The sequence below is a fragment of the Arthrobacter sp. FW306-1B-F12A genome (assembly GCF_058781865.1).
Genome location: NZ_JBYSXD010000032.1, coordinates 1 through 53415, shown reverse-complemented (window position 1 = coordinate 53415; position 53415 = coordinate 1). Strand labels below are relative to the sequence as shown.

41 protein-coding genes and 1 pseudogene are annotated in these 53415 nt (G+C 60.2%); 25 read left to right on the top strand and 17 right to left on the bottom strand.

Annotation, left to right across the window (positions count from 1 at the left end; all coding sequences use genetic code 11):
* The first annotated feature begins 1076 nt into the window (after positions 1–1076).
* The 6 genes and pseudogenes from AC3WJU_RS15290 (at position 1077) to ppsA (ending at position 12246) form a co-directional block, all read left to right on the top strand.
* Positions 1077–4655, top strand: a complete 3579-nt coding sequence (locus AC3WJU_RS15290) for a proline dehydrogenase family protein (RefSeq protein WP_492260275.1) — start codon at positions 1077–1079, stop codon at positions 4653–4655.
* A 167-nt stretch (positions 4656–4822) separates the two neighbouring features.
* Entirely contained in the window at positions 4823–4984 is a 162-nt protein-coding gene (locus AC3WJU_RS15285) for a hypothetical protein (protein WP_492260274.1), read from the top strand.
* Positions 4985–5036: 52 nt separating this feature from the next.
* Positions 5037–5309 (top strand): hypothetical protein, encoded by a 273-nt coding sequence (locus tag AC3WJU_RS15280; RefSeq protein ID WP_492260273.1) that lies wholly within the window; start codon positions 5037–5039, stop codon positions 5307–5309.
* A 1341-nt stretch (positions 5310–6650) separates the two neighbouring features.
* Positions 6651–8210 carry a Re/Si-specific NAD(P)(+) transhydrogenase subunit alpha gene (locus AC3WJU_RS15275; protein ID WP_492260272.1) on the top strand — a complete coding sequence of 520 codons (1560 nt, stop codon included), beginning with the start codon at positions 6651–6653 and terminating at the stop codon, positions 8208–8210.
* Between the two features lie 29 nt (positions 8211–8239).
* Positions 8240–9682 carry a Re/Si-specific NAD(P)(+) transhydrogenase subunit beta gene (pntB, locus tag AC3WJU_RS15270; RefSeq protein WP_492260271.1) on the top strand — a complete coding sequence of 481 codons (1443 nt, stop codon included), beginning with the start codon at positions 8240–8242 and terminating at the stop codon, positions 9680–9682.
* 190 nt (positions 9683–9872) lie between these two features.
* Positions 9873–12246: pseudogene (gene ppsA, locus AC3WJU_RS15265) on the top strand (phosphoenolpyruvate synthase).
* Here ppsA and AC3WJU_RS15260 read toward each other — a convergent pair.
* The 11 genes from AC3WJU_RS15260 to AC3WJU_RS15210 form a co-directional block, all read right to left on the bottom strand.
* Positions 12239–12802, bottom strand: a complete 564-nt coding sequence (locus AC3WJU_RS15260; protein ID WP_492260270.1) for a hypothetical protein — start codon at positions 12800–12802, stop codon at positions 12239–12241. The pseudogene ppsA and the gene AC3WJU_RS15260 sit on opposite strands and share 8 nt — an antisense overlap.
* 189 nt (positions 12803–12991) lie before the next feature.
* Positions 12992–13171 (bottom strand): hypothetical protein, encoded by a 180-nt coding sequence (locus AC3WJU_RS15255; RefSeq protein WP_492260269.1) that lies wholly within the window; start codon positions 13169–13171, stop codon positions 12992–12994.
* A gap of 439 nt (positions 13172–13610) precedes the next feature.
* Complete coding sequence (locus AC3WJU_RS15250) at positions 13611–14570, bottom strand: ornithine cyclodeaminase family protein (RefSeq protein ID WP_492260268.1); 960 nt, start codon at positions 14568–14570, stop codon at positions 13611–13613.
* Positions 14571–15839: 1269 nt separating this feature from the next.
* Positions 15840–16058 carry a hypothetical protein gene (locus AC3WJU_RS15245; RefSeq protein ID WP_492260267.1) on the bottom strand — a complete coding sequence of 73 codons (219 nt, stop codon included), beginning with the start codon at positions 16056–16058 and terminating at the stop codon, positions 15840–15842.
* 348 nt (positions 16059–16406) lie between these two features.
* Positions 16407–17651, bottom strand: coding sequence for an NAD(P)/FAD-dependent oxidoreductase (locus tag AC3WJU_RS15240; RefSeq protein WP_492260266.1), 1245 nt, complete (start codon positions 17649–17651; stop codon positions 16407–16409).
* Between the two features lie 498 nt (positions 17652–18149).
* Positions 18150–19136 (bottom strand): dipeptidase, encoded by a 987-nt coding sequence (locus AC3WJU_RS15235; RefSeq protein ID WP_492260265.1) that lies wholly within the window; start codon positions 19134–19136, stop codon positions 18150–18152.
* Positions 19137–19174: 38 nt separating this feature from the next.
* Positions 19175–20236, bottom strand: coding sequence for an ABC transporter ATP-binding protein (locus AC3WJU_RS15230; protein WP_492260264.1), 1062 nt, complete (start codon positions 20234–20236; stop codon positions 19175–19177).
* Positions 20223–21176 carry an ABC transporter ATP-binding protein gene (locus tag AC3WJU_RS15225; protein ID WP_492260263.1) on the bottom strand — a complete coding sequence of 318 codons (954 nt, stop codon included), beginning with the start codon at positions 21174–21176 and terminating at the stop codon, positions 20223–20225. The genes AC3WJU_RS15230 and AC3WJU_RS15225 overlap by 14 nt, the downstream gene beginning before the upstream one ends.
* Before the next feature lie 61 nt (positions 21177–21237).
* Positions 21238–22167 carry an ABC transporter permease gene (locus tag AC3WJU_RS15220; RefSeq protein WP_492260262.1) on the bottom strand — a complete coding sequence of 310 codons (930 nt, stop codon included), beginning with the start codon at positions 22165–22167 and terminating at the stop codon, positions 21238–21240.
* Positions 22160–23080 (bottom strand): ABC transporter permease, encoded by a 921-nt coding sequence (locus AC3WJU_RS15215; RefSeq protein WP_492260261.1) that lies wholly within the window; start codon positions 23078–23080, stop codon positions 22160–22162. The genes AC3WJU_RS15220 and AC3WJU_RS15215 overlap by 8 nt, the downstream gene beginning before the upstream one ends.
* 82 nt (positions 23081–23162) lie before the next feature.
* Entirely contained in the window at positions 23163–24803 is a 1641-nt protein-coding gene (locus AC3WJU_RS15210) for a peptide ABC transporter substrate-binding protein (protein WP_492260260.1), read from the bottom strand.
* Positions 24804–25206: 403 nt separating this feature from the next.
* On the opposite strand from AC3WJU_RS15210, the gene AC3WJU_RS15205 reads away from it, so the two are divergent.
* Positions 25207–25491, top strand: coding sequence for a GntR family transcriptional regulator (locus AC3WJU_RS15205; protein WP_492260259.1), 285 nt, complete (start codon positions 25207–25209; stop codon positions 25489–25491).
* A gap of 9 nt (positions 25492–25500) precedes the next feature.
* Complete coding sequence (locus AC3WJU_RS15200) at positions 25501–25896, top strand: FCD domain-containing protein (protein WP_492260258.1); 396 nt, start codon at positions 25501–25503, stop codon at positions 25894–25896.
* 324 nt (positions 25897–26220) lie between these two features.
* Here the strand turns inward: AC3WJU_RS15200 and AC3WJU_RS15195 are convergent, their stop codons facing one another.
* From AC3WJU_RS15195 to AC3WJU_RS15175, 5 genes are all read right to left on the bottom strand, one after another.
* A complete protein-coding gene (locus AC3WJU_RS15195; RefSeq protein WP_492260257.1) occupies positions 26221–26904 on the bottom strand; it encodes a GntR family transcriptional regulator in 684 nt (227 codons plus the stop codon).
* A gap of 934 nt (positions 26905–27838) precedes the next feature.
* Positions 27839–28987, bottom strand: coding sequence for an o-succinylbenzoate synthase (gene menC, locus AC3WJU_RS15190; protein ID WP_492260256.1), 1149 nt, complete (start codon positions 28985–28987; stop codon positions 27839–27841).
* On the bottom strand, positions 28984–29772 hold the full coding sequence (locus AC3WJU_RS15185) for a GNAT family N-acetyltransferase (protein WP_492260255.1): 789 nt from the start codon (positions 29770–29772) through the stop codon (positions 28984–28986). Before AC3WJU_RS15185 ends, menC begins: the two co-directional genes overlap by 4 nt.
* Positions 29769–30929 (bottom strand): M20/M25/M40 family metallo-hydrolase, encoded by a 1161-nt coding sequence (locus AC3WJU_RS15180; RefSeq protein WP_492260254.1) that lies wholly within the window; start codon positions 30927–30929, stop codon positions 29769–29771. Before AC3WJU_RS15180 ends, AC3WJU_RS15185 begins: the two co-directional genes overlap by 4 nt.
* Positions 30922–34362, bottom strand: a complete 3441-nt coding sequence (locus AC3WJU_RS15175; RefSeq protein WP_492260253.1) for a serine hydrolase — start codon at positions 34360–34362, stop codon at positions 30922–30924. The genes AC3WJU_RS15180 and AC3WJU_RS15175 overlap by 8 nt, the downstream gene beginning before the upstream one ends.
* Positions 34363–34926: 564 nt before the next feature.
* Here AC3WJU_RS15175 and AC3WJU_RS15170 point away from each other — a divergent pair.
* Complete coding sequence (locus AC3WJU_RS15170) at positions 34927–36039, top strand: branched-chain amino acid aminotransferase (RefSeq protein ID WP_492260252.1); 1113 nt, start codon at positions 34927–34929, stop codon at positions 36037–36039.
* Between the two features lie 266 nt (positions 36040–36305).
* Here AC3WJU_RS15170 and AC3WJU_RS15165 read toward each other — a convergent pair whose 3' ends face one another.
* Positions 36306–36815, bottom strand: coding sequence for an Lrp/AsnC family transcriptional regulator (locus AC3WJU_RS15165; RefSeq protein ID WP_492260251.1), 510 nt, complete (start codon positions 36813–36815; stop codon positions 36306–36308).
* 572 nt (positions 36816–37387) lie between these two features.
* On the opposite strand from AC3WJU_RS15165, the gene AC3WJU_RS15160 reads away from it, so the two are divergent.
* The 16 genes from AC3WJU_RS15160 to AC3WJU_RS15085 form a co-directional block, all read left to right on the top strand.
* The gene (locus AC3WJU_RS15160; RefSeq protein WP_492260250.1) at positions 37388–38545 is read left to right on the top strand and encodes a thiamine pyrophosphate-dependent enzyme; all 1158 of its coding nucleotides are present in this window, start codon (positions 37388–37390) and stop codon (positions 38543–38545) included.
* 3 nt (positions 38546–38548) lie between these two features.
* Positions 38549–39523, top strand: a complete 975-nt coding sequence (locus AC3WJU_RS15155) for an alpha-ketoacid dehydrogenase subunit beta (protein ID WP_492260249.1) — start codon at positions 38549–38551, stop codon at positions 39521–39523.
* Positions 39524–39532: 9 nt separating this feature from the next.
* On the top strand, positions 39533–40816 hold the full coding sequence (locus AC3WJU_RS15150) for a dihydrolipoamide acetyltransferase family protein (protein WP_492260248.1): 1284 nt from the start codon (positions 39533–39535) through the stop codon (positions 40814–40816).
* Complete coding sequence (locus AC3WJU_RS15145) at positions 40813–41133, top strand: hypothetical protein (RefSeq protein WP_492260247.1); 321 nt, start codon at positions 40813–40815, stop codon at positions 41131–41133. The genes AC3WJU_RS15150 and AC3WJU_RS15145 overlap by 4 nt, the downstream gene beginning before the upstream one ends.
* Before the next feature lie 333 nt (positions 41134–41466).
* Positions 41467–42237, top strand: a complete 771-nt coding sequence (locus tag AC3WJU_RS15140) for an electron transfer flavoprotein subunit beta/FixA family protein (RefSeq protein ID WP_492260246.1) — start codon at positions 41467–41469, stop codon at positions 42235–42237.
* A 19-nt stretch (positions 42238–42256) separates the two neighbouring features.
* The gene (locus AC3WJU_RS15135; RefSeq protein WP_492260245.1) at positions 42257–43228 is read left to right on the top strand and encodes an electron transfer flavoprotein subunit alpha/FixB family protein; all 972 of its coding nucleotides are present in this window, start codon (positions 42257–42259) and stop codon (positions 43226–43228) included.
* Positions 43229–43280: 52 nt separating this feature from the next.
* The gene (locus AC3WJU_RS15130) at positions 43281–44213 is read left to right on the top strand and encodes a cytochrome b/b6 domain-containing protein (RefSeq protein WP_492260244.1); all 933 of its coding nucleotides are present in this window, start codon (positions 43281–43283) and stop codon (positions 44211–44213) included.
* A 66-nt stretch (positions 44214–44279) separates the two neighbouring features.
* The gene (locus tag AC3WJU_RS15125; RefSeq protein ID WP_492260243.1) at positions 44280–45416 is read left to right on the top strand and encodes an acyl-CoA dehydrogenase family protein; all 1137 of its coding nucleotides are present in this window, start codon (positions 44280–44282) and stop codon (positions 45414–45416) included.
* Between the two features lie 2 nt (positions 45417–45418).
* Positions 45419–46480, top strand: a complete 1062-nt coding sequence (locus AC3WJU_RS15120) for an enoyl-CoA hydratase/isomerase family protein (protein ID WP_492260242.1) — start codon at positions 45419–45421, stop codon at positions 46478–46480.
* A gap of 4 nt (positions 46481–46484) precedes the next feature.
* Complete coding sequence (gene mmsB, locus AC3WJU_RS15115; RefSeq protein ID WP_492260241.1) at positions 46485–47402, top strand: 3-hydroxyisobutyrate dehydrogenase; 918 nt, start codon at positions 46485–46487, stop codon at positions 47400–47402.
* Positions 47399–48175 carry an enoyl-CoA hydratase gene (locus tag AC3WJU_RS15110; protein ID WP_492260240.1) on the top strand — a complete coding sequence of 259 codons (777 nt, stop codon included), beginning with the start codon at positions 47399–47401 and terminating at the stop codon, positions 48173–48175. Before mmsB ends, AC3WJU_RS15110 begins: the two co-directional genes overlap by 4 nt.
* Positions 48176–48241: 66 nt before the next feature.
* Positions 48242–49741, top strand: a complete 1500-nt coding sequence (locus AC3WJU_RS15105; protein WP_492260239.1) for an aldehyde dehydrogenase family protein — start codon at positions 48242–48244, stop codon at positions 49739–49741.
* Position 49742: 1 nt separating this feature from the next.
* Positions 49743–50969: a CaiB/BaiF CoA transferase family protein gene (locus AC3WJU_RS15100; RefSeq protein WP_492260238.1), complete on the top strand. Its 1227-nt coding sequence runs from the start codon at positions 49743–49745 to the stop codon at positions 50967–50969.
* A 14-nt stretch (positions 50970–50983) separates the two neighbouring features.
* Complete coding sequence (locus AC3WJU_RS15095) at positions 50984–51838, top strand: enoyl-CoA hydratase/isomerase family protein (protein WP_492260237.1); 855 nt, start codon at positions 50984–50986, stop codon at positions 51836–51838.
* A 320-nt stretch (positions 51839–52158) separates the two neighbouring features.
* Positions 52159–52449, top strand: coding sequence for a hypothetical protein (locus tag AC3WJU_RS15090; protein ID WP_492260276.1), 291 nt, complete (start codon positions 52159–52161; stop codon positions 52447–52449).
* A 783-nt stretch (positions 52450–53232) separates the two neighbouring features.
* The coding region (locus tag AC3WJU_RS15085) for a ribbon-helix-helix protein, CopG family (protein ID WP_492260236.1) at positions 53233–53415 on the top strand (183 nt) is incomplete at its 3' end.

Below are 53415 nucleotides of genomic sequence, written 5' to 3'. Positions count from 1 at the left end.
TCGACCTTCTCGCCCGTCGCATCGCCGACCGCGGCTTCCACATTGGAAACTCCACCCACGATCGGAGAACCACGCACGACGGACTATCGGAGGCTCGCTTCCTGCACGCCCTCTATTTCTGTTTAGGATCTCTCGGTCGGCGGGTTTCCAGAGGAGGGGCCCGGTTAACGTTCTGCGTGGATCCGGGCGAGCTGCCCAGGATGATCCTGGATTTCGTTTGCTTCTGGCGTTTCCTGAGTGCCGCGGTCGAACGCGGGTGGCCGGTCACCTGCGTGACCCGTACGCACGTTCCCGAAAAAGATCTCGACGGCGGTGGGTCCCACCCTTACGGGTGGCCCACTGTTTTCGTTGGCCCGGTATGTGCTGCGGGATTTCCGGCGTTACTCGTCCTCCGGCGAAGCTGTGAAACGCATGAGCGTCTCCATGAGGTGGAAGCTGCAGGATACGAAAGCGAGGCACCGCATGTGTTACCGTGCACGTTATTTGACGACGTACGCGTCATCCTCAGTGACAACGCGCATCGTCATGGCGCGGGCCATCCGGCCCGCGTCGGGCGGCTCCCGTCGGCACGTTGACGCGACGACAGAGTTCCGGCCGCGGGGGCCTAGCGCGGCTTTGCGCAGCCGGTCTAGCCTGTTGTGGGTGGACCCATTTCAATGGAGCGCATGGGTTGGGCAACTTCACTCCATTCGACCGAGCGGTCTTGCATTCGGGGCATCAGGCTTCCCCTGACGATGTCTATGGGGGGTGCTCCATCGGTATTCGGTGCCCACCAACCGCTTTTCGGGCACGGATTTCCGCTGCGGGCCCAGATCTCCCTGGACTCCGACCGGGCTGCTGTGTGCCGGACCGATGATATCGCCTTCATTAGAGTCTCCCTTCCTATCCGGGTTGTCGGAATCAGTCCTGAAGTCACCTACTCCACCCGCATGATAGGTATCAGGTGTAATACCTCATAGTATACTATTTTTAAACGTGGAATCAAGGATGGCTCTACGGTCGAGCCAAAGAAGTGTATTCCGGGCTTCGCGTACGCCGGATGAGTGTCAAAAAACCCATATTCGAGGAGTACATCCATGACTAAATCTGCAGGGATCAGCGCTGAGTTGGTCCGACCCGAGGATCTCGCTGAGGATGCCGTCGCGCTGGTCCGGCGCTGGCTCGCCGAGGGAGCAAGGGTGCCCGTCGACGCAGCCGCGGCCCAGCTGGCCGGTGTCCTGAAAGACCCCAACGGCCTGGGCTTCACGGTAGGTTTCGTCGACGGCGTTGTCCGTCCTGAAGACAAGGCGGTCGCTGCAAGGAACCTCAATATGTTGGCACCGAGCGTCCCGGCCTTCCTGCCGTGGTACATGAAGTCCGCTGTGGCCGTGGGGGGCTCCCTGGCTCCCGCTATTCCCGGTGTCGTAGTCCCGGTTGCTCGCAAGGTGCTCCGGGAAATGGTCAGCCACCTGATCGTGGACGCAACCGACGAAAAGCTCGGCCGCTCAATTGCAAAGATCAAAAAAGACGGCATCCGGCTGAACGTAAACCTGCTTGGCGAGGCCATCCTCGGAGAGGGTGAAGCGTCCCGCCGGCTTGAGGGCACAAGAAAGCTACTGGCCCGCCCGGACGTTGACTACGTCTCGATCAAAGTCTCCTCGACCGTGGCCCCTCACAACCACTGGGCCTTTGACGATGCCGTCGGCCATATCGTGGAGAAGCTCGCCCCGCTGTACCGACTCGCTGCCTCCTCCTCCCCGCGCAAGTTCATCAACCTGGACATGGAGGAATACAAAGACCTCGACCTGACCATCGCGGTCTTCACCCGGCTGCTTGAGATGCCCGAATTCCGCACCCTCGAAGCAGGTATCGTCCTGCAGGCCTACTTGCCCGATGCCCTGAGCGCTATGATCGGGCTGCAGGAATGGGCCGCTACCCGCACCGCAAATGGCGGTGCACCGATCAAGGTCCGCGTCGTCAAGGGCGCCAACCTTCCCATGGAACAAGTCGACGCGGACCTGCACGGCTGGCCGCTGGCAACCTGGGGCACCAAACAGGATTCCGACACATCCTACAAAGCCGTGATCGACTACTCCCTGACGCCCGAACGAATCCGGAACGTCCGCATCGGCGTCGCCGGGCACAACCTGTTCGACGTCGCCCTCGCCCACCTGCTGGGCAAGGCCCGCGGAATCACCTCCGGCATCGAATTCGAAATGCTCCTCGGCATGGCCACCGGACAGGCCGAAGCCGTCAAGCGCGACGTCGGCTCCCTGCTCCTCTACACCCCGGTCGTACATCCTAGCGAGTTCGACGTAGCGATCGCTTACCTGATCCGCCGCCTGGAAGAAGGCGCCAGCCAGGAAAACTTCATGTCCGCAGTCTTCGAACTGGACAAAAACGAAGCCCTGTTCGAACGCGAAAAACAGCGCTTCCTCGCCTCCCTGGCTGCCCTGACCGATACGGTTCCCGGACCGAACCGCGGCCAGGACCGGACCCGCTTTGACGCCGACGAGACCCTGGCCGAAGCGATGTCCCGGTCGGGACTGGAAATGGGCGGAATCGGTCATGGCGGGCCCACTGCCAGCTTCGCCAATACCCCTGACACGGACCCTGACCTGCCTGCCAACCGCTCGTGGGGCCGGGGCATCCTCAACCAGGTCCCGTTCTCACTGTTGGGCGAAGCAACGGCCGACACCTGTGAACTGGACACCGCGGACGAACTCGAAACCGTCATCGAAACGGCCGTCACCCGCGGTGCTGCCTGGGGTGCCCTCACCGGGGCGGAACGCGCCGTTGTGCTCCACCGGGCAGGGGTCCGGCTGGAGGCACACAGGGCAGATCTGTTGGAAGTTATGGCATCAGAATGCGGGAAAACCCTGGACCAGGGCGACCCCGAAGTCTCCGAGGCCATCGACTTCGCACACTATTACGCTGAACTGGCCAAGGAGCTGGACACGGTCGATGGTGCAGAGTTCATCCCGTCGAAGCTGACCGTCGTCACTCCCCCGTGGAACTTCCCCGTCGCCATTCCGGCCGGCTCCGTCCTCGCAGCCCTGGCCGCTGGCTCCGCCGTTATCATCAAACCTGCCCGGCAGGCACGTCGCTGCGGTGCCGTCATGGTCGAAGCCCTCTGGGAAGCCTTCGACGAAGCAGGGATTGACCGGGACGTGCTCCAGTATGTGCAGCTGGCCAAACGGGAACTGGGCACCACCCTGGTATCCCACCCCGCTGTGGACCGGCTCATCCTCACCGGCGGGTACGAGACGGCCGAACTGTTCCGTTCCTTCCGCAAGGACCTTCCCCTGCTCGCCGAGACCAGCGGCAAGAACGCCATCATCGTCACCCCGAGCGCGGACCTCGACCTCGCCGCAAGAGACGTCGTGCAGTCGGCGTTCGGGCACGCCGGGCAGAAATGCTCCGCCGCCTCACTGGTCATCCTCGTCGGATCCGTCGCAACGTCGCGCCGCTTCAACCAACAGCTCATCGACGCCGCCCGGTCCCTGAAAGTCGGATATCCGGTTGACCCGCAGACCCAGATGGGACCGGTTATCGAACCGGCCAATGGGAAGCTCCTGAATGGACTCACCAAACTCGGTATCGGAGAGCAATGGGTACTCGAGCCGCGCAAACTCGATGACAGCGGCAAGCTCTGGAGCCCCGGCGTACGTACGGGTGTCCAGCGAGGCAGCGAGTACCACAAGACCGAATACTTCGGACCCATCCTGGGAATCATGACCGCCGACACCTTGGAAGAAGCGGTCAGCATTGTCAACGATATCGACTACGGCCTCACATCCGGCCTGCACTCCCTGGCCCCCACGGAACTGAAGTACTGGCTGGAAAACATCCAGGCCGGAAACCTGTACATCAACCGTGGCATCACCGGAGCGATTGTGCGCCGCCAACCCTTCGGCGGTTGGAAGAAGTCTGCAGTCGGCGCCGGCACCAAGGCCGGCGGGCCCAACTACCTGGTCGGCCTCGGTGCATGGAAAGACGCCCCCATCAAGGACATCTCCGTGGCTCACCTCTCCGTACCGGCACGGCAAATCCTGACTGCAGCTGCTGACGTAGCCAGCAGCTGCAGCATCAGCGCCGCAGATGTCACTTGGCTTGAATCAGCACTCGGCTCCGATGTCGAAGCCTGGCGGACCGATTTCGGTGCCACCCGCGACGTGTCAGGGCTCCGGGCCGAGCGGAACCTCTTCCGCTACAAGCCGGTACCGGTCACTGTCCGCTACGAGGAGGCAACATCCGGGCACGGTATTGCCGAATTGCTGCGCGTCGTCTCGGCCGGCCTGACCGCCTGGGGCGGAAGCGCCCCGCTGAACGCCCTGACGGTCAGCACCGCCGAACCGCTCACGGACACGATCGCACGGGCTCTCCGGGACTCCGGAGTAGTCATGGCGGTCGAAAACACAACAGCCTGGCTCGCCAGGGTCCAGCGGTACGCAGGCAAGACCGGACCGGACTCCGGAGTCCGCATCCGCCTGATCGGTGCGCCCACGCCTGCTACAGCCGACGCAGCCGGCGGCAAACCCGACGTGGCCATCTACGCCAACCGGGTCGTCGCCGCCAGCAGGGTCGAACTGCTGACCTTCCTGCAGGAGCAGGCAGTCTCCATCACAGCACACCGGTTCGGCACCCCGAACCAGCTCTCAGACACGATCATCTAACCCAGTCGACACGGTCCGGGTCCACCACTGGCATCGCAGTTTCAAGGACCCAGCCCACCAAACTCCCCTCATCAAAATCGTGGACCAACATGCGTCAGTCACGACGATCATCATCCCGAACAGCAGACACCCAGACACCATGGGGCATCCGCCCCGGAAAGGCTTACATGTTCTCCCCCTACTTCGCAGTGATGCTGCTCCTCCTGGCCGCCGGCACCATCTGCATGGTCTCGGCAACGTCCACGCTGATATTTGGCGCGGGACTGATCCCGCTCACCACAGGTGCAGGAGGGCTTTCTGCCGGGTTGATGACACGCGGAGCCAAATGATGACCGGCCGGCTTTGCCCGCCTTCCCGACGAACCGCAGATCGGAAGCAGTGATGAAGAAGCGTATCTCCCACGATCAGGACCCCCGCACACCCCGAGCGCATCCCGACAGGGTCCTCGAAGCGAAAACCGGCGAAGACTGCCCGCTCAACGGATGGTGGGTGCCGTCCAACCAGGAAGGAGACCCCCTGTTCGTCGGCGGAGGAAGCATCATGCCAGCCAACTGGGGAGGGTCTATGGTCTGGACATTGCCCGCGCGTCAATCGGGCACTCAAAAGTCCAAGTATCGCAACCCTGCGGTAGGAGCCTTCATTGACAATTTCTAACCCACCCCGCAAAGACCTCATGGCGGGTCAGCAGCGCCCGCTGGAGGGCAAGACTGGGCAGCCGCCGACTGCACTGATCACGGAATACCAGCTCAACTTTCCATCGAGCTACTCCCGCCAAGATTGTTCTGAAGACTGCCACTACTGCAACGGGCCGGAAACTGACTAATGGCTAAGCCAATGCTCTCGAGTCCCTGGCCAGAAGAATGTACGCCGTGACGTTTCACGTGCGAGGACTGGAGCCTCCTTGCCCACCGGAGTGTCCGGATCCGCAGGCAAGGACAACCCGTTCGGTGTCCTCGCAACCGGGGAGGCCTGGTTTCATCCATCAGCACACTGATGTCTTTTTAGAAAGGACCTGGACATGCGCGCGGCCGAACAGGGGTTTTGCGTTTCCCCGAATGACCTCTTTCATGACCCTTTGACAGGAGCAGACTCCGATCATCAGATCCATCGATTGCCGGCCCGTCAGGCACCCGGTGGGCCTCAGCAACAGCGCCCGTCGCCCAGGAGGTCGGCACATTGGCGGAAGAGCCGAGAAGATGCCCTCGCTCAGGTGTCCCGCGATCTCCGGCTTCTTGCGCAACTCAAAAGCAAGAAGCCCGAGATCGCGAACTGACCCATCTTCGGGGAATCTCTTGGCAAGTCCGTCGTAGCAAACGGCAGCGCCAGCGGCACCGACCTGCGAAGCAGCCGGTTCGGAAGAGGGGGCCCGCTATAACCCTGGGCGGCCATTCGGCGACCGGCAGAACATAGCCATCGACGTTGGGAAGCCGCACCTCCGGATGCGACCCACGACCCCGTCACGCTCTCCCGTGCTGTGCGACAACCATTAGTTCGGGTGGCTTGTGAAAAAGTGAAATATCCGACGCTAGGGATTTGTCGGGCGTCGTAGCGGCCCGTATTTGCCTGGTTTGAGGTGGCGGAGTGGCCGGAAGGTCGGTGAGTCGAATCACATCGTTGGCCGTGGCAGGGTTCTTCCGGTGTGAACGGGACCTTGGTCAGGAGGCGCAGCAGGAGAGCCCGGAGACGCCAGTGGTGAAGGACTGGGCGGCGTCTTATGCCTTCGGCCATGGTCAGGTACGGGCTCCACAGGCTCGCCACCTGGTCCATACCAGAACTCCTGGCCCCGAAAAGGTGACCGTGGAGGAACTTACCCATCGTAAAGTCCGGAGATTACCTCCCGCCGGGCCGGCTGGAGCTACAGACTTGGCAATCTGAAATTCGGGGAAGGGCGCTCAAGCCCCGGAATCATCGTGAGCGCCACTCTTCATCGAAAAAGGACGCAGGTTTTCGTCCGCAGCTGAGTACACCAAAACATACATGTTAGAGGGAGAAATAGTGACACGTATCGGAATTGTGGCCGAGTTGGGCCGTGAGACAAGAGTGGCGGCGACGCCCACAACCGTGAGGCAGTTGGCGGGGTTGGGCTATGACGTCGTGGTCGAGAAGGGCGCGGGGGAGTCGGCATCTTTTGCAGACGACGCTTATGCGGCGGCGGGGGCCATGATTGTAGGCGCCGACGAGGCATGGGGCAGCGAGGTGGTGTTGAGGGTGAATCCGCCCACTGAGGAGGAGATCAGCCGTCTGGCCGAAGGGGCAACCCTGATCGGGTCGCTGAGCCCGGGTTTGCGGCCAGACCTCGTCGAGGCCCTGGCGGCACGGCCCATCACTGCACTTGCACTGGATGCCGTCCCTCGGATCTCCCGGGCGCAGTCGATGGACGTCTTGAGTTCGATGGCGAACATTGCCGGTTACCGGGCCGTGATTGAGGCGGCACACGAATTTGGGTGGTTTTTCACGGGGCAGGTGACTGCCGCGGGCAAGGTTCCGCCGGCGAAAGTCCTTGTCGCAGGCGCCGGCGTCGCCGGCCTCGCAGCGATCGGTGCTGCGAGCAGCCTGGGCGCGATCGTGCGCGCGACGGACCCGAGGCCCGAGGTGGCGGATCAGGTGAAGTCCATCGGGGGAATCTACCTTAAGGTGGAGGTCGCCGAAGTCATGGAGTCCACGGACGGATACGCCAAAGCCACGAGTGAGGCCTACAACGCCCGGGCCGCGGAGATCTACACTGAGCAAGCCCGCGATGTGGACATCATCATCACTACCGCCCTGATCCCGGGGCGCCCGGCACCGAAGCTGCTCACGGCCGAGGACGTGGCCGGCATGAAATCCGGCAGCGTCATCGTTGATATGGCCGCCGGGCAGGGCGGCAACGTCGAAGGCTCCGTCGCAGGGGAACGGATCGTAACGGACAACGGGGTCGTGATCCTGGGCTACACCGATCTACCGGCCCGGTTGCCGGCCCAAGCGTCCCAGCTGTACGGGACGAACATGGTGAACCTGCTCAAACTACTGACCAAGGACAAAGACGGGCAGCTTCGAATCGACTTTGATGACGTGGTGCAGCGTTCCGTGACGGTGGTGCGGGACGGTGAGAAGACCTGGCCCCCGCCCCCTGTCCAGGTCTCAGCCGCCCCTGTTCAGAGCGAAACTACGCGTGCGGCGGAGCGCTCCGCAGACAAGGCAGCAAAAAAGACGGGCCTCAGCCCTGCGGGTAAGGCCGGGCTCTTTGCCGCTGAGATTGCGGTGCTCTTCGGGATCAACGCGGTCGCCCCGGCGCCTCTGCCCCAGCACTTCACGGTGCTGATGCTTTCGATCGTGGTCGGCTTCTACGTCATCGGGAAGGTCCACCACGCCCTGCACACCCCGCTGATGTCTGTCACGAACGCGATCTCGGGGATCATCGTCGTCGGCGCGCTGCTGCAGGTCACCTCCGGCAACCCCGTCATGCAGGTCCTCGCCGCCGTCGCGGTGCTGCTGGCCAGCATCAACATTTTCGGCGGCTTCGCCGTCACCCGGCGCATGCTGGCGATGTTCTCCGCCGGGAAGGCCCGTTCATGAGCGCCGTATCCGAAGCAGCTGGAATTCTAATGAGGAGCCTTACCGTGTCTGATACCGTCTTCGGTCCGTTGACCGCCGACTCCATCGCCGGAGCGGCGTACATTGTCGCGGCCCTGCTGTTCATCCTCAGCCTTGCCGGGCTGAGCCGGCATGAGAAAGCCCGCGCCGGGGTCATCTACGGCATCACCGGCATGGTCATCGCCCTCGCCGCGACAGTCTGGCTGACCGTCAAGGGCGCCTGGGGCACCGGGCACGCTCTGACCGGCCTGGGCCTGCTCGTTGCAGCGGTCCTGGTCGGCGGCGCGATCGGGCTCTGGCGCGCCCGGGTCGTGGAAATGACCGGGATGCCCGAGCTCATCGCCCTACTGCACAGTTTCGTGGGCCTCGCAGCGGTCCTGGTCGGCTGGAACGGCCACTTCGAAGCCCCCGCCCTGTCCGCGGATCTGATGAATGTCCACCATGCAGAGGTGTTCATCGGCGTGTTCATCGGCGCGGTGACCTTCACCGGATCGATCGTGGCGTTCCTGAAACTCTCGGCCCGGATGAAATCCACGCCTTTGATGCTGCCGGGCAAGAACGTCATCAACCTCGGGGCCCTCGCCGCGTTCGTGGTCCTGACGGTCTGGTACGTCAACGACTCCCAGCTCTGGCTGCTGATCGTTGTCACTTTCCTCGCCCTCGGGCTGGGCTGGCACCTCGTGGCCTCCATCGGCGGCGGCGACATGCCCGTCGTCGTCTCCATGCTGAACAGCTACTCCGGCTGGGCCGCAGCAGCCGCAGGATTCCTGCTGAACAACGACCTCCTCGTCATCACCGGCGCCCTCGTCGGCTCCTCCGGCGCCTACCTGTCCTACATCATGTGCAAGGCCATGAACCGGTCCTTCATCTCCGTGATCGCCGGCGGCTTCGGCATCGCAGCACCAAGCACCGGGGGCGACGTCGAGCAGGGCGAGCACCGGGAAATCACCGCGGAAGCCACCGCGGAGATGCTGACCAACGCCTCGTCCGTGGTCATCACCCCCGGGTACGGCATGGCCGTCGCCCAGGCCCAATACCCCGTCGCCGAACTCGCCCACCAGCTCCGCGAACGCGGCGTGAACGTCCGGTTCGGCATCCACCCCGTCGCCGGCCGCCTCCCAGGGCACATGAACGTCCTCCTCGCCGAAGCCAAAGTCCCCTACGACATCGTCCTGGAAATGGACGAAATCAACGAAGACCTCGGCGACACCTCCGTCGTCCTCGTCATCGGCGCCAACGACACTGTCAACCCCTCCGCCGCCGAAGACCCGGGAAGCCCCATCGCCGGCATGCCCGTCCTGCGTGTCTGGGAAGCCGACAACGTCATCGTCTTCAAACGCTCCATGGCCGCCGGCTACGCAGGAGTCCAGAACCCCCTGTTCTACCGCGAGAACTCCCAGATGCTCTTCGGCGACGCCAAACAACGCGTCGAAGACATCCTCCGGGCGTTCTAAGCGCGAACGCCTCCTGGCATAGCCAGCGTCGGACACTCGACGTTCGAGGTCGCACTCAACCCCAATGCAGCGTTCGACCTCAACCTTGAACTCGACCTGCTCTCAATATGGTTGTGCAGGTTTCGCCTTCACAAGGCACCCGAGATAGCTCACGGAAGCGAAACAGGGGGACCGCCTACAGGCGGTCCCCCTGTTCGTGAGCATCGTTGTCCGGGTGGGCGGAAAGAACGCCTCGCTCGGTGAGTAGGCTCAGAACCTGACCTCAGCCGGGGTCCAGGTCCCGGACGGCTTCGCCACGACCGCGGATACGTACCGCAATTTCTTGGCTGATTCCGGCGTGGATCAGAAGATCGCCGACCGGCTGGTCGGCTTGGACACTGATGACGTGACAGCCCTTGCCTCTGCCGGACAGGATATCCGGTCAATGATGCGTGAGACGCCGTTCCTGCCGGACTTCGAGGTGCAGATCCGGGACTCCTACCAGAAGCTGGTGGACAAGCACGGCGGTTCCAAGGACCTCTCCTGGGCCGTCCGTTCCAGCGCCACCGCAGAAGACCTGCCGGAAGCATCGTTCGCCGGGCAGCAGGAAACCTTCCTGAACATTCGTGGCATCGAGAACATCCTGCTCGCGATTAAGGACGTGTTTGCGTCCCTCTACAACGACCGGGCCATCGCCTATCGCGTTCACCACAAGTTCGAACACGCCGACGTCGCATTGTCGACTGGCGTTCAGCGAATGGTGCGTTCAGACATTGGCGCTTCCGGTGTCATGTTCACTATGGACACCGAATCCGGTTTCCAGGACGCCGTCTTCGTCACATCTTCCTACGGTCTGGGCGAGGCCGTCGTCCAGGGTGCCGTGAATCCGGACGAGTTCTACGTTTACAAACCCGCGCTGCAGGCTGGCCGACCTGCAGTTCTCAAACGCGGTCTGGGAGAAAGCCCTCCAAATGACCTACACGAACTCTTCTGAAGTCGGACGCACCATTGATTTCGTACCGGTGGAAGCCGCGCTACGGAACCGCTTCAGTCTCAGCGACCACGACGTCGAGCAGCTTGCCCGGCATGCCGTCGCCATCGAACACCATTATGGCCGCCCGATGGACATCGAATGGGGAAAAGACGGGATCGATGGTGGACTCTACATCCTTCAGGCACGCCCGGAAACCGTCCAGTCCCGACGTGCTGCGGGGAACCTGAGCCGTTTCCGGCTCAACGGCGAAGGCCGCGTGCTGGTTGAGGGCCGCGCCATCGGCCAGCGGATCGGCGCCGGCAGCGTCCGCATCCTCACCGCGATCGACCAGATGGCCGCCTTCAAGACCGGAGACGTCCTCGTCGCCGATATGACCGACCCGGACTGGGAACCGATCATGAAGCGCGCCTCGGCCATCGTGACCAACCGCGGCGGGCGCACGTGCCACGCCGCCATCATCGCGCGTGAACTTGGCATACCCGCCGTCGTCGGCACCGGGTATGCCACAGATGCACTCAGCAACGGCCTCGAGGTGACCGTTTCCTGTGCTGATGGTGAGACCGGCATGATCTACGAAGGGCTCCTGGATTTCACGGTTGAGGAAACGGAAATCACCCAACTGCCTGAAGCGCCGGTCAAGGTCATGATGAATGTAGGCACCCCGGAACAGGCGTTCACCTTCGCGCAGCTGCCCAACCACGGGGTGGGGCTTGCCCGCCTGGAATTCATCATCAACCGGCAGATTGGTATCCACCCCAAGGCGTTGCCGAACCTCGTCGACCAGCCTGCCGACATCGCAGCGGCGATCCGGGAGCGGATCTCCGCATACGATGGCCCCCGCGACTACTACATCAAGCGCCTGGCCGAGGGCGTGTCCACCATTGCTGCGGCCTTCGCACCTGAACCCGTCATTGTCAGGATGTCCGACTTCAAGTCCAACGAATACGCGAACTTGATTGGCGGACCCGCTTACGAACCACACGAAGAGAACCCGATGATCGGGTTCCGCGGCGCCTCACGATACTTGGAGCCTTCCTTCCGGGACTGCTTCGATCTCGAGTACGAGGCCCTGTCCTTTGTCCGCAACGAGATGGGGCTCACGAACGTCAAGTTGATGATCCCGTTCGTGCGGACCCTGGACGAGGCTAAAGGCGTCCTTGAGCTGCTGGCCGAGAACGGCCTCAAACGCGGCGACAATGGCCTCGAGGTAATCATGATGTGCGAGGTTCCGTCCAACGCGCTGCTCGCCGACGAGTTCCTTGACTACTTCGATGGATTCTCGATCGGTTCCAATGACATGACGCAGCTGGCGTTGGGCCTGGACCGGGACTCGGCGGCCGTATCCGGAGGCTTTGATGAACGAAATCCAGCTGTAAAGCAGCTCCTGAGCATGGCCATCAAGGCCTGCAAGAAGCGCGGCAAGTATGTGGGGATCTGCGGCCAAGGACCCAGCGACCACACCGACTTCGCCGAGTGGCCGGTCGAGGAAGGCATCGATTCCGTCTCCTTGAACCCCGACACCGTGGTGGACACCTGGCTCCGGCTCGCCAGCCCGGCCGTCAAGGCAGGGGTCGGCGCCGAGGTCAACTGACGGTACGGCGCCGAGGGAAGACTGGTAGAGGAACGATGGTGAGCCCGGATGGGGCGGCCTTCGTCGTAGTGGCCCACTTGAGGAAGCGCTCGGCGATGCGCCGGGTTGTTAGCCCTTCTGCTTGCCAGACGTCGAGGTGGGATTGCTGGAGCTCGGGCAGTTTGATGCCGTGGCCTGTGAGCCAGTTCAGGAGGTCGATGGCGACGGCGACTTCCTGTTTGGCGCGGAGGAAGGTGCCGCGGGTGACTTCGTCCATGTGGTTCATCCGTCGTTGGTGATGCCAGCGGATGTAGCGGTGGATCACCTCACTGTCCCGAGGGTCACTGACCCGTTCGAGTGCTTCAGCCGCCCAGCTGTCATAGCGCTTGCGGAGTTCGTCGCGTCGGGGGAGCACCCCGTGTTCGGAGAGGAGTCCGCGGACGTATTCGCGGGTGTGTGAGTCGGGCAGTCCGTCGAGGGCTTCATGGGTGATCTCGGGTGCGACCGCCAGATTGCTTAGGAACGCGGTGACGTGTTTTTGGCGGATCCAGGTCAGGCCGCAGTTGGCCCGCTTCATCGACTTCAGCGCCGCCGCCAGCGGGATCAGATCGTTGGCGATGGTTCCCGTGGCGGGGTTGGTGAGGAGGTCATCTACGACATTGCCGAGGACGCAGGTCCAGCAGCGTCCTCCGCTGTGGAGTTCGTCTGCTGGGGAGAGTATTGAGCGAAACGAACTTTTTCATAAGTTATTGGATCTGGCGTGTGTTTACTGGTTTTGGGGCTTTGATTCGGTGGCTAAGGCCATGACACCGGCAGAGACACCGCCCGCACCCACACTCAAGAGGACCAGTCCGAGGCCTAGGCCAAGTGTGGAACTAGCGGAGACAGCTCCGATGACTCCGTAAAGTGTGAGCAGAAGATTGACCGGGAAGTAGATTCGCAACATGGAGGGACTTTCTTCGAGGCCTACCGGGCTGGGGGCGGTGGCTAATTTGATGGCCGGGTCTGTTGTAACTTGGTTCCCCGGTGGCCAGCGGCCAGCCGTAGGTTGTTTGCTGCCACTGCTCTGTCCGGGGGAGTGGTGACACCGTCGACGAACTCACTGTGAAATCCGGTCCGCCGCGGGCCCTTCAGTGCCCCGGTTAACTGGTAGCGCCGGTATTAGCGAGCACCGGTGCCCCTCGGCCAGCCACCACCGGATGAGCGCCACGGCCTCCTCGGCCAAATCGGCTGGTCGGACCACTTCCTGCTCTTTTCTCAGTCTTACTTATGCAAGTACTCTCAAAGTGAATTTTGTTGGCTGTGAGCCCTCCATCGTCAACGCCGAAGTCATGTGTCCGATAGTTTTCGATGGTGCGGATATTCTTTGAGGTGCAGGCGGGTGTCTATCGCGCTACAGCTTGACTTTCTGTAAATGCCTGGATGATTGCCGTTGCAATGACCAAGTCCTCCCAAGACATGCCCGAACTTTTAAATAGGACGGGACGATCCAGGTCCAAGTACGCGGCACCGTTGGCAACGTCTTTCATCGGGATCAGCGCGTCCTCAGTTAGATGTCCTTCCGCAATGGCCATAATGATGTCCCCTGACTCACGGAGAGCCGTGGGTACGTCTTCAACGATTACCTGCGCACGGCCGCAGAACGCCCCATCCACTTCTCGGATGTGGGGTTCGTGGGAACCTACAGCGACAACGATGACATCACTCCGTGCCACGGAGGAGTCAAAGAGGGGTCTACTTGCGGAGGTCGCGCAAACTATTACGTCGGCAGCGGCCACTGCAGCAGATGCTGCCTGTGACCCTGATTCGACGACCTGTCCTGCTGCAAAGGGCGGCAAGCTGACGCGAACTGGATTGCGGACGATGTAGGTCACATTTTCTATTTCTCGTCGGCCGTCCATGACGTCAATGATGGTGTTGACATGCCCAACGGCCTGGTGGCCAGCGCCAAAGATGGCCAACCGCAGGGGAGTGGATCGCCGGGCCAGGACTGGCTGGATTGCTGCCACGGACACGGCGGGCGTACGGAGAGTCGTCAGAGCCGCGCCGTCCAGGATTGCCTCCGGCGTGAGCGTAAGAGCGTTAAAGAGTATGTAGAGCGCCTGAATTCGCGGAAGGTCCCTATCTGGATTTTCGGGATTTACAGTAGCTATTTTTACACCGGCATGATGGGCAGTCTCCGCTGGCATTATTAGGAACTGTCCCTGGTTCAGGGGGACGATTGCCCGTGGCGGATCCGTAGCAGGATTCAGTCCTGCGACTAAGGCATCCGTAATAGCAGCGGTCGCTTGTGCAGGACCGAGAAGGTCGCGGACCTCAGTGCCGCTTATGAACTCAAGCTGCATTGGTCTCACCGCAATCCCGGCGAATAGAGGAGCGGGTTGTTTTCGTTTCTGGGATCAAAATTGTTTACCTGTGTCTTGCGGCGCCACATGGTGACACCTGAGCGAGTGAGTCCGGGCCGAGACATCTGTGAATAGGAAGCCGAGGTGCATCAACCGTGGAGGAACCGATCGCAACTCAGTTTGGCCATGGGAGAACGGAGCAACCCGGTCGTTGGCCTGTCCATTGCTAACCCCACCTCGGCTCGGTAGGGTATTACACCTGATAGTAGACCGAAGTTGGTGTTCGCGCCAGCCAAACCGCACTAACTGCATTGCCCGCCGAAGGGGGGCGCCAGATGAACGGGATCAACGATGAACGGTACGGGAACGTCCGGCCCGACTTCGAGGCGGCGGGTAGACCCAGCAAAGAAGAGAAGGCGAAAGGCGGCGACGATGGTCTGGAGCGGCGAGGGACAAGAAGTGGCCGCCCGCGCAGCTGGTAATCGTTGGGGCTTTGGTTGCCGCCACTATTGACTTGGTGACGTGGGCCAACGGTGACAGAACGCAGGTCTCCACAGTTTGTAACGTCAATCTGCCGGACAGCGCCTTTTCAGAAAACCGCATTATCCAAGGATGGCCGCTAGGGGCGGGCCGATTTAGGCGCACTTTCCATAGGGAATGGCGGTAGCCCGAGAAGCTTTCCAGCCTCTGTCCCCGTCGTAGCGCCGTCCTATATAGCCTGTCCCTCGACAGCAGTAGGATCCGCAGTGGGGAAAGACTCCTAGCGAAATCAGGGGACTAGTTTGTCGCCCGGCGAATTGCGGCATTAGCGGCCCTTCGCAGATGAGCATGGTTAGGGCCGGCTGACGCGTGCCCAGCGGCACGCGCCGCGCTCCGGACTCCGGACGTCAACCCGCTTCCCGGTGAACGCTGCCGCAGGGTCCGGACTGGTCTGGCCGCCAGACCGTGTGCCGACCAATGTCGAGCAGCTTCCGCTCACCGCAGACGTCCGTGATAATCCAGACAAATCCGTGTTCGGGAAACGTCATGTCAACCCACCCGCGCCACAATGCGCCCGTTTCGTGATCTCTCACGGCGATGAGGTGGCCGCGGGCCAGTGACAAGAAAATTTCAATTTCGCATTCTGTCAGCGACGCTTTCGACCCGTTTCTCCCCGGCCCTGCGTCGAGAGCCGCCGCCCGCAGCGAACAGCCGGCCCGGCGGGCAGTAGGGCAGACCATATTAAACGTGCTGCTGGCCGGCGCCCCGGAGTCACCGCTCATCCCTCGCTTATCGCAGCTCACACCCCCACCTTTCGAGTGTCACACCCGGGGGGACGTTGCTGTTCAAGCGCGCTTCATAGCGGCCTGCGGCCAGCCGAGTCACGGAGATGCCGACGTCTTCAGTCATCGCCGCCGGCTTCAGGAGATCCACCGCCTCATCCATGGCGGCGTCCAGTTCCATTCGGGTTTGAACGGCTACGACGAGACAACTGGGTGCTGTGTGCATGATGATGAGTCCTCACTCTCAGGGGGTGATCAGTACTTTTGACAGGCCAGCTGCCGTGGTGGCGTGGAAGGAGGAGCGGTAGCCGCCGGCATGGTCAGTTCGGGGTCGAAATCCTGGCGGCCGGTTGGCCCGGCAGAACTTAGGGGACCAGAGCCAGCGACGAAACGGCAGCTTCCAACGCCAGGTTCCCGATTTCCCGGTGCCCGGTCTTTGGTTTCAACAACACGGTCGGTCAATCCGCACTATCGGAGCCAACTGACCAACCATGCTTAACTGCGAAGGGCCGCATTAGCGTCCACCTGAGGCCATCAGATCAATTGCAGCGGGATATGGTTCAGCTATGGTTTGTCAAGAGAGGAACCTGTCCGCTGCGAGACTGGATAGATGACGGGCTGGCGCTTCCCCCGCGGCCATTTCAGCAATGAGTAGCCCGGTGGGCGGCGCCAGGCTTACTCCCAGCATCGCATGACCACTGGCTATCAGGACATCGGTGCGCCGGCCTGAGGGGCCGATAATGGGCAACCCGTCCGGGGTCATCGGGCGAAGTCCGGTCCACGGCTTCGGCGCACTTGGCAGCAAAGGCCATTCCTTAAAGTAGGTCGGGAGACTTTTGAGAAGTCCTTCGGCCCGGGCCTTTCTGATGTTTTCGTTGATACCGCCAAACCCCATGGTGCCAGCGATACGTACCTTCGAATTCAGTGGTGTAATCGCGACTTTGGCTTCGGCCAGATACATCGGATGATCGGGACCGCCATGCTGGAGCGGAAGGTCGAAACCGTAACCCTTGCCTGATATCAGTGAGATACGGCTCCCAATGCCAGCTAGGACTTCATTTGTCCAGACACCTGCAGCAACCACGATTCTATCGGACTTGAGTTTCTCCTTATCGACCGTAACGGCAACGGAACCGTCATCTTCGATGTGGAGTTTGGCCCTGTGGCCAAGTCGAAACTCAACTCCGTCGCGCTGGCATGCCGCCGCTAATCCGCGAGTGAAGGTGCCGGGGTCCAACGAGCGGTCACCGTAAGTTTGTAGGGCGCCGACCACATTTGCTGTTGCTTGTGGCAACTCCCGTGACACGTCCGTACCATCGATTGCACGCCATTTAAAGCCGCTGATGTGCGCTCCCATGGTCTGCAATTCAGTCGCATGTTTGTCCAAGTTGGCCACGCTGGTGTAGAGCATGGTGAGCGGGCCGCTGTGCGTCTCGAAATGGACGCCGTCCGCGGCCATATCGTCGAAAAGCTGAAGCGTTTCGCGGCTGAGATGTGCGAGCACCTTCAACCCGGCCTCAAAACGGGCGCTGGTGCAGTTCCGCAGCATCTCCATCATGAAACCGATGTAGCGTGGACTTAAGCTCGGTGAGACGTAGAGCGGGCTATCCCGCCTGAGCATCCAGCGTAGTGCTTGGGGGAGCATGCCAGGAGCGGGAACGGGAACGGACATGCTCGGGACGACCCATCCGGCATTGTGGCCAGAGGCCTTGCAGCCCGGGTTTCCGGCATCGATAACAGTTACTTCGAAGCCTTTTTTACGCAGGTAGTATGCAGAGGCCAGCCCAATCGCCCCGGCACCGATAACAATCGTCTTCATAGTCTTTCCAAGTGGTAGTTGTTCCTCGCCTTGGGGCAAGCACCGCGATGGAGTTCCTGGTTTCAGGTCCTCCAAGGGCAGGAGGCGCCTCTGCGCCGTTTTTTGACGTGCCGAACATGGACAAGGTGGGGTTTCTTGGTGTGTGCGCATCCTCGGTGCTGGCCCGATTCTGCCTTGATGACAGGCTGTCGATTCATTCAAAGGGATAGCGACAGCAGCGTTTTCCCGGATCATCTGCTCGTCGTGCGTGGAGCCGATGCCGCGTCGTTTGGCACGAAAGGCTAACTCGTCCGGCCTACTTAGCGAACCACAGCGAACATGGACCTTGCTCACCTCGAAGGAAACTTGGACAGTGCTCAAGAAATGCCGCGAACTCTCAATGGCGCCGTCCTCTCGCAAGGTCAAAGCCTGGGTTGACGACGGCGCCGGAACGAGTTTCGCGCGACCAAGTTCTGATCGTCCGGTTGAGGTGCTGCATCGCTAAGTCCTGCTACATGCTCAAGACACGGCTTTGGTGCTCCACGCGGTGTCGAGGGTACGCAGCAGGTTTTCACCAAGAATTCCGTCTGTCTCTTCTTTTGAGAACCCTCTGGCACGCAGTGCCGGACGTAGATTGGTGAATTCGTTCCACCATGAGATTCCTGTTGGCCATTCGTAGGCTCGCGCGTAGTAGCGCGGATCGTACTGGTAGAAGTCGAAGTCGTACTCGTCCTCCTCGTTGAAGTCGAGACCGATGCTAACGTGGCGGGCACCAACGCGCTCAGCAATGTACGTCGCGTGATCGAGTAGTTGTTCCAGCGACGCGTGATCGTCGCCGCAAATGAACCTTGGGTAGGCACACAGTCCCATCACCCCCCCGCTTCGGGCCACGCCATCGATGACTTCATCAGTAAGGTTCCGCGGACTGTCGCAAACGGAACGGGCATTCGAATGTGACGCGATCACAGGGGTCTGTGCCATATCCAGGATATCCAAACATGTCCGGCGGCCGACGTGAGACAGGTCGACGGCGATGCCTATTTCCTGCATCCGGGTAATCACCTGACGCCCGAAGTGGCTGAGTCCGGCGTCGCGCTCCTCAAGGCAACCGTCACCAACGTAGCCGGCATAGTTGTATGTCGCCTGCATGACGCGAACACCCAAGCGGTGAAACGTGTCTACCATCTCCAGGCTGTCGCCGATCGGGGAGGTGCCCTGGAAGTGCATCACCGCGGCCAGGTCACCTCCTTGCACTATTTTTCGGAGTTCGGGCACGGTGGTTGCCACTCTAACGCCTGTATTCGGGCGCTTATCTGCAATCCACCAGTCATTGAGCGCATTGATTGCTGTCTCGCGGGTTTCCACCGATGCCACAGTGACGAGGGCAGCCTGGATGCCACCGGCACGAAGCTTCGGGGCCTGCGCCGAAAGCGTGCGCGGTGTAAACCCAGGTGCGCAGCCGTCCACGCAGACCGGCTCGGTGTTGGCAGTTAATTGTGAGCTCACGTTATGAATATCCAATCGGTTGCTTGTTCAATACAGTTCTATTCGGAAATGCCCATGGGCGTTACCTCATCTGCAAAGTGGCAGGCGCTCGGGTGTTCTGAACCGGGCCGCGCTACGAGGACAGGAACTTCTTCGGCGCATTTATCCTGTGCCTTCCAGCAACGTGTCCGGAAAGCACATCCAGTCGGTTTGCTGGCCACACCGGGGACTTCACCGGCAAGCACAATTCGCTCACGTGCTCCATGTCGGGCAACATCCGGAGCGGCCACCGCCGAGATCAGCGCCTGGGTGTATGGATGAGTTGCGTGACTGTAGATTTCCCTCTCCGAACCTCTCTCGACGATCTTTCCGAGATACATGACGGCCACCCTGTCGGAAACATGCCGAACAATAGAGAGATCATGTGAAATGAAGATGTATGAGAGGTTGAACTCTTTCTGTAGGCTTGCCAGCAGGTTAACCACTTGAGCCTGGACAGAAACGTCCAAGGCGGAAACGGGTTCATCGCAAATGATCACTTCGGGTTTGAGCGCGAGTGCCCGGGCAATCCCAATCCGCTGTCGCTGACCTCCCGAAAATTGATGCGGATACCTGTTCAGGTAGTCGGGATTGAGCCCGACGACATCCAAGAGATCTTTCACCGCCGCCTTGCGTTTGGACTTGTCTAGGACCTCCGCATGGATCTCAAATGGCTCGGCCACGATCTCGCCGACGGTCATCCGGGGGTTGAGCGAGGCATAGGGGTCCTGCATCACGATCTGGATCCTTCGCCGCATGCGACGAAGGTCTGCCCGACCCATGTCGAAAAGGTTTTTGCCGTCCATAAGAACCTCACCGGAGGTTGGACGGTCCAAGGCCATCAGAAGCTTTGCCAAAGTTGATTTGCCGCATCCTGACTCGCCAACGAGCCCCAGCGTCTCGCCCCTGTTCAAACTCAAGCTAACACCGTCAACTGCTTTCACAACGGTGGTCGTCCGCTTGAAGACCCCCCGGGTTACCGGGAAATGTCGGACTACGTCCCGCACTTCCAGAATGGTGTCAGGCGACCGAGCGTCTCCGCCCGAGGAAATGTCGGCGGCAGCGTTTCTAATTTGATTCATCGAGAACCTCCTCCCAGAAGTGACAGGCCGATGTCCGGCCGCCAGGTATTGACACAAGCGGTGGCTCTTCCACTCGGCAGATGTCCCGGGCCCTGGGACATCGGGGGTTAAATGGGCAGCCTCGTGGGGCGTTGGCCGGACTGGGAGGGGAGCCGGGGATAGATCGCAACATGCTGCCTTTGTCCTCCGGGGTAGGAATGGAGGCCAGCAGACCAGCGGTGTAGGGGTGGGCCGGTGCGCTGTAGATGGCGTCGGCGGGCGCTGACTCCACAACGCGGCCGGCGTACATCACCACAATCCGGTCGGCCACTTCTGCCGCGACCTTAAGGTCGTGGGTGATGAGCAGTAGACCCATTTGGTGCTCTTGTTGCAAATCAACCAGCAGCTGCATGATTTGAGCCTGGACCGTAACGTCCAGTGCGGTCGTAGGCTCATCAGCGATCAGCAGCGAAGGGTTCATTGCAAGTGCCATCGCAATCATGATGCGCTGCCTCATGCCGCCCGAGAACTGATGTGGGTAATCGTGGTACCTCAAGGCTGGATTGGGGATGCGGACACGTTCCAAAAGTTCCAGCACGCGCTGACGAGCGTCTTTCCTCTTGATATCAGCATGCTCCAGGATGACTTCCAAGATTTGGTCCCCGACCCTGTGCACTGGGTTAAGGGCAGATAGGGCGTCCTGGAAGATCATCGAAATCTTCCCACCGCGGTATTTCCGGCGCTCGTCGTCCCGAAGGGCAAGCAGATTTACGCCCTCAAAGTTCACCTCGCCAGCAGTGACCTTCGCGCCCGTGTTGCCCAGAAGTCCCATGATGGCCAGCGACGTGACGCTCTTTCCGGACCCGGACTCACCCAAGACAACGACTGTCTCATTGGCATTAATGGTCAGCGAGACATCCTTCACGATATGTATCGCCTGTTTGTGGACGGTGAAGTCCACCCGTAGTTCCTTGACGGATAACAATTCGTTGCTGCTCCACTTTGTTTCGTTGTGCATCAGATCACCGCAGTTTCGGATCAAAGGCGTCACGGATGACATCGCCCAGCAGGACGAAGCTTAGAACCGTTAACCCGAGAAACAGTGAGGGAAAAATCAGCAAATGGGGGCTGACTGTAAACGCGGCTTGGGCGGCGGATAACTGCAGTCCCCAGGAGATGGCGGGATACTGCAAGCCCACGCCCAGGAAGGTCAATGTAGCTTCCGCGACAATGTATGCGCCGATATTCAGGGTTGATAGGACGATGACCGGAGTGAGGGCGTTCGGCAGTATATGACGCGTGATGATTCTCCAATTGCTGGCACCCAGGCCACGGGCGGCAAGCACGTAATCGACGTTGATGATGGAGACTACGGTCGAGCGCATGAGCCTTGCGAGTACCGGCCAACCCAGAATCGCGAGCACGAGCGAAACCGTCCAGATATTTCGATCAGTGAGGGTGGTGAGGAGGATAAGGCAACCCAGAAGGAACGGAAAGCCGAAGAAAACGTCGCTGAGTCTTGAGATGACCGCGTCCAGCCAGCCTCCAAAGAATCCTGAAATGGAACCAAGAACGACTGCAAGCACGAGGCAGAAGAGGGTGACCAACAGCCCAACGCTGATCGAAGCGCCCGCCCCATAGATGACGTTTGCATACACATCGCAGCCCTGGGTATCGAGTCCGAATGGATGTCCGGGGGAAGGGCCGTTGTTGCTTAGCCCGAGGTCGCACTGACGTGGATCACCGGATCCAAACAAGCCAGCGAAAATTCCAGGCCACACCGCCATAATGAGCATGATCAGCACGACTGCGGCCGAGAGCAGGAACACCGGATTCCGGCGCATGTCGTTCCATGCATCTCGGGCCAGGCTTGATTGGGTGTGTCCGTCCTCTTGGGCTCCGAGCCCGGCGGCGACCGGGGGATTGTCCTGAAGAACTGTATGGTCACTCATATCTGATCCTTGGGTCTAAGAAAGCGTAGAGAAGGTCAACCAGCAGGTTCGTCACCAGAAATATCAGAACGAGGAGGCTGGCAATACTAACGACAACCGCTCCCTCGTGCGCCGCTGTGGACCTGAACAAAAGCTGGCCTATTCCCGGTAAGTTGAACACGCCTTCTATAACTATTGCCCCGCCCAGGAGGTAGCCCAGTTCAATGGCCAGGAACGTTATGGCCGGCACCAGGGAGTTACGCAGGACGTGGTGCGTGAGCACGCGGAAGTTGGATAGCCCTTTGGCATGGGCGGTGCGGGCATAGTCGGCCCGGAGATTTTCGAGCACGCTGGAGCGAACCAACCGGGCCACGGATGCCATGCCGTAGGTGGAGAGGATGAAGCCGGGGAGGATGTAACTGATCCATCCTTTGTCGATACCCGAAACCGGGAAGATGCCAGCTTTGACTCCGAGTAGGATCTGAGCGGTGTAAGCCAAAACGAAGATCGGCAGCGAAATAACTGAAATACTGAAAAATAGAATTACGTAATCAGTGACCTTCCCTCGAATTGCCGCTATTGTTCCTAACGCGATTCCGAGGACCGCCTCAAAGAGCATAGCCGTCAGCGCCAAATTAATGGTGACCGGCCAGCGTGAACCCATCTGCTGAGCAACTGACCTGCCGGTGAAGTCGGTACCTAGGTCGCCCCGTAGCAGGTTCCCGATGTAGGCGAGGTATTGCTTGTAGAACGGGTCATTGAGATGGAACTGTTCCCGGAGCGTATTAATAGTGCTTTCGGACAGCGGGCGACTTCCGCTGAGCGCGCGAATCGGGTCTCCTGGAAGGGCCCATACGGCGGCATAGATTATAAGTGTCACGCCGAAGAAAACGAACACCATTTGGATGATTCTACGGAGCGTGTATCGTCCCATTTAGTCACCTCCTGATAATAAATAGTCGTGGGTTTCGATCCATGCGGGGGCTGGCGTCATACCCGCCAGCCCCCGGTTGCAGCTACTTGAGCGCAATCTGATCGAGGATAAGTCCGTTCAGGTTGACCATCGGTTTCTCAATCCGGTCGCTGTATGCGGTCACGCCCTGGAGAACGTACACCGGTGTCACCGGGAGATCCTTCATGACCTGGGCCTCAGCCTTGTGGAACAGGTCCGTGGCCTCCTGGGACGATTTTGTTCGCTTCGCCTGTTCGAGGAGGGAGTCCACTGTCGCGTTCTCGTAGAATGCCGACCGTGGGTTGTAGGAACTGCCCTTTTGGAAGGCGCCCGCGAGAATGTCCAGCGGTGTCGGCGTGGTGGAGCTCCAGGCGGTGAGGAAAAGGCCTTTCGGTCCGGTTTTGAGAGAGGCTTCGTATTCGCTCGAAAGCAAGCCGGTGAGAACAACATCGGAAATTCCTAGGTTCTGGCGGATGTTATTGGCAAGCGCCTGAACGTACGGCTCGTCTCCCTTGCCCGTTATATATTGGATCTCCAAAGGACCAGACCATCCACCTGCTGCGGCCAGCAGGGCCTTGGCCTTTGCCGGGTCGAACTTGCAGCTCTCACCGCAGCTGTCAGTTCCCCCACCGACGGTGCCGGCAGCCAGCAAGCCGGTTGCAGGGGTATACAGGCCACCGTAGATTTTTGAAACGATGGCATTGCGGTCAATTGCCATGGAGATGGCCTGCCGTACGCGGATGTCCGTGAAACGCTGGTCCCCGTGGGGGAAGCCAATCCAGGAGGGGTATACCTGCTGGCTTGTCACAACGCGTCCCGAGAAGTCCGACTTCGCCTGTGCCAGCTTGGTGCTTGGGGGCTTCGTGAAGGTGCCGTTAAGGTCAATATTTCCTGCCAGCAGGTCGGTGTAGGCCGTGTCGGCGCTGCTGTAGGTCTTGAACTCGATACTGTTGACTTTCGGCTTGGTCCCCTTGTATCCCCCGAAGGCCTTCACCTTGACGTTGCTGCTGGGATTTTCCCAGGTGCCTTCCATCTGGAAGGGACCATTACCGATTGGTGCTTTGTCATATGCGGCCAAATCGGAGAGTGCAGACTTCGGTAGCGGGGACCAAGCGGTGTAACCACCTGTCATTTCAATTTCGAGCTGGCTATCGGGCGCTTTGAGAGTCACCTCGAATGTCTGAGGATCAATGACTTTCAATCCTGACATTGTCTTGCTGGTGGGCTGGCCGGTTGTGGGGTTCAGTTCGTCATAGCCCTCAATGTTTGTCAGCTGGTAGTTTTGGCTCCATGCGTTCGGGCCGTACGCAGCTGTGTTCAAACCATCAAGAAAGCTCTGTGCTGTGACTTCTTCGCCATTGTGGAAGGTCCAGCCCGGCTTGATTTTTACGGTCCACACCTTGTTGTCAGGCGTGGTGATGCTCTCCGCTTGGACGAGCTTCAGATTGTTGTCCGTGTCGAAAGTGACGAGCGGTGAGAACAGCGCATTTACCGCATCGTTGTTGTAGCCACTGCCCCAGCCAGGAGTGAGGTGGTCCATCTCAAATTCGGAGATGCTCACACTTCCGCCGGAAGATCCCGAGTTCACGCCGCTGCCCGACGTGTCACATGCGGTTAAAGCAAATACCGTCGCTGCTACTGCTACCACCGCTCCCGCCCGAATTCCTTTTCTTGCGGTGGTGACGATGTGTTGCTTTCCGGTCATTTGACGTCTCCTTCAGGTTTCATGCAACGTCCTTCCCTATGTGATGTCCAGCCGCCGGCGAGACATCACACCAGATTTTGTCGATGGGTGCAATGCCCATTTTTAGAAGTGCAATCGCCGAAGCACCTGGATGGCTACACCGTGTAAGCATCTTCAGGCGCTCCGCGCTCCGCATTTATCTGTGTCCGGCACTTCTCTTACTGCTCAATCCAGTGGAGAGCGAACTCCGTGCTCTCGCTCTGCGACTCGCCGCCCGCCGGTCTTGACCCGACCTGTGGGCGGGGCTCCAGAACATACAAAGTGCATGTAATATGTGTAACACCTCACACCTTACAAGTCAACGGAGGTGGGTTGGATACCCGTCCAGAACGGCACTCAATTCTTACGAAACTAAGGAGGCCCAATGACAGAGTCTCATTTGACCCTGGCTCGTGAGACAGCCGACGTTCGATACGTCCAGTCTTCGGCACCAGGCAACACGCATTCTCCGAGCCCGAATTATTACAGGCCGCTTATCCAGGGCAAGCTGTACGTAGTCGGGCCGCTGGCGGCAGAGCTCGGTGTGTCCATCACTCCCGTCCGGGAGGCGCTGCATGATCTAGCCAATGACGGTCTGGTCAAGATTGCGCGCAATCGCGGATTCACAGTCCAGCTTTTGGATGACCATGATCTGGATGAAATCCTATAACTCCGCCGTATGTTGGAAGTCCCTGCCGTGTGGAGGATCGCAGAGAAGCGTCTGGTTGCAAACCTGGCGGAACTGCAAGAACTTGCGATCGCAACAGAGGAGTGCGCGGATGACGGGAACTGGGTTGGATTCCTTAATACCGATCGTGCTTTCCACCTGGCGCAGCTACGCAATTTTGGCAACGCGCGCTTGTTGCATTTCGTGGGAGCGCTACGCGATCAGAGCCGTCTCTACGGTCTCGACCAGTTTGCGAGAACCAGCGAATTGATCGAGACAACCCGTGAGCACGACAAAATGCGCCAGGCCCTGTGCAACGGTCGCGCCGATGAGGCCGCCACGCTCATGGATTGCCACCCTAGCCATACCCGGGGAACTTGGGCCGGTCAGCCAGTGGAAACCGAGTAACTATGTGGGGCGACCCATCCATGGTGGGCGATCTCAAAAGCAGCTCAATCCGCCAACTGGTACGGCAGCGAACCCAAAACTCGACCCCCATGTCGCCGGTGTGGGTTTCTAGCCGGTGTCAAATCATCGAACATGCACGTCCGTCGATATGTGTACTTCCTCGTCGCCAAGTGAGGGACCGAACTGTCCGGCAGGCTTGCCCGTGAGAGTGGCTCAGCCCGCAGCCTGGAGATTATTCTACGGTCCAGCATTTACGACCTAATACCGAACCCCTGGGGGCCAACACCGCGGTTGCTGGATCAGAACGGGACCGGCACTCCGTGGTTAGGGCTCCTCTCGTCCTGCCCAAATGCCGCGGACATGCCGCAGGTGGGTTGCCATAATTTCGGCTGCTTTTACAGCATCGCCAGCTTCCATGGCGTCCAACAGAAGTTCATGTTCTCTAGTCGATCGAACGAAAATGTCCGTTCCCGCAAGCGGTCCCAAACCCAGCAGGCGGCTTTGGTCGCGAAGCGTCCCAACCATTTCGAGGAGCTTCTTGTTGTCCAGCGCCGAAAGGATGGTTAGGTGGAACTCGCGGTCGGCGTCGACAAATTCTTCCCATTCCCCTGACGCTGCGAACGCGTCCGTCTTCCTGCAGAGTTGCCGCAAGGGTGCGAAATCGGCGATCAGCGACCGACTGGCGATCTCCTGAACGGAGGACACCTCGAGCATGGCGCGGATCTGCACGATATCATCCAGTTCTTTGTTTGATGGTTGCCGCACAAGAAATCCGCGATTGCGCTTCATCTCGATCAGACCTTCCTTGGCCAGGTCATGAAGCGCCTCTCGCACTGGAGTGATCGATACGTTCAGCCTTTCAGCAATGGCGCCGATCGAGTGCATGGAACCCGGCTCCAAGCGCCCGGAAACGATTTGCGAACGAAGGATGCGTATCGCTTGCTCACGGAAGTTTTGAGTGCGCACTTCCTGCCCGGCGCCTTCGTTCCAAGCTAATGCTGATGTCACGGTCACTCCTTCACGAGATGAGGTTTCATACCTCATCATAGTGCGTTGGCGGCTTGCAAGGCCTTGTGCCAAGGATGTACGACTGGGCGGTGGATATTGTAGAGTAAGGTATGACACCTTATACCAAGGCTTTACTGGGAAGGAGCGGGATCCGATGAAGGCAAAAGCGTCGGTGCAACACGCAGCATCTGAGGCGGTCAACTCACGGAACCTTGCCCGAAGCGGCAAGCCGTGCCCGAAAAGTGGTTGGTGGGCTCCAAACACGGAGGATCCCCAACCAATAGACGTCATCAAGGGAAGTTTGATGCCCCGCAGGAAAAACCGGGCGGTTGAATGGACCCAGGTCCCACAGCCCGTGCGTTCTTGGGAGTTAGGTCCGCCTTCAATTGATTACTAACCGCTGACAGGACGTCGGTTTGTTAGAGGAAGGCATCCTCAGGGGTGTGGTCGCTCACTTCGGTGCCCAGCAGGATGCGGACTCCGGAAGGTCCCGTGTCATCCTGCAATCAGGCCCCACAGAAGCAATCGCGGGATTACGCCCGTTTCTTTGGTTCGACTCGAAACGGAAGTTCCCTGACCAAAACTACTCTATGGATCGACGGGTTCCAGAGCGGATTGAGATAGTGATCGCCGAAGCTCCACGACGACTGTATACGTTCATCACTGTTGCTTATCGGCAGAAGCCCTGAGGAACCAGTTCCGTCCAGTGTTGCGGACCGCGCATGCCTTGAGAGCGCCAGCGAATGTCGACTCGACAAGTCTCTCATTCTTTCGACAGGGGCTACCCTCAAACCGCCCGTTAGCGTCGAGCGCATGGCCGAGTAACAGGGGGTGCAAGCGGGCCAATTTTAAGACAAGGCACCAAGCGGAGAGCAGCAAGCCGACGGAGCCCGGCCCAGCAGGGACCAGGCTCCGTCGACAGCGGACGCACGTGTCACCCCTGCGCCCAGAGCTCCGCGGGCGGGCCGGCATAGCGGTCAAGCATCTCAGGGATAGGCGTAGCCCCGAGGCCCGGGGAGGTCGGCACGGCGACAGAGCCGTTCCGCAGCACGATCGGTTCTGTCACGTCCTCGGCGTAGAAGCGCCCGGATGCAGAGATGTCACCAGGTAGCGTGAAGCCGTCCAGGGCCGCCAGTGCTGCATTGGCCGCCCGGCCAAGTCCCGTCTCCAGCATCCCCCCGCACCATGCGGCCACCCCGTTCGCCCGCGCCAGATCGTGGATACGGCGCGCCTCCAAGTAGCCGCCCACCCGCCCCGGCTTGACGTTGATGATCGAGGCTGCCCCCAGAGAGATCGCATCCGCCGCGTCCTTGGCCGACTCGATTGACTCATCCAGGCAGAGGGGCGTATTCATGAGCTGAGCAAGTTTAGCGTGCTGCAGTAGATCGTCCTCCGCGAGCGGCTGCTCGATCAGCAGCAACCCGAAATCGTCCAGTCTGCGCAGCTGCCGCGAATCCACAAGAGTATACGCAGCGTTCGCATCCACCTGCAGCGGGACCTCGTCCCCGAACTCCTTGCGCACCGCGGCCACAGGCGCGACATCCCAGCCCGGCCGGATTTTCAGCTTGATCCGGACGTAGCCCTCATCCAGGTATCCGCCCACGGTGCGCAGCAGATCCTCTATCGAATCCTCGATCCCAACCGACACGCCAGACGGTACCTCGGTCCTCGTGGCCCCCAGGTACGTGGCGAAGCCAATGCCGTGCGCCTTCAGCTGGGCGTCCAGCACCGCCATCTCGAGCGCCGCCTTCGCCATCCGGTGACCCAGAATGTGCTCCAGGCGTGCCGACACGGTTTCGGCCGTCAGATCCGCACCCGATTCTTGGGCAGCTTTCAAGACCGGGAGAAGGTACTGCTCGGTGACCGCCCGCGCTCCGGCTAGATACTCGGAGGAGTACACCGGATCGGCCATGGAGACGCACTCTCCCCAGCCCACCGTCTCCACGGCACCCGTCCCAGTCTGTACTGTCCCGGCCACTCGCAGGAGATAGGTACGCTTGAGGGTCTGCGTTGCGAACGACGTGGTGAAGGGGGCCACAAGGGGCAGGGCCAGTTCACGCAGCTGGATGGATTCGATGATCATGCGGACCTCCGGGAGAAGACATAGGTGCCGGTCTGGCTGAACCCCAGCGGGGTCCAGTCTTCCGAGCCGAGTAGGGGACTGAGGGCCTCTCGCAGGGCGAGACGCCAGGAACGGGCCAACGAGGGTGACTCGAGCCTCATGCGCTCGATATCGGTCGGGATCTGAAGTGCCACCATCGCCCCAGCCAGCACTGATCTATCGATTGTCGGATGGCCCTCCGGGTTGACCTTGAGGAGGAGCCCGGCGTCGCAATCAGCAGACAGCGTGCCGAGGGTGCGGGAGCCGTCGTCGTCAATGCGCCAAGAGACAGTCATGCGATCGCTCTCATCACCCCTATTGATGCCGTCCGACATGACGCCGTAGTAATTCGCGGCGTAAGCAGTCGGCGCCGCGCCGAGGGACGTCAGATTGAAGTGCGCGTTGCGCGAAATAAGCGGGTCGAACGTCCAGCGGATCGTGTCAATCCCTCGTTCGCGGCACCACTGCCGCTGATGTCTCTTGAGGGCACGTCCCAGCCCGGCGCCCGCGTGTGCGGGAAGCACTCCGGATATGTGCGAGTGCAGCGTCCGACCCAGCGGCTCGACATGGAACCCGATACATCCTCCGACCAGTTCGTTGTCAACGAATAGGCCGGACACGAAATGCCCCCCGGCGCGCAGCGCCACCAGGGCGGGGACGTCCATCATAGTGTGGCCAGTCGGGCCCCAGATCCGATCGAAGACCTGGATGAGCGCGGCGAGCTCCTGGGGTCCGTCCAACAGCCGGATCCTGACGTCGCCACTCATAGAGTGCCGTCCTCGGCCAACACGTCATCGATGAGCGCGGCAAGCAAGGCTACCCGCGGCCCCAGACCGGCGACGACGGCGTGCTCGTCCTCGGCGTGCGCGCCCCCGCCCCATGCTCCCAGACCGTCGAGGGTGGGCACACCAAGCGCCGCCGTGAAGTTGCCGTCAGAGGCGCCCCCTACGGCCAACGGCTCCACGGTCCCGAGACCGTGAAGCTCCGCGAGCCGCCGGGCACGGGCGAACAGCTCAGCGCTCATCCCCGCTTCCAGAGGTTTCCTGTTGATGCCGCCGTCGACTGTCAGTTCGATGCCAGGCAAATCCGCTCTTAGCGCACGGATCGCCGTGTCGCAGCGAAGCTGGGAGGACACCGTCGTGGCGCGGATGTCGACATCTACCCAAGCCTTGGCCGGGACTGTATTCGCGGTGATTCCGCCCTGGATGATCGTGGGCACTACAGAGAGACCCGGTTCCGAACCGTGCATCTCGGCGAGGCTCAGCACCACCTGGGCCAGACCCACGGTCGCGTTCACTCCCGCATCCGGGGCGAGCCCCGCATGCGCGGCGCGCCCGTGTGCCGTGATCCGATACATGGATACGCCCCTGCGCTCGGTTTTGAGCTGACCGCTGTCACCGCCGGCCTCGAGGACAAAGACGGCGGCAGCGCCGGAGGCGGTCTCCTCGATGAGGGCCCGACTTGTGACGGAGCCGACTTCCTCGTCACCCGTGACCAGAATTGTGACCCCGTCCAGGCTCCGACCCTGCTCCACGAGGATCTTCAGCGCGTGCACAGCAACGGCAATCCCAGTCTTCATGTCCACGGACCCGGGGCCGCGCAGCACACCGTCGCTCACGCGGGCAGGCAGCCTGTCCAGGCTACCCCGCGGCCAGACCGTGTCGTGGTGGGCCAAGATGAGAACCCGGGTGGGCCCACCGAAGTTGAGCCTCAGGTGGCTCACCCCGTCGATCACAAGGCGTTCCGGTACGGCTCCGAGTCGCTCCTCCAAGTAGGCTGCCACGGCGTGCGCACTAGCGGCAACCGAGGCAGGATCGGACGACGGCGACTCCACGCGCAGCAGCCGGACCGCGTCGTCGAGCAGCGTGTCTAGGCGGCTCTCAGCCTGGCTAAGCAGGCTGATCCGGCGTGGACGCTCAGTCATTTGCGACCCGCCTGCGGAAGGCGCGGGTGCCGAAATGCAGTACGGTTCCGGCGCGATGATCGCGGCGCCACACCTGTTGCCAGCCCGGAAGCCCTGGGATGCCCGCTGCGAAGCGGCCGTTACGTCCGCGCACCAGCGTGTACACCGCCTCGCTCGTGATGGGGCCCCGCCCGTTGACGTCCAGGGAATCGGAACGGTACGCCGTGAGGACCCCATCGGCCCAAGTCACGATGATCTGCGCCTGGGCGTCTCCATAGCTGCCCACCAATGTGCCAGCCTCCTCGTCTGTGAGCGGCGCGCTGTCCGGCTCAGGCCCGAACGATTCGGGGACCCTGATTCCGCCAAGCTCGCCGAAGACCTCGGCGATGAGCTCATCCGCGGCCGGGGCCATCAGGCCGCCGTTAGCCGCAAACATAAACGCCAGGCCCGCGTCGGGCGAGATCCGCTGGAACGACTGCTGGCGGAGCGTCTCGCCGCTGTGGCCATGCACGCGCTTGCCGTCCCAGACGTTGATGAGCCAGGCCAGTCCCTGTTGATCGGAGGCGGCCTCGTTGCCGGAGACCCCCTGGTCCGTGAGCATGGCGTCGTAGCTGGCCCGGCTGAGCAGCACGGGGGAGTCAGAGATCGTGTCTGCGGCGAAGCGCAGCACGTCCTCCACCCGGGCGTTGATCAGACCGGCCGGTCCCACGAAACGGCCGTGCAGCACGTGTTTCACCGGCCCGTCCGGATCGTGCCCCACGGCGGAGGACAGGCGGATGGTGTCATCGGGAAGTACTGTGGAGTGCTTCAGCCCGAGCGGTTCGAAGATATGCGTGTACACGGCCCGGTCCCACGTCTCACCGCGTAGCACCTCGATGATGCGGCCCAGGATCGCGAACGCCGTGTTGCAGTAGGACCAGTCCTCGCCAGGGGCGAAGTTCTGTGGCACGTCCGCCAGCCCTGCCACGAACTTCTCCACCGCATCATCCCCGCCGCCGGTGTCCCGGAACACGTCGCCATCGATGCCGGAGCTATGGGTGAGCAGGTGCCGCGGGGTCACCGTGGCGGAGACCGTCTCATCGGCCACGGTGAATTCGGGCAGTACCGCCCGCACCGGGGCGTCCAGGTCCAGCAGGCCCTCCTGGACGAGCTGTTGGATCATCACCCCCGTGTACACCTTCGTGTTGGAGCCGATCTGGAACAGCGAGTCGGGGTGCACCGGCTGTCCGGTGAGTGTATTGAGCACGCCCGCGGCGACGGTGATCACTTGGGGCCCGGAGCGCGTGGTGGTCAGGATGCCCAGGGAGGCTCCAGGGATCCCGTATTTTGCGATGACACTCTCCAGACGTCGCTGCCAGTAGGCCTCGTCGACAGTCTTACGTGCGGGGGTGGGAGAGAGGTGGCGCTCGAACCAGTCGATGAGGCGGCGGCTGTAGTCCATTCTGTGCGAGGGCCGGCCGGTCAGCACGAATGCATGGGAAGCGCCCGGGTAGAGGACCAATTCACTCTCAACACCCGCGAGTACCAAGCCCGCGTGCCACTGCTCAGCCTGCGCCAAGGGGCAGCTCAGGTCCGCATCGCCGTGCAGGACGAGCGTTGGTGTGGTGACTTTGTGCACGTTCTCGATCGGCGAGAGGCGCCGGGAGTTGCCGGTGGTTGGGTCGAATTCGAACCGTTCCAACAATATGCCGTGGTCGGATGGCCCGGCGATGTGGGCGAGGTCGCAGAGCAGTCCACCCGCGACGGCGGCCGCGAAGATGCCGCTCTGGGATGTCAGTGCCGCGGTCATGAAGCCGCCGTAGCTGTATCCGGTGATCAGCAGCTGGGCCGGATCGACGATGCCTTCCTCGACCAGCTGCTGCACTGGCTCGAGCAGATCCGGTTTATCCGTCTCACCCCAGCCGTCATGGACGGCCGTGAAGAACGCCTCACCGTAGCCATCGGAGCCGCGCGGATTGACCATTAGCACTGTGTAGCCGCGGGCGACGAGCTCGGCATGGTGCGGCTGCATGAGCGACTGCGTGCCGGTCCAGGCGTTGTGAGGACCCCCGTGCACATCGAGCACCAGCGGGCCGGGGCCGGTGAGAGACTGGTCGCGCAGCACGAACGCCTCTACTTCGCTGCCGTCAGAGATAGTGAAATGGCGCCGCTGTGGAATGGGGAAGTCGACGCCGCCCAGCCCCGCTCCGAAGGCGGTGAGTTGCATGGGATTAGCCTCCGGGTCCGAGCCGTCAAGCGGGATCTCCACGAGTTCCCCGAAGCTGGATGCCGTGCTCAGTGCAGCCCGGACGGAGTTCCTTCCTACCGCGTGGCCGGATACTACACGCTGGGCGCCGCTCAGCAGGGGGCGAGGCGCGCCGCCGCCGAGCGGAGCGATCCAGAGGTGGGTGGATCCGCCCTCCCGCAGCGCGAACACGATCTCCCCGCCAGCCGTCAGAGCGGGACGTCCGCCCGGGTAGCCGACGCCGCCCGCCATGACATTGCGGTCCAAGCACGCAGTCAGCGACCGGTCCTCCCGCACCCCGGCAGGGTCCACGAGCAGCAGTTCGGCGTTGTGGGAACCGGCCTTGGCGGCGCCCACGGCCAGGATACCGGCCTCGCCGGGCAGCCACAGTAAGGGAGCATGTAGCGCGGCTGAGGTGCCAACCGAGCGGACCGGGAAGGTGGGAAGGCCCAGGTTGATGACATGCACGCGACTGGCCAATCGCCCGGCCGAGTCGGGCTCGATCCCCGCGGCGAAGGCGAGCTGCGCGCCGTCCTCGGAGAATGCCGGCTCGGAGGCGTCCCAGTCGCCGTCAGTTACCCGGCTTACGGCGCCCTCGTCGACCGTGAGAAGGAAGAGGTGGGTGCGCTGACTCCCTCGCATCCCTATACCGTCGATCTTGTATGAAATGCCACGAGTGACGAAGACGTCCTCCCGCGCGGCCCGCCGGTCCACCGCCGCGGTCAAAGCGATCCGCTTGCCGTCGGGCGAGACCACCGGAGTACCGACGCCGCGCGGGAAGTCTTTCGCGGTAGTCAGCGCACGGGCCTCTCCGCCGGACGGGGAGATTGAGTGCAGCTGCGGGACTCCGGAGGCGTCAGGGCGGAGGAAGAGTACGTCTCCGGTAGCTTCATGCCAGCGGGGGTTGGAGTCCGCCGGGCCGCAAGTGAGGCGGCGAGGGACGGAACCGGCGGGAGCGTCCACGATCCACAGTTCAGAGGTACCGCGGTCAGTTTGCGCATCCGCCGCTTGGCAGACGAACACCGTGGTGCCGTCCGCAGCGGTGCACGGTTCCGTCGGGACCGCTACCGACAGGTAGTCGGCGATCCTCGCGCGGCGCGCCGTCGGAGCTTCGGTGCCGGCGGAAAAGGTCTGGCTGCCCGGCTCACCGTCTCCCCAAGATGTAGAAGAGTGGGCATCAGATCGCGTGCGAAGTGGTGCTTGGGACTGACGGGTCCGCGTCGAATTCATCGTCGAACTCCCCTTCCTTTCCAAGATTCTGGGGCATTAGGTGTAATACCTCACAATAGCACGTTCGCCCCCGAGGCGCTGCAGCTCGAAGCTTGACTGCAGTTCTCGAAGCTTACTTCCCCTCCCGTTGTTTGACCGGCAGAGGGAAGACTTAGATGAATCCTACTTTCTAGGCGACTATTGAGGACGAATTGTTGACAGTTGGCCGCGCAGGCCCGAAGAGCTAGGCTTTTCGTTCCCAGACCCGGCTTAGAGCCCAAGAATTCTTAGAACCCGAGCTGCCAAGCTCGGCAGGAAGCTGAAATTGAGTTCTCTCATGGCAGACTGATGCCGGTGAGACGGATGACCTTACTCATGAGCGCTTCGGGTTAGCGACGTCAAGAATTGCTCCTGCGGTGTCTGGAGGTTGGCGCAGGAGTTTCACACAGCTACCGCCCCGCAGAATCACAGAACGTGCTCGGCCCGCTGGTCGTTCACGATTCGCCCTGTTAAATCAACTTGTCCCAGATCATCAGATGTTGCCACGGATCCATTGCCGAATCCGTGGCAGATTGTGGAGGAAACATGACTCAGACTGCCCATGGCGTCGAATTCAGCCAGCAGCGTTCGGCCAACCCGAAGTCTATTGAGGAGCGTGCAGCCATTCTGGCGAACCCGGGATTTGGCGACTACTTCACCGACCACACCGCCCTCGTCGATTACAAGGTCGACGCCGAAGGCAAGGGCGGATGGCAGAATGCCCGCGTAGAACCGTACGGCCCGATCACTTTGGACCCCTCGGCCGCCGTGCTGCACTATGGCCAGGAGATCTTCGAAGGCCTCAAAGCGTACCGTCATGCCGACGGTTCGGTGTGGACTTTCCGTCCCGAGGCCAACGCTGCCCGCCTCAACAAGTCGGCCCGCCGCCTGGCACTGCCGGAACTTCCCGAGGAGTACTTCCTCGGCGCCATCCGTGAGCTCGTCCAGGCGGACAAGGAGTGGGTTCCCTCCGGCGACGGTGAGGCCCTTTACCTGCGTCCGTTCATGATTGCCACCGAGGCCTTCCTGGGTGTCAGGGCGGCCCGTGAGGTTTCGTTCCGCGTGATCGCCTCGCCGGCTGGCAACTACTTCGGCGGCGAACTCAAGCCGGTGTCCATCTGGATCTCCCGCGAGTATGCCCGCGCCGGCCGTGGCGGGACCGGCGCTGCCAAGTGCGGCGGTAACTATGCAGCATCCTTGATCGCGCAGCAGGAAGCCGAAGCCAACGGCTGCAAGCAGGTCCTCTTCCTGGACCTTTTCAATGACGACGCCGTCGAGGAACTCGGCGGCATGAACGTCTTCTTCGTCTTCAAGGACGGCTCGCTGGTGACTCCGGCCCTGAGCGGCACCATCCTTGAGGGCGTGACGCGTTCGTCGGTCATCCAGGTGGCCAAGGACATGGGCCGCGAAGTTTCAGAGCGCAAGATCACCCTAGACGAATGGCGCGACGGCATGGCCTCCGGCGAGATCACCGAGGTGTTCGCCTGCGGTACGGCGGCCGTGATCACCCCGATCGGTGTCCTGAAGGACGCAACGGAGTTCATCGGTTCCGAGGACGCCAAGGTAGGCGAAACCACCATGGCCATCCGCGAGCAACTGCTCGGCATCCAGACCGGAACGGTCGAGGACCGCCACGGCTGGCTGACCCGCCTGATCTAGGTCCCCGCCGCGGCGAGCGCAACTCAAACGCACGACTTGCGGCCCCCGCCTAGGGTGACAATGCGGGCGCCGCCCGAGGCTCCTGCACCAAGTGGCTGCCACCTTTTCATCTCGACTCAAATCCAAGCAGGGTTCAAAGGGAGGAAGCCGAAGGAGACAACTCGCGGGTCTGACGCCAGCTCCGCGGCCCCCTGCTCAACGATGCACCTATAGCCCGCTGCCCGTGGAGACTTCCTTGATCGAACAACGGCTCTTGATTCTGAGAGTCAACCAACCGAAGGCGCAGGGGTGGATCGACCCCAGCCAGTGCCATCTGTGAGTTTTTGAAGAAGAGGCTGGACACGGTAGGGCACCGGAGTTGAGACGAAAAAAGTAGACGTCGTTTTGCGCACGCCTTCGATGGTGACAATCGACGCGGTCAGGTCTTGCAGGGCCTCTAAAGAGGCCAGGGCCACGTGTACGAGGATGTCCTCTCGGCCGGCCTGGATTTTTACTTCCAGGACTTCAGGGAGGGCAGCCAGTCCAGCGACAATCTCCTTGAGCAACCGTTGATCCAACTCGACGCTCATGGCAGCTTGTATCGGCATATCGATTGCCGCGAAATCGATGAGCGGGCGGAATCCCCGAAGGATGCCAGCCTCCTCCAGCCGCTTAATACGTGCTTGCACTGTATTGCGGCTGACCCCGAGATGCTCCGCCAGTTCAGCGGTGCCTGCCCGCGCATCATCGGTCAGCAGTCCTAGTATTCGAGCGTCGAGCCGGTCAATGCTTGCCATTTTGATAATCTCCTTGAAAGTGAGCTGTGATTGATCTGGGCGTTTTGCATAGTTGACTCGTAATCACTTGACGTATTAGTCCGTTCATTTCACTATAGATCAACGAATCAATCAGCGAAACACGCCGATTGCTGACCATGGGCGAAGACGCCACAAGCGTTGGGTGCCTGTCTCACGAAAGTACCGACACCATGAACGTTCCCATGTCAATGTTCCCTGCCTGGGAAACACGACCCGCCGATACCTACGCGTGCGACGTCAGACTATTATCGCGCTGAAGCGCATTTCGGCGGCCCTCGCATAGAGGGCAAATGCAACCACGCAGGCACTCCCAGTCGGGTTGAGGTGCCACGGCGGGCCCCCGCATCACGTTCTTTGAAACGGCAGCGCCGCCGAAAGCTCTGCTCTGGGTGCTGCTGACGGAGGAGGCATCCGTCGTCAGCTATGCAAAGCCCGCATCGTGATGAGGCGTCAGAGCCTCCTGTGTGTCGATCCAAAACACTCCTTCGACATCAGGCCCATCGAAGCCCTAACTTCCTCACTTTTCCAACACCCAACCTCTCGGAGCATCCATGACATTGTCTGACCAGACTGACAGCACAGAGCTGTGGAAAGAGATGAACGCAGCAGTATCCTCAGTTGACCCTCTGGACTCGGCCTGTCAAAGTCCCTTACAGCCAACAGAGCCTTTTCGGATTCTCAATGAAGACGGAACTTTGACGGCTGCCGGAAAGACGATGGACGTTAGCACTCAGCTGGCGCAGGATCTCTACGAAGATATGGTTATGGCACGCCGGCTTGACCATGAGGCGCTGTCACTTCAACGGCAAGGCGAGCTTCACCTATGGCTCATGTCCTGGGGCCAGGAGGCGGCGCAGGTTGGTTCCGTTCGTGCGATTCGACCCAACGACATGGTTTTTCCGAGTTACCGCGAACACGCCGCTGCACTTTGCCGCGGGATATCTCCCGCGGACGTGATGCGTCAGTGGCGTGGTGTCTCACATTCCGGATGGGACTCAGCAGAACATCGCTTTCATATCAACTCATTAGTACTCGGCACACAGACACTGCATGCCACCGGATACGCCGCAGGAGTCAAGATGGACCGTGCGGACGAAGTTGTACTGACTTACTTTGGTGATGGCTCGGCGAGCCAAGGCGACGTCAACGAGGCTTTCAACTGGTCAGCGGCCGGCAACCTACCCATCCTGTTCTTCTGTCAAAACAACCAATGGGCTATTTCCACGCCGACTTCGACGCAAATGCTTACACCGGTACACGTCCGCGCGGCAGGCTTCGGGCTAACTGGCTACCACGTCGACGGTAACGACGTGCTCGCCGTGCACGCCGTAACAAAACAGGCCGTAGAACGAGTCCGTTCTGGCGGCGGCCCGGCCTTGATCGAAGCACAAACCTATCGAGTCGGTGGCCACTCCAGCTCTGATGATCCAAAGCGCTATCGAAGCGATGAGGAGCTAACTCGCTGGCAGCAAAAAGATCCGCTGGCGCGAGTGGAAAAGTTCTTGCGTTCCTCAGGGCTTGAGGAGTCTTACTTCAAGGATCTCGCTGACCGGGAAGAAGCGTTTGCTGCAACAGTGCGCGAGCAGTGTCGCTCAATTGAAGGCGATGACCTCGATGCAGTCTTCGACCAAACATATGTCAATCCGCACCCAGTGATGCGAGAAGAAAAAGTGGCTTACATGGCACGTTCACGAAAGTCGGTGGCATAGCGAATGGCTACTACCTCTTCATTGGGGGCTGCCCTCAACTCCGGTTTGCGCGCAGCCATGGAACGAGACCCGCGCGTCGTTGTCATGGGCGAGGACATCGGAACTCTTGGAGGAGTCTTCCGCGTAACCGACGGACTTTCAGCGACTTTCGGCCCGGAGCGGGTAGTCGATACTCCACTGGCTGAGTCAGGAATCGTAGGAACGGCAATCGGATTGGCCCTGCGCGGCTATCGCCCGGTTTGTGAGATTCAATTTGACGGCTTCGTGTACCCGGCCTTCGACCAAATCGTTAGTCAACTAGCCAAAATGCGCGCCAGGTCTCAAGGACGGCTGAAGCTTCCCTTGGTGATTCGAATCCCCGCCGGAGGCGGAATTGGAGCGGTCGAACACCATTCGGAGTCCAATGAAGCTTACTTCGCTCACACGGCAGGTCTCCGGGTCGTATCCTGTGCCACGCCTGACGATGCCCACCACATGATCCAGCAGGCGATTGCGTGTGACGATCCCGTAATTTTCTATGAACCCAAACGCCGCTATTGGGATAAGGGAACGATCAACGATACGGCTTCCCTTTCCATGCATGACGCTGCCATTCGACGTGAAGGAACCGATTGCACGCTCGTGGCACACGGTCCAAGCCTGGCGACGGCGCTTGCTGCCGCTGAGGCGGCCGCAGAAGACGGGGTCTCGGTCGGCGTAGTAGACCTGCGCAGCATTGCTCCGCTTGATATGGCCACGCTGCGCAAGGCAGCGGCAACATCGCATCGGCTTGTCGTTGTTCATGAGGCTTCAACGTTCCTCGGAATCGGCGCCGAGATTGCGGCCCAAATTACTCAGGACTGTTTTTACGATCTGGAGGCCCCCGTCCTTCGTGTCGGCTCATACAACCTCCCCTACCCGCCAGCGCACATGGAAAACCAATTTCTGCCCGACGTTGACCGTGTGCTGGAAGCGATCGATGCCAGCCTTAACTACTAGGAGACCTCAGTGATTGATTTCAAGCTTCCAGATGTGGGGGAGGGCCTAACTGAGGCGGAAATCTTGGCCTGGCACGTCACCGTTGGCGCCGAGGTAGCTGTCAACCAGACGTTGGTCGAGATCGAGACTGCCAAGTCCGTTGTGGAGTTGCCGTCGCCAGTCAATGGCGTGATTAAGGCGATTCACATTGAACCAGGCGTGACAGTTGGCGTAGGAACGGTGATCGTAACAATCGTTGATCCATTGGCGTCGACGGCGACTTCAGTCCTTGATCACCCGTCCATGGAGGACACGGCAGATGTTTCTACAACTGAAGAGCAACCTCTCGTACTTGTAGGCACCGGGCCAAAGCCAGCCGTCGCCAGAACGGTCCGACTCGGAAAATCTCGTTCTTTGTCACAGGTGACCGAGATGGCGCCAGTCCCGCAGGCGATCCGTGCAAAGCCACCAGTTCGCGCTTTGGCCAGAAAACTGGGGGTGGACCTGTCCAAAGTCAGACCATCATCGGGCGACATTATCAGCCGGAGCGATGTTGAACTAGCTTCCCGGCCCGAATCAACCGCCGGATCCGGCTCAGAAGGACACAACCACCGTCGCGAGGTACGCATCCCTATAAAGGGTGTCCGCAGGGCGACTGCTGCCGCCATGGTTCAGTCCGCCTTCACGGCCCCGCACGTGACTGAGTTCCTCACCATTGATGTGACGATGACGATGGATCTGCTTGACCGGCTCAAAGCAGACCACGCATGGAGAGGTGTGCGGCTCACCCCGCTGGTACTTGTCGCGCGGGCGCTCCTTCTAACCATCCGCCGTTTCCCCGGGATCAACGCCCGTTGGGACGAGGGCGCCCAGGAAATCGTGCTGCCCGATTACGTGAATCTCGGTCTGGCCGCTGCAACACCGCGGGGACTGATTGTGCCAAACGTCAAGGAGGCCCAAGACCTGACCCTCCTCGAGTTAGCCAATGAAATTGAGACGCTCGTTGCTACAGCGCGAGCTGGCAAATCCACCCCTGAGCAGATGTCGAAGGGGACGATCACCATCACGAATATCGGTGCACTTGGAGTGGATACAGGGACGCCCATCCTCAACACTGGCGAAGCCGCCATCCTGGCGTTCGGAAACGTTCGAGACATGCCATGGGTTGTCGACGGGTGTGTCGTACCACGGAAAGTTACCCAGCTGGCACTCTCATTTGATCATCGACTCGTCGACGGCGAATTGGGATCAAAGGTGCTAAGCACCCTCGGTCGCCTGCTGACCGACCCGAGCGAAGCGTTTACCCTCTCATGATCGAGACACGCCTACCCGTTGCACACGAGCAAGATCTAGATGATCCTCAGCTCCTGGAGATAACCATATTTGCCGCTCCGGTCCTGAACGTGCTCAATCGAATCCTTCTGCAACTCAACCGTCGGCAGGTCGACGTTCGGCAAATCATGGCAGATTTCGTAGAACCTGATGCCAGCGAATTCAAGGGGTCGGAGGAGATGTTGCTGCGCGTGTCACTGATTGCCTACATCCCCAACGATGCCGAGCTCGAACAGATCAGGAAACTGTTCGACAGAATTGTCGACGTCTATAAAGTTCATCAAGCCGTCCCGGCCTGATCTCACAAATCACCAGCTCCGTCGGGGTTATAGTGCGCTGTGACCAGTGCGCGAGGGTGGGTCACTTTCATTTGAACTACCCCGGCCAAGCCATCTGGAAGTGGTGTAGGCGGGGTGTATTGAGGGATCCCAGGGCATCTCCAAGCATGTTTTTTCAACCGGCGCCGGGACCGCGTCCAAGGCCGGTGTCTCAAGCTCCGCATCGGGGCGAGATGGCCAAGGGCGGCCTGAGAGCGCCCATCGAGAAATCGTAGGACTACCTAGTAGATACTTGGATGTCCAAGTATCTTTTGTGAAAACGTCTAATTTACGCGGAAGCGGAGGAACGGTTCCATGAAAATCATTGTCTTGGTGAAGCATGTGCCGGACACAAGCGAAGAGCGACTGCTCGATCCGTCAACCGGGCTCTTGGACCGGTCGGCCAGCGAAAGCATTGTCGACGAAATCAACGAGCGCGCCCTTGAGGTTGCTTTGCGTCATAAGGACGGCGATAACAAGGGCGTTGAGGTCGTTGCCGTGACAATGGGCCCAGAGCAGGCTTCTCAAACTCTGCGTAAGGCATTGTCTATGGGAGCGGACTCGGCGGTGCATGTGGTTGACGGCAAGCTTTCCGGAGCTGACATGGCCCAGACCGCGGCTGTTCTCGCGACAGTGGCCCAGCGGACAGGCTTTGATTTGCTAATCGCCGGCAATGAGTCTACAGACGGACGTGGTGGAGCGGTTCCTTCAATGATCGCTGAGCATCTGGGCCTGCCCATATTGCCTTATCTCAACTCCGTTGAGCTTGAGAACCAACAAGTCACTGGCGAGATCAGCCTGGAAGACAGGCTCATGACCGTTCGAGCGTCGCTGCCCGCCGTCATCTCTGTTACCGAGCGAGTTGCTGAAGCAAGATTCCCTAGTTTCAAGGGCATCATGACGGCCAAACGCAAACCACTGATCACGATGTCCTTGGATGATCTCGCACTGGCACATACCGCGCCAGGCACGGTGGTAGTCGCAACATCCGCGCGCCCCGCGCGAACAGGTGGCAAGAAGATTCAGGACGACGGCCGCGCCGCAGCAGAGCTCGCCGAATACCTGACCGCCAGCCGCCTGATCTGAGCAAAGGAAATACATCACCATGTCGAATGTTTTGGCGCTTATCGAAGTGGCCTCTGACGGAACTATTGGAAGCAGCGCCACAAGTATCTTGGCAGCGGCCGACAAGCTCGGCACCCCGGTTGCCGTGGTCACTGTCAGGCCCGGGAACGGCAGTAACGTCACGGCTACACTCGGTGAGATGGGAGCTTCCCACGTATTTGTGGCCGAGAGTGAGCAAGTTGGCCAGGTGTTCGGCACGCTTGAGGTCGCCGCACTGAGTAGCGCCGCCAGCGTCTTTTCCCCTTTTGCGGTCGTTGCTGCGAATTCTGTGGAAGGCCGCACCGCAGCGGCCCGTTTCGCCGTCCGTGCAGGAGTCGGCCTACTTGCAGACGCCGTTGATGTTGAACTTCGCGATGAGACCCCCAGCGCTGCTCATTCAGTATTTGGGGGTTCATTCGATGTCCTAGCAACTTCCTCCGAAGTGCCGGCCATTATCACCTTGCGTCACGGCGCGGTGGATGACCGGGCACCGGCAAGGTTGCCGGAAGTGACCACTCTCGCGTTGAGCCCCGAAGACCGGAATCCCGCGTGGATAGAACATGTACACCGCGTCGACGCCGTGTCGGAACGCCCGTCGCTGCATGCTGCCTCAACTGTGGTCTCGGGTGGTCGAGGGCTTGGTTCTAAAGAGAACTTTGCACTTGTCGAACAGCTCGCTGATTGCCTCGGCGCTGCGGTAGGGGCCTCACGTGCCGCGGTTGATGCCGGCTATGTTCCCCAGTCCTACCAAGTTGGACAAACCGGGGTTTCGGTGTCTCCGCAGCTCTATATCGCGCTCGGTATATCGGGAGCCATTCAGCATCGGGCAGGTATGCAGTCCGCCCAAAGCATCGTAGCCATCAACGAAGACGAAGACGCTCCCATATTCGATGTTGCGGACTTCGGAATCGTCGGGGACGTATTCAGTGTCGTGCCACAGCTCATCTCAGCTATTGAGGAACGTCGAAGGTAGAAATTGGATCCCTTGCCAGGCGCTCCAGGGTTGGAAGAAAGGAACTCAGGATATGGCCAATAATGCAAAGACGGTCGCCATAACCAAGAGTAGAAAGACTAAGATTCTTCAGTCCCTGGTTTGCACAGTGGGCACTCTCTTGGTTGTGATGCTTCTAGCAGGGTGGTGCCGTTCCCTGCCATCCGTGGAATCCTTCCTCGTTATTTACCCCGGCCAAGTGGAGTTGCCGACAACCGCCCCGGTAGGCCTCCCCTGGTGGCTAGGCTGGCAGCACTCTCTAAACGCATTCCTCATGGTGCTGATCGTCCGTTCTGGCTGGCAAGTTAGGACCGCTACCCGGCCGAAGGCCCATTGGACCCGCAACAACAAGGGATTCATCCGCTCAAAGAATCCCCCGCAGAAAATCAGTCTCGATCTCTGGCTGCATCTGACATTGGATGTGCTCTGGTTCCTCAACGGGATCGTCTTTGTGGCACTGCTTTGTGTCACAGGTCAGTGGATGCGCATCGTACCGACGAGCGGGGACGTAGTCCCGAACGCAGTCTCCGCCGCACTTCAATATGCATCCCTCGACTGGCCGACCGAGAACGGTTGGGTCAACTACAACAGCCTTCAGGTCATCGCCTACTTCGCTACTGTGTTTGTCGCCTCTCCCCTGGCCGTGGTGACTGGACTCCGCATGTCCAAAGCATGGCCCAAAACAACGAAAGGGCTCAATCGCTTCTACCGGGTTGAAGTTGCGAGAGCCGTGCATTTCCCGGTGATGACCTATTTCGTGCTTTTCATCGTCGTTCATGTCGGATTGGTGTTCGCCACAGGAGCTCTGCGAAACCTGAATCATATGTATGCGGCCCGAGACGACGGCGACTGGGCCGGTTTCTGGATCTTCGCAGCGTCAATTGCGGTGATCGCCGCGGCATGGATGCTCGCCCGGCCCCTATTCCTCCGCCCCATCGCAGCCCTCCTGGGCAACGTCTCCCGCTAGCTAGGAAGTAGAGACTTCCACTTAGTTCTGTCCGGACCACCATGCCGGATTTCGAAAGGAATACTCATGTTTGAACTCAGCGAGGATCAACACTCCCTCATCCAAATGGTGCGCGAATTCACGGCTGAGGCCTTAGCACCAAACGCCGCAAAGTGGGACGAGACCAAACATTTCCCCGTCGACGTGCTCGCGGAGGCCGGTTCCCTCGGGATGGGCGGAATTTACGCCGCCGAAGAGTTTGGCGGATCGGGACTATCACGCTCGGATGCTGTGCTGGTGTTCGAAGAACTGGCAAAAGGGGACACAACCATCGCCGCCTACATGTCCATCCACAACATGGTGGTGTGGATGATCGATGCTTTCGGCAACGATGAACAGCGCGCGAAATGGGTTCCGCAATTGGCGTCCATGCAATCCCTCGGCAGTTACTGCCTGACGGAACCCGGTGCGGGGTCAGATGCTGCTGCCATCAGCACACGTGCCGTCAAAGAGGGAGATTCTTATGTGATATCCGGAACCAAGCAATTCATTTCCGGGGCAGGCGCCTCGGAAATCTATGTCGTGATGGCCAGAACCTCAGACAACGGATCCCGGGGTATCAGTGCCATCGTTGTTCCAGCCGGAACTCCCGGACTGTCCTTCGGCCCTAACGAAAGGAAGATGGGGTGGAACGCCCAACCTACCCGTCAAGTGATCCTTGACAAGGTCACAGTCCCGATTTCCAATCGCCTGGGCGCGGAAGGTGATGGATTCGGTATTGCGATGAAGGGTCTCAACGGTGGCAGGCTAAACATGGGGGCGTGTTCACTGGGCGGCGGCCAATCCGCGTTGGACAAGACAGCGGCTTACCTTCACGAACGCTCGGCGTTTGGGGGGCCTCTCATCAATCAGCAGACACTTCTGTTCCGGCTGGCTGATATGGAAACCGACCTGCAGGCGGCGAGATCGCTGCTGTGGCGGGCCGCCGAGGCGTTGGACCGCGGCGCCCCGGATCTCGTCAAGTTGTGCGCAATGGCCAAGCAGGTAGCGACGGATGCCGGATTCCAGGCAGCCAACGAGGCGATTCAGCTGCACGGTGGATACGGGTACTTGGCTGAATACGGGTTGGAGCGAATCATGCGGGATCTGCGCGTTCACCAAATCCTGGAGGGAACGAACGAGATCATGCGTCTAGTCGTCGGTCGCACTGTAGCGGGGGCCTAGGAGTGTACCGCAACGAAGTTCTTGTTCGGCGCGATGGAAGCTTGGGCAGAATCATTCTGAACCGTCCCAAGGCCCTGAATGCTTTGACGCATGGAATGGTCACCGCTATCGCCGCCGCACTGAAAGACTGGATTGAGGACGAGACCGTACGCACCGTCATGCTTTCGGGGGCGGGGGAGAGGGGACTGTGCGCAGGAGGCGACATCGTCGCAATATATCGCGACGCACTCCAAGGCGGCACCGAAACGGCCAGTTTCTGGGCCGACGAATATCGGCTCAACGCGCTAATCGCCAGTTATCCAAAGCCAATTGTTGCCCTGATGGACGGGATCGTTCTCGGTGGTGGTGTCGGTGTGTCCGCCCATGCCTCAATAAGGGTTGTAACCGAAAGGACGAAGCTGGGAATGCCCGAAGTTGGCATTGGGTTCATCCCGGACGTCGGAGGAACCTGGCTGCTGTCCCACGCGCCCGGCGAGCGGGGAACCCACATGGCCCTAACGGCTGGCACCGTCTCCGGTCCTGACGCCATCGCCTGTGGCCTGGCCGATCATTTCGTGGACGCGGGCGATCTTCCCATGCTATCCCATGCTCTTTCTCAGAGTGATGCCCACGAAGCAGTGCGGTCGATCGAACGAAGCTGGTTTCCAGCCTCGGACCTAGCCGCAAGTGCCGCGTGGATCGACTCGTGCTACGCGTTCGACCGTGCGGAGGAGATCGTCGAGGCACTGCTTGGGTCCGATGTACCTGCCGCCCGCGAAGCAGCCGAACGCATCCAGACCAAATCGCCGACCGCGTTGAAGGTAACTCTGGCATCTCTGCGGCGTGCCCGGGGCATGGATTCCTTGGAAGCCGTTTTGGACCAGGAATACCGGGTATCGCTGCGTGCCTTGGTCTCCGCAGACTTCACTGAAGGCATCAGGGCCCAGGTCATAGAGAAGGATCGAACTCCCTCCTGGTCCACGCCAAGACTCGAGCATGTAACGCCACATGATGTTGAACAATACTTTGCCGACCTAGGCCCGCGTGAGTTGGGACTGTCGAGACAACTAGAAATGAGGAGCTGAGCAGATGAGCAAGACTGTCGCCTTTATCGGACTGGGCCATATGGGAGGACCAATGGCCGCGAATTTGGCCGGGGCTGGCTATGACGTGCGCGGGTTTGATCTCGTGCCTCAGGCTCTCCAAACCGCGCAAGCACTGGGAATTGCGGTCTCCCTTTCTGCGGCAGATGCCGCCCGCGGCGCTGACGTTGTGATAACGATGCTCCCAGCGGGAAAGCATGTGCTCGACGTTTATCGCGGGCCCGAAGGACTACTCGCGGCTGCTACGCCTGGAGCACTATTCCTCGACTGCTCCACTATTGCAGTCGACGACGCTCAACTTGTGCACAACCTTGCACAGATGGCCGGCCATCGGGCTTTGGACGCTCCTGTCTCAGGCGGCACGGCTGGTGCCGAGGCCGGCACCCTGACTTTCATGGCCGGTGGGAGCATGGCCGATTTCGACGAGGCGAAGCCGCTGCTGGAAGCCATGGGCAAACGAATTGTCCATTGCGGCGGACCGGGCGCGGGCCAGGCCGCGAAAGTCTGCAACAACATGATCCTGGGCATCAGCATGATCGCCGTTTCTGAGGCCTTTGTCCTGGGTGAGCGCCTAGGCCTGTCCCACCAAGCTCTGTTTGATGTCGCAGCAAACGCCTCCGGGCAGTGCTGGGCATTGACAACTAACTGTCCTGTGCCTGGCCCCGTTCCATCGAGTCCGGCCAACCAGGGTTTCATGCCAGGCTTCGCGGGCTCATTGATGTCAAAAGACCTCGGTCTTGCGGTTCACGCACTTAAGTCTGCAGGCGTCCAAGGCCGGATGGGCGTGCTAGCAGCGGAAATTTACCGTCACTTCGCTGCGGGCGAGGGTAGCAGTAAAGACTTCTCCGGCATCATCGATGAAATTCGGGTCCGATCAAATGAGGAAGTGAACCAAACGGTATGACCGAGTATCAACGCATTCTCGTGCAACAGCAGGGACGCGTTGGCGTCATCACGTTGAACCGCCCGGAGGCTCTGAATGCTCTTGACTCCATGATGGGCGTCGAAATTCTTCGTGCTGCACAAGCTTTCGATCAGGACCCAGGTGTCGGAGCAATCATCATCACGGGTTCGAACCGCGCCTTCGCGGCGGGAGCGGACATCAAAGAGATGGCACCGCAAACCTACATGGACATGTACACGCAGAAGTTCTTCTCCGAGTGGGATGAGCTGGCGAAAGTTCGGATCCCGCTCATCGCAGCAGTGGCAGGTCACGCACTTGGCGGCGGATGTGAGCTAGCAATGATCGCCGACTTCATCATCGCAGCCGACAACGCCAAGTTCGGTCAGCCGGAAATCAAACTTGGCGTCATTCCCGCCATGGGTGGCACCCAACGGCTAACCAGGGCCGTGGGTAAGGCCAAGGCCATGGAAATGGTACTCACTGGACGAATCATGGGCGCCGACGAAGCACAACTGTCTGGACTCGTGGCGCGTGTTGTGCCTGCGGCTGAACTTCTGGCGGAGGCATTGGCAGCCGCTGAATCGATAGCTAGCATGTCGAACCCGGTGGTGTTGATGGCTAAAGAAGCTGTCAACGCTGCCTTCGAGATGTCCCTCGCCGAAGGCGTGAACACCGAGCGCCGTCTTGCCCATTCATGCTTTCCGACCGAGGACCAAAAAGAGGGAATGCAGGCCTTCGTTGCCAAACGTTCTCCCGTATTTAGCCACCGATGAGGCCCGTCCATTACGCCATCGCTGCCTGTTGGACTGGTTCACCCGAAAACTTAAACATGAGGAAGCATGACCGAAACAATGACAAATAGTCCCATTGAGGAAATTCTCAAGGGTGCAGAGCTCTTGATGTGGATCGACGGCGAACGGACACAGGCCCGTAGCGGGCAATGGCGCGATGTCAGGAACCCGGCTGTACGCGAGCAAACCATCGCTAAGGTACCAGCCGCCGGAACCGAGGACGTCGACAATGCAGTCGCATCCGCTCGCAAAGCCTTCCCCGGTTGGCGGTCGTTGCACTTCACTGAGCGTGCCAGGGCCCTGGCCCGGATCGCCGACGACATCGAGGCCCGCTCAGAAGAATTTGCCCGGTTAACAGCTCTCGATACTGGCAACGCTCTACGAACCCAAGCGCGACCCGAGGTGGCCAGTTTGGTATCCCTTTTCCGCTACTTTGCGGGTGTGGCGGGTGAAGTCAAGGGCACGACCCTGCCGGCGGGAGACAATCAGCTCCAGTACACCAGGCTTGAGCCGCTCGGTGTTGTTGCCTGTATCTTGCCGTGGAACTCACCTCTGATGATTGCCGGATTTAAGGTTCCTGCGGCGCTGGCCGCAGGTAACACAGTCATATTGAAGGCTGCCGATGACGCTCCGTTGACGATCCTGCTGCTTGCCGCGATCTGCAACAAGCACCTGCCCGCAGGCGTGCTCAACGCCCTCACCGGCCGCGGGTCGGTGATCGGCCAAGCGCTTTCTGCACATCCAGGCGTAAATAAAGTCTCGTTTACGGGTTCTACTGAAGTGGGCCGCGGTGTGGCACAACAGGCAGGTGAAAGACTAGCCCATGTATCCCTTGAGCTTGGGGGAAAGAACCCATCCATCGTCTTTCCGGACGCTGTAGATGACGACCTTGTCGACGGCCTTCTGGCCGCCTCACGTTTTACGCGCCAAGGTCAGAGCTGCACCGCCGGTTCACGACTGTTTCTTCACGAAGATGTATACGAGGAGGTCCTTGATCGGCTTGTGGCGCGCCTTAGCCAGCTGAAGGTTGGCGACCCACTTGATGAGAACACGGACATGGGGGCCATCATAAACGCTGGACAGTTCCGGGAGATTGCCACATACCTGCATGAAGGTAGAAACCATCCGGAGTTGGCCGTGTCACTGGGGGGTGATTTACCAACGTCCGGGCCGCTGACCGAGGGCTATTTCCATCTCCCAACTGTATTCAGTGGCGCGCGCAACGATTTCCGGCTGGCCCGGGAGGAGATCTTCGGCCCCGTCCTCGTAGCTATTCCTTGGAAGAAAGTCGACGAGGTCGTGGCCATGGCCAATGACTCTCACTTCGGCCTTGCCGCGTACATCTGGAGCCACAACCTTGAAAGCGCACTCAAGACAGCTCATCGCGTTGAAGCGGGCTGGGTGCAGATCAACCAAGGAGGAGGCCAGGTCGTCGGTCAATCATACGGCGGTTACAAACAGAGTGGTATCGGCCGCGAGGTGTCCTTGGAGGGCATGCTTGCCGGGTTCACCCAGACTAAGCAAATCAACGTAAGGCTGGGTGTCTAAAGTGGAAAACACCGTTGCCCCACTTTCAGGTGTTATCGTCGTCGACCTCAGCCGCGCCCTGGCGGGGCCCTTTGCAACGGCACTCTTAGCCGACATGGGGGCCACAATCATCAAAGTAGAGAGCATCAAGGGTGGAGACTCAAGCAGGTCGTGGCCACCCTTTGAGGACAAGCACAGCCTGTATTTTGATAGCGCCAACCGCGGTAAGTCCTCGATTGCCGTGGATTTCTACAGCGACAAAGGGAAGTCCCTGCTGCGTCAGCTGATCGACGAAGCGGATGTGCTTATCGAGAACTTTCGCCCTGGAGTCTTGGCAGAAATGGGATTTGATCCCAAGGAACTACGTTCTGAACGACCCGAATTGATCATTGCGTCTGTGAGCGGATTCGGCTCCACGGGCCCGCTGAGCCAGGCGGCGGGACTGGACCAAGTGGCCCAGGGTATGACCGGACTGATGTCGGTTACCGGCATGGACGCAGACACCATGTGTCGTGCCGGACTTCCCGTTATAGACATCTTTGCCGGCGTCTTTACGGCCTTTGGAGTCGCCACAGCCCTGGCGAGCCGGGAACGCAGGGGAATCGGCATGGAAGTGTCGACTTCCCTCCTTGAAGCAGGGCTTGCAATTTCCGCATTCCAGGGCCAGCGGTTTCTAAGTCTTGGCGAGGTGCCACAGCCTCAGGGCAACGATCATCCAGTGCTTTCACCATATGGCGTCTTCAAGACAGCAGACATTCCGGTGATCATCGCAGTAGGTACCGACAAACAATGGCGGCAGCTATGCGCCCTGCTTAACGCCCCGGAATTGGCCGATGAACCCCACTTTGCGACCGGCGTGGCCCGTGCAGCCAATAGAGAATCCCTACAACTTCAAATCGAAGAATTACTAGCCTGTGAGTCGGGTTTGAAATGGATCCAAGACTTCCGAATGGCAGGAATTCCCACGGGACCCATCTATAACTACCGCCAAGTTTTCGAGGACGCCCAGATACGAGAACTCGATATGGTCAAGCGCCTGCGTCGCAGCGATGGGAGCGAGCTGCCTCTGTTGCGGGGTCCTTTGTCAGTCAACGGAGAAGCGACGCCGGTACGTAAGGCGCCGCCAGCCCTCGGAGAGGATACCCGTCGGGTCTTGTCTGGTTTGCAACTCTCCGAGGAGCAGATCGAAGGACTGATTCACGCAGGGATCGTTCATCAAGCAGCTGTCGGCGAAGCGGTACAGGCATGAGCAGGGAGCGGAAAGTGCCCCCGGCAGGGTCTCTTCGAGTCGAATACGACGGGGAAATAGCAACGATCGTTCTCGACAATGAACGCCAGCGCAACGCCATGTCGAAGACGATGTGGCAGCAGTTCGCGCCGCTGCTGGCCGAACTTGGTGCTGATGAAACCGTGAAAGTCGTCGTGGTGCGTGGAGCTGGGAACAACTTTTCCGCCGGCGCTGACCTCACTGACCTCAAAGAAATCCTGCATGACCCGGCAACAGGTCGACACGATGGCGGTCACCTCACGGCAGGAGAAGAGGTACTGGCTAGATTTCACAAACCTACGATCGCCGCTATTGACGGATACTGCATGGGCGGCGGGTGGCAGATCGCGGGAGCCTGCGACATACGCGTAGCCTCAGACCGCGCTGTCCTTGGCATAACCCCGGCAAAAGTGGGCATCATTTACCCGCTGTCGGGAATTGAACGACTCGTCCGTCTGGCGGGACCTGCAACAGCAAAGTACCTGCTATTCAGTGGAGATTTCGTGACGGCCGCGGAAGCCCTGGATCTAGGCCTTCTGTCTAAGGTCGTGCCACAGGGGGAGTTTTGTACCCAGGTCACCGGTCTCGCGCAGCGTCTAGCATCACGCTCACAGCTATCAATCCAGGCGATGAAAGAAATTGTCGACGTCATAGCAGAACAAAGCGGCAACCTGACGGAAATCAACGAAGCTTGGCAGCGAGAAATGGCCACCAGCGGGGAACCAGAGATCGGCATTGAGGCCTTCTTGGCAAAGCAGGTCCCGAACTTCAAATGGGCCAGGCCTCTTACCGCAGTCTTGTCCTCACGCCACGGTCATGACACCCAGCCGAGCACCTACCTGCGGCGGTAGTCGAAATGGTTCTGACGGGGCTCTTCGTCGTCAAATAGCCGGCACCCAGACGAGAACCTGTCAAAGCTTTCGAAGCAATCCCGAAAAGCCAGTGCGGCAGGCACCCGTGCATTCAAATCTTTGGATGCGGCTACAGTGACGCGACGACCGGCCTCCGAAATCTGGACAAAAGGGGAGCCCTTCCATTGGTCGGAGGGGCTCCCGCTTCCTCTAGACGCTGTCGCGTCCCCCTGGCCCGTGCCAGCGATGCCTCATCCAGGCTGGGTTTCCCGCCTGTGGTCTTGACGAAACGAGGGGTCCGGGCCGTCTTCTGTCCCTCGATGACCTCGCGGGCCCGGTTCTCCTGGGCGGTGAGGGTGGCGGCGTTCGATGGACTGCAGATCCAATGGCTTCTGGATCCCACGGTCGACATGGCCTCCACGATCGCCCTCCTCGACCCCTTGATCGGGAACGCCGCAGCGACTCCCATCCATCGCGGCGACCCGGAAAACACGGAGACCAATTCACCCGCCTTGGGTGAAAAACGTCACGTTCAGGCTGATGCTTGCTCTCTCCAGTGCCTGCTGCGGCAGGCCGCCAACCAAAACCTGTCGTCGACCGCCGCTTCGTAGTCTCGCATCTGGCCCCATCCACATGGAGGCAGAATCCGTTGACTAGGGGTCCTGGCAGGTCGGGTTACCTGGTCATTTCTGATCGACAGGAAATGGGAGTATCGACCTATGTTAACGTAGCATCCGCCATCGCCAGTTCCGCTCCGCGCTTGGATGTTCGTTTACCGGTCATCTACGGTCATTGCAACCGGCTCACCTTTAACTCACCTGAATCAACTGCAAAACGACAAATCATCGCCTGTCGTTGACTGCAAAAACCCCTAGAATTCGGGGAAGCGACCAGATTCCAGGCCCGCAGGGGCGCTCGCAACTAAAGCTGGGATTACACGCTTTCCAAGGATGATTGACGGACGTCTTGTATCCCTATGGGTCCGAGGCGTCTCGACGGTCGCGTTCTCGTGTCGGGAAGGAGCAGCGGAGCGAAGCGAGTCGGCGATTCTCACAAGCATGTGTTGAACCTCTGGGGTTGAAAAGTCGTGCTAACCATTAGTTACGAGACGTTGAGCGTTATGACGAAGCTGATCGCATTTACGCGGGTATCGACCCGAACACTTCGATGGCATGATCGGCGGCACTGTCCGCCACACGTTTACCCCACGGAAATGATGAAAAACGCTGACATGTCAGAGGCTCAGCATCGCAGAGAAAACCGCTAGATTCCGAGAATTCTCAAGCCAACACAAGCCTTTGGCGGACGCGAAATATGCCCTTCCATGAGAAGAGGTCAGGAGTTCGAGTCTCCTTTTCTCAAGCCTCTTTGGTACTGATTTGGTACCATGGGGTATGGCTATGAATTTACGTGTTCCCGAAGACCTCGACCGCCGTCTCGATGAGCTTGCCGCCGAGGAGCATACGTCCAAGTCCGCGCTGCTTCTCCAGGGAGCCGAGCTGGTCCTGCAACGGCACGGCCGCCGTCGCGAGATCAGTGAGGGTCTGGATTTCGTGATGAGCCATGACGCGGAGCTG

Coding starts and splice junctions, on each gene's coding strand:
- AC3WJU_RS15290 (WP_492260275.1), top strand. CDS start 1,077: ATGACTAAATCTGCAGGGATCAGCGCTGAGTTGGTCCGACCCGAGGAT.
- AC3WJU_RS15285 (WP_492260274.1), top strand. CDS start 4,823: ATGTTCTCCCCCTACTTCGCAGTGATGCTGCTCCTCCTGGCCGCCGGC.
- AC3WJU_RS15280 (WP_492260273.1), top strand. CDS start 5,037: ATGAAGAAGCGTATCTCCCACGATCAGGACCCCCGCACACCCCGAGCG.
- pntB (WP_492260271.1), top strand. CDS start 8,240: ATGAGGAGCCTTACCGTGTCTGATACCGTCTTCGGTCCGTTGACCGCC.
- AC3WJU_RS15260 (WP_492260270.1), bottom strand. CDS start 12,802: ATGAAGCGGGCCAACTGCGGCCTGACCTGGATCCGCCAAAAACACGTC.
- AC3WJU_RS15255 (WP_492260269.1), bottom strand. CDS start 13,171: ATGTTGCGAATCTACTTCCCGGTCAATCTTCTGCTCACACTTTACGGA.
- AC3WJU_RS15250 (WP_492260268.1), bottom strand. CDS start 14,570: ATGCAGCTTGAGTTCATAAGCGGCACTGAGGTCCGCGACCTTCTCGGT.
- AC3WJU_RS15245 (WP_492260267.1), bottom strand. CDS start 16,058: ATGCACACAGCACCCAGTTGTCTCGTCGTAGCCGTTCAAACCCGAATG.
- AC3WJU_RS15240 (WP_492260266.1), bottom strand. CDS start 17,651: ATGAAGACGATTGTTATCGGTGCCGGGGCGATTGGGCTGGCCTCTGCA.
- AC3WJU_RS15230 (WP_492260264.1), bottom strand. CDS start 20,236: ATGAATCAAATTAGAAACGCTGCCGCCGACATTTCCTCGGGCGGAGAC.
- AC3WJU_RS15220 (WP_492260262.1), bottom strand. CDS start 22,167: ATGAGTGACCATACAGTTCTTCAGGACAATCCCCCGGTCGCCGCCGGG.
- AC3WJU_RS15215 (WP_492260261.1), bottom strand. CDS start 23,080: ATGGGACGATACACGCTCCGTAGAATCATCCAAATGGTGTTCGTTTTC.
- AC3WJU_RS15210 (WP_492260260.1), bottom strand. CDS start 24,803: ATGACCGGAAAGCAACACATCGTCACCACCGCAAGAAAAGGAATTCGG.
- AC3WJU_RS15205 (WP_492260259.1), top strand. CDS start 25,207: ATGACAGAGTCTCATTTGACCCTGGCTCGTGAGACAGCCGACGTTCGA.
- AC3WJU_RS15200 (WP_492260258.1), top strand. CDS start 25,501: ATGTTGGAAGTCCCTGCCGTGTGGAGGATCGCAGAGAAGCGTCTGGTT.
- menC (WP_492260256.1), bottom strand. CDS start 28,987: ATGATCATCGAATCCATCCAGCTGCGTGAACTGGCCCTGCCCCTTGTG.
- AC3WJU_RS15185 (WP_492260255.1), bottom strand. CDS start 29,772: ATGAGTGGCGACGTCAGGATCCGGCTGTTGGACGGACCCCAGGAGCTC.
- AC3WJU_RS15180 (WP_492260254.1), bottom strand. CDS start 30,929: ATGACTGAGCGTCCACGCCGGATCAGCCTGCTTAGCCAGGCTGAGAGC.
- AC3WJU_RS15175 (WP_492260253.1), bottom strand. CDS start 34,362: ATGAATTCGACGCGGACCCGTCAGTCCCAAGCACCACTTCGCACGCGA.
- AC3WJU_RS15170 (WP_492260252.1), top strand. CDS start 34,927: ATGACTCAGACTGCCCATGGCGTCGAATTCAGCCAGCAGCGTTCGGCC.
- AC3WJU_RS15165 (WP_492260251.1), bottom strand. CDS start 36,815: ATGGCAAGCATTGACCGGCTCGACGCTCGAATACTAGGACTGCTGACC.
- AC3WJU_RS15160 (WP_492260250.1), top strand. CDS start 37,388: ATGACATTGTCTGACCAGACTGACAGCACAGAGCTGTGGAAAGAGATG.
- AC3WJU_RS15155 (WP_492260249.1), top strand. CDS start 38,549: ATGGCTACTACCTCTTCATTGGGGGCTGCCCTCAACTCCGGTTTGCGC.
- AC3WJU_RS15145 (WP_492260247.1), top strand. CDS start 40,813: ATGATCGAGACACGCCTACCCGTTGCACACGAGCAAGATCTAGATGAT.
- AC3WJU_RS15140 (WP_492260246.1), top strand. CDS start 41,467: ATGAAAATCATTGTCTTGGTGAAGCATGTGCCGGACACAAGCGAAGAG.
- AC3WJU_RS15135 (WP_492260245.1), top strand. CDS start 42,257: ATGTCGAATGTTTTGGCGCTTATCGAAGTGGCCTCTGACGGAACTATT.
- AC3WJU_RS15130 (WP_492260244.1), top strand. CDS start 43,281: ATGGCCAATAATGCAAAGACGGTCGCCATAACCAAGAGTAGAAAGACT.
- AC3WJU_RS15125 (WP_492260243.1), top strand. CDS start 44,280: ATGTTTGAACTCAGCGAGGATCAACACTCCCTCATCCAAATGGTGCGC.
- mmsB (WP_492260241.1), top strand. CDS start 46,485: ATGAGCAAGACTGTCGCCTTTATCGGACTGGGCCATATGGGAGGACCA.
- AC3WJU_RS15110 (WP_492260240.1), top strand. CDS start 47,399: ATGACCGAGTATCAACGCATTCTCGTGCAACAGCAGGGACGCGTTGGC.
- AC3WJU_RS15105 (WP_492260239.1), top strand. CDS start 48,242: ATGACCGAAACAATGACAAATAGTCCCATTGAGGAAATTCTCAAGGGT.
- AC3WJU_RS15090 (WP_492260276.1), top strand. CDS start 52,159: ATGACCTCGCGGGCCCGGTTCTCCTGGGCGGTGAGGGTGGCGGCGTTC.